The sequence below is a fragment of the Denitromonas ohlonensis genome (genome assembly GCF_007625205.1).
GTDB classification, from domain to species: domain Bacteria; phylum Pseudomonadota; class Gammaproteobacteria; order Burkholderiales; family Rhodocyclaceae; genus Nitrogeniibacter; species Nitrogeniibacter ohlonensis.
Window position 1 is genome coordinate 115,101 of the sequence record NZ_VMNI01000014.1, and the last position, 51,725, is coordinate 166,825.

At 62.4% G+C, this 51,725-nt stretch carries 54 protein-coding genes and 2 pseudogenes (1 of these 56 only partly in view); 22 read left to right on the plus strand and 34 right to left on the minus strand.

Translation table 11 applies throughout. The annotated features are described in order from the left end of the window. The 8 genes from aspS to FHP89_RS14590 all read right to left on the minus strand — a co-directional run. A protein-coding gene (gene aspS, locus FHP89_RS14555) for an aspartate--tRNA ligase (RefSeq protein WP_144179013.1) crosses the window boundary here: on the minus strand, window positions 1-865 show its beginning. 938 nt of this gene lie to the left of the window's left edge; the window shows 865 of its 1,803 coding nt (coding positions 1-865); it begins with the start codon at window positions 863-865; its stop codon lies beyond the left edge, outside the window. 48 nt (window positions 866-913) lie between these two features. Beyond that, a complete protein-coding gene (locus FHP89_RS14560; RefSeq protein ID WP_144179012.1) occupies window positions 914-1,540 on the minus strand; it encodes a DUF502 domain-containing protein in 627 nt (208 codons plus the stop codon). Between the two features lie 9 nt (window positions 1,541-1,549). Beyond that, window positions 1,550-1,819: an FmdB family zinc ribbon protein gene (locus FHP89_RS14565; RefSeq protein WP_144179011.1), complete on the minus strand. Its 270-nt coding sequence runs from the start codon at window positions 1,817-1,819 to the stop codon at window positions 1,550-1,552. Window positions 1,820-1,926: 107 nt separating this feature from the next. Then, window positions 1,927-2,778: a prepilin peptidase gene (locus FHP89_RS14570; protein ID WP_144179010.1), complete on the minus strand. Its 852-nt coding sequence runs from the start codon at window positions 2,776-2,778 to the stop codon at window positions 1,927-1,929. Between the two features lie 43 nt (window positions 2,779-2,821). After that, on the minus strand, window positions 2,822-4,057 hold the full coding sequence (locus FHP89_RS14575) for a type II secretion system F family protein (protein ID WP_144179009.1): 1,236 nt from the start codon (window positions 4,055-4,057) through the stop codon (window positions 2,822-2,824). A 17-nt stretch (window positions 4,058-4,074) separates the two neighbouring features. Beyond that, a complete protein-coding gene (pilB, locus tag FHP89_RS14580) occupies window positions 4,075-5,790 on the minus strand; it encodes a type IV-A pilus assembly ATPase PilB (protein ID WP_144224974.1) in 1,716 nt (571 codons plus the stop codon). Between the two features lie 88 nt (window positions 5,791-5,878). Next, window positions 5,879-7,147, minus strand: a complete 1,269-nt coding sequence (locus tag FHP89_RS14585; RefSeq protein WP_144179689.1) for an HlyC/CorC family transporter — start codon at window positions 7,145-7,147, stop codon at window positions 5,879-5,881. A gap of 73 nt (window positions 7,148-7,220) precedes the next feature. After that, a complete protein-coding gene (locus FHP89_RS14590; protein WP_144179688.1) occupies window positions 7,221-8,048 on the minus strand; it encodes a cytochrome C assembly family protein in 828 nt (275 codons plus the stop codon). Window positions 8,049-8,085: 37 nt separating this feature from the next. Between FHP89_RS14590 and ffh the strand changes: the two genes are divergently transcribed. Together ffh and FHP89_RS14600 are read left to right on the plus strand one after the other, a co-directional pair. Then, the gene (gene ffh, locus FHP89_RS14595; protein WP_144179687.1) at window positions 8,086-9,444 is read left to right on the plus strand and encodes a signal recognition particle protein; all 1,359 of its coding nucleotides are present in this window, start codon (window positions 8,086-8,088) and stop codon (window positions 9,442-9,444) included. A 50-nt stretch (window positions 9,445-9,494) separates the two neighbouring features. After that, complete coding sequence (locus tag FHP89_RS14600; protein ID WP_260851623.1) at window positions 9,495-10,277, plus strand: ferritin-like domain-containing protein; 783 nt, start codon at window positions 9,495-9,497, stop codon at window positions 10,275-10,277. Window positions 10,278-10,552: 275 nt separating this feature from the next. Here FHP89_RS14600 and FHP89_RS14605 read toward each other — a convergent pair whose 3' ends face one another. Further along, complete coding sequence (locus tag FHP89_RS14605; RefSeq protein WP_144179685.1) at window positions 10,553-11,179, minus strand: c-type cytochrome; 627 nt, start codon at window positions 11,177-11,179, stop codon at window positions 10,553-10,555. A 113-nt stretch (window positions 11,180-11,292) separates the two neighbouring features. Here FHP89_RS14605 and yihA point away from each other — a divergent pair, with 113 nt between their 5' ends. The 3 genes from yihA to FHP89_RS14620 all read left to right on the plus strand — a co-directional run bounded on the left by yihA (window position 11,293) and on the right by FHP89_RS14620 (window position 13,607). Then, complete coding sequence (gene yihA, locus FHP89_RS14610; protein WP_144179696.1) at window positions 11,293-11,919, plus strand: ribosome biogenesis GTP-binding protein YihA/YsxC; 627 nt, start codon at window positions 11,293-11,295, stop codon at window positions 11,917-11,919. Between the two features lie 186 nt (window positions 11,920-12,105). Beyond that, window positions 12,106-13,113 carry a porphobilinogen synthase gene (gene hemB, locus FHP89_RS14615; RefSeq protein WP_222105403.1) on the plus strand — a complete coding sequence of 336 codons (1,008 nt, stop codon included), beginning with the start codon at window positions 12,106-12,108 and terminating at the stop codon, window positions 13,111-13,113. After that, window positions 13,110-13,607, plus strand: coding sequence for a GNAT family N-acetyltransferase (locus FHP89_RS14620; RefSeq protein ID WP_260851624.1), 498 nt, complete (start codon window positions 13,110-13,112; stop codon window positions 13,605-13,607). Before hemB ends, FHP89_RS14620 begins: the two co-directional genes overlap by 4 nt. Here FHP89_RS14620 and FHP89_RS14625 read toward each other — a convergent pair. The 3 genes from FHP89_RS14625 to bioB are packed head-to-tail and all read right to left on the minus strand — an operon-like array spanning window position 13,582 to window position 16,125. Next, window positions 13,582-14,250, minus strand: a complete 669-nt coding sequence (locus tag FHP89_RS14625; RefSeq protein ID WP_144179684.1) for a pyrimidine 5'-nucleotidase — start codon at window positions 14,248-14,250, stop codon at window positions 13,582-13,584. The two genes, FHP89_RS14620 and FHP89_RS14625, sit on opposite strands and share 26 nt — an antisense overlap. After that, window positions 14,247-15,125, minus strand: a complete 879-nt coding sequence (locus FHP89_RS14630; RefSeq protein ID WP_144179683.1) for a methyltransferase domain-containing protein — start codon at window positions 15,123-15,125, stop codon at window positions 14,247-14,249. Before FHP89_RS14630 ends, FHP89_RS14625 begins: the two co-directional genes overlap by 4 nt. 7 nt (window positions 15,126-15,132) lie before the next feature. Further along, complete coding sequence (gene bioB / locus FHP89_RS14635) at window positions 15,133-16,125, minus strand: biotin synthase BioB (protein WP_144179682.1); 993 nt, start codon at window positions 16,123-16,125, stop codon at window positions 15,133-15,135. Window positions 16,126-16,155: 30 nt separating this feature from the next. Between bioB and FHP89_RS21380 the strand changes: the two are divergent. From FHP89_RS21380 to FHP89_RS14645, 3 genes and pseudogenes are all read left to right on the plus strand, one after another. Then, window positions 16,156-16,374, plus strand: a pseudogene (locus tag FHP89_RS21380) (double zinc ribbon domain-containing protein); the annotation flags it as partial. A gap of 162 nt (window positions 16,375-16,536) precedes the next feature. Beyond that, entirely contained in the window at window positions 16,537-16,890 is a 354-nt protein-coding gene (locus FHP89_RS21235) for a ComF family protein (protein WP_260851629.1), read from the plus strand. A gap of 33 nt (window positions 16,891-16,923) precedes the next feature. Next, window positions 16,924-17,388, plus strand: a complete 465-nt coding sequence (locus tag FHP89_RS14645) for a tRNA (cytidine(34)-2'-O)-methyltransferase (protein ID WP_144179681.1) — start codon at window positions 16,924-16,926, stop codon at window positions 17,386-17,388. 1 nt (window position 17,389) lies between these two features. Here the strand turns inward: FHP89_RS14645 and FHP89_RS14650 are convergent, their stop codons facing one another. The 6 genes from FHP89_RS14650 to FHP89_RS14675 all read right to left on the minus strand — a co-directional run bounded on the left by FHP89_RS14650 (window position 17,390) and on the right by FHP89_RS14675 (window position 20,436). Further along, on the minus strand, window positions 17,390-18,373 hold the full coding sequence (locus FHP89_RS14650) for an NAD(P)H-dependent glycerol-3-phosphate dehydrogenase (RefSeq protein WP_144179680.1): 984 nt from the start codon (window positions 18,371-18,373) through the stop codon (window positions 17,390-17,392). Window positions 18,374-18,434: 61 nt separating this feature from the next. Next, window positions 18,435-18,875 carry an SH3 domain-containing protein gene (locus FHP89_RS14655; protein ID WP_144179679.1) on the minus strand — a complete coding sequence of 147 codons (441 nt, stop codon included), beginning with the start codon at window positions 18,873-18,875 and terminating at the stop codon, window positions 18,435-18,437. A 2-nt stretch (window positions 18,876-18,877) separates the two neighbouring features. Next, window positions 18,878-19,363, minus strand: coding sequence for a protein-export chaperone SecB (gene secB, locus FHP89_RS14660; protein WP_144179678.1), 486 nt, complete (start codon window positions 19,361-19,363; stop codon window positions 18,878-18,880). Window positions 19,364-19,396: 33 nt separating this feature from the next. Continuing rightward, the gene (gene grxC, locus FHP89_RS14665; RefSeq protein WP_186300410.1) at window positions 19,397-19,666 is read right to left on the minus strand and encodes a glutaredoxin 3; all 270 of its coding nucleotides are present in this window, start codon (window positions 19,664-19,666) and stop codon (window positions 19,397-19,399) included. A gap of 2 nt (window positions 19,667-19,668) precedes the next feature. Next, on the minus strand, window positions 19,669-20,085 hold the full coding sequence (locus tag FHP89_RS14670) for a rhodanese-like domain-containing protein (RefSeq protein WP_144179677.1): 417 nt from the start codon (window positions 20,083-20,085) through the stop codon (window positions 19,669-19,671). Between the two features lie 21 nt (window positions 20,086-20,106). After that, window positions 20,107-20,436, minus strand: a complete 330-nt coding sequence (locus FHP89_RS14675) for an ArsR/SmtB family transcription factor (protein ID WP_144179676.1) — start codon at window positions 20,434-20,436, stop codon at window positions 20,107-20,109. A gap of 116 nt (window positions 20,437-20,552) precedes the next feature. Here FHP89_RS14675 and gpmA point away from each other — a divergent pair, with 116 nt between their 5' ends. Genes gpmA through FHP89_RS14700 form a run of 5 tightly spaced genes read left to right on the plus strand, consistent with a single transcriptional unit; the run spans window position 20,553 to window position 25,263 of the window. After that, complete coding sequence (gene gpmA / locus FHP89_RS14680; RefSeq protein WP_144179675.1) at window positions 20,553-21,302, plus strand: 2,3-diphosphoglycerate-dependent phosphoglycerate mutase; 750 nt, start codon at window positions 20,553-20,555, stop codon at window positions 21,300-21,302. Window positions 21,303-21,306: 4 nt separating this feature from the next. Beyond that, complete coding sequence (locus tag FHP89_RS14685) at window positions 21,307-22,557, plus strand: murein hydrolase activator EnvC family protein (RefSeq protein WP_186300409.1); 1,251 nt, start codon at window positions 21,307-21,309, stop codon at window positions 22,555-22,557. Window positions 22,558-22,606: 49 nt separating this feature from the next. Next, window positions 22,607-23,998: a S41 family peptidase gene (locus FHP89_RS14690; RefSeq protein ID WP_144179673.1), complete on the plus strand. Its 1,392-nt coding sequence runs from the start codon at window positions 22,607-22,609 to the stop codon at window positions 23,996-23,998. 30 nt (window positions 23,999-24,028) lie between these two features. Next, window positions 24,029-24,484, plus strand: a complete 456-nt coding sequence (locus tag FHP89_RS14695; protein ID WP_144179672.1) for a hypothetical protein — start codon at window positions 24,029-24,031, stop codon at window positions 24,482-24,484. Window positions 24,485-24,507: 23 nt separating this feature from the next. Beyond that, window positions 24,508-25,263, plus strand: coding sequence for a HesA/MoeB/ThiF family protein (locus FHP89_RS14700; RefSeq protein ID WP_144179671.1), 756 nt, complete (start codon window positions 24,508-24,510; stop codon window positions 25,261-25,263). Here the strand turns inward: FHP89_RS14700 and ribD are convergent. The 4 genes from ribD to FHP89_RS14720 form a co-directional block, all read right to left on the minus strand. After that, a complete protein-coding gene (ribD, locus tag FHP89_RS14705; protein WP_144179670.1) occupies window positions 25,248-26,345 on the minus strand; it encodes a bifunctional diaminohydroxyphosphoribosylaminopyrimidine deaminase/5-amino-6-(5-phosphoribosylamino)uracil reductase RibD in 1,098 nt (365 codons plus the stop codon). The genes FHP89_RS14700 and ribD overlap by 16 nt on opposite strands. 4 nt (window positions 26,346-26,349) lie before the next feature. Beyond that, entirely contained in the window at window positions 26,350-26,826 is a 477-nt protein-coding gene (gene nrdR / locus FHP89_RS14710) for a transcriptional regulator NrdR (protein WP_144179669.1), read from the minus strand. A 52-nt stretch (window positions 26,827-26,878) separates the two neighbouring features. After that, on the minus strand, window positions 26,879-28,129 hold the full coding sequence (gene glyA / locus FHP89_RS14715; protein ID WP_144179668.1) for a serine hydroxymethyltransferase: 1,251 nt from the start codon (window positions 28,127-28,129) through the stop codon (window positions 26,879-26,881). A gap of 74 nt (window positions 28,130-28,203) precedes the next feature. Then, the gene (locus FHP89_RS14720; protein ID WP_144179667.1) at window positions 28,204-28,851 is read right to left on the minus strand and encodes a histidine phosphatase family protein; all 648 of its coding nucleotides are present in this window, start codon (window positions 28,849-28,851) and stop codon (window positions 28,204-28,206) included. A gap of 143 nt (window positions 28,852-28,994) precedes the next feature. Between FHP89_RS14720 and FHP89_RS14725 the strand changes: the two genes are divergently transcribed. Both FHP89_RS14725 and FHP89_RS14730 read left to right on the plus strand, forming a co-directional pair. Beyond that, window positions 28,995-29,570, plus strand: a complete 576-nt coding sequence (locus FHP89_RS14725; RefSeq protein WP_144179666.1) for a TRAP transporter small permease subunit — start codon at window positions 28,995-28,997, stop codon at window positions 29,568-29,570. Then, window positions 29,567-31,135 (plus strand): TRAP transporter large permease, encoded by a 1,569-nt coding sequence (locus FHP89_RS14730; protein WP_144179665.1) that lies wholly within the window; start codon window positions 29,567-29,569, stop codon window positions 31,133-31,135. Before FHP89_RS14725 ends, FHP89_RS14730 begins: the two co-directional genes overlap by 4 nt. A 144-nt stretch (window positions 31,136-31,279) precedes the next feature. On the opposite strand, the gene FHP89_RS14735 is transcribed toward FHP89_RS14730, so the two are convergent. From FHP89_RS14735 to FHP89_RS14745, 3 genes are all read right to left on the minus strand, one after another. Then, a complete protein-coding gene (locus tag FHP89_RS14735) occupies window positions 31,280-31,864 on the minus strand; it encodes a DUF3501 family protein (RefSeq protein WP_144179664.1) in 585 nt (194 codons plus the stop codon). Between the two features lie 15 nt (window positions 31,865-31,879). Beyond that, window positions 31,880-33,229, minus strand: coding sequence for a heterodisulfide reductase-related iron-sulfur binding cluster (locus tag FHP89_RS14740; RefSeq protein WP_144179663.1), 1,350 nt, complete (start codon window positions 33,227-33,229; stop codon window positions 31,880-31,882). Between the two features lie 63 nt (window positions 33,230-33,292). Beyond that, entirely contained in the window at window positions 33,293-33,718 is a 426-nt protein-coding gene (locus FHP89_RS14745; protein WP_144179662.1) for a rubrerythrin family protein, read from the minus strand. A gap of 213 nt (window positions 33,719-33,931) precedes the next feature. On the opposite strand from FHP89_RS14745, the gene pepN reads away from it, so the two are divergent. Further along, window positions 33,932-36,598, plus strand: coding sequence for an aminopeptidase N (gene pepN / locus FHP89_RS14750; RefSeq protein ID WP_144179661.1), 2,667 nt, complete (start codon window positions 33,932-33,934; stop codon window positions 36,596-36,598). Here pepN and FHP89_RS14755 read toward each other — a convergent pair. The 7 genes and pseudogenes from FHP89_RS14755 to FHP89_RS14785 all read right to left on the minus strand — a co-directional run. After that, a pseudogene (locus FHP89_RS14755) lies at window positions 36,599-36,787 on the minus strand (ATP-binding protein); the annotation flags it as partial. Between the two features lie 165 nt (window positions 36,788-36,952). Further along, window positions 36,953-37,507, minus strand: a complete 555-nt coding sequence (locus FHP89_RS14760; protein ID WP_144179660.1) for an ankyrin repeat domain-containing protein — start codon at window positions 37,505-37,507, stop codon at window positions 36,953-36,955. A 184-nt stretch (window positions 37,508-37,691) separates the two neighbouring features. Then, the gene (locus tag FHP89_RS14765; protein ID WP_144179659.1) at window positions 37,692-38,078 is read right to left on the minus strand and encodes a hypothetical protein; all 387 of its coding nucleotides are present in this window, start codon (window positions 38,076-38,078) and stop codon (window positions 37,692-37,694) included. A gap of 42 nt (window positions 38,079-38,120) precedes the next feature. Continuing rightward, window positions 38,121-41,240: an efflux RND transporter permease subunit gene (locus FHP89_RS14770; RefSeq protein WP_144179658.1), complete on the minus strand. Its 3,120-nt coding sequence runs from the start codon at window positions 41,238-41,240 to the stop codon at window positions 38,121-38,123. Between the two features lie 15 nt (window positions 41,241-41,255). Continuing rightward, the gene (locus FHP89_RS14775) at window positions 41,256-42,368 is read right to left on the minus strand and encodes an efflux RND transporter periplasmic adaptor subunit (RefSeq protein WP_144179657.1); all 1,113 of its coding nucleotides are present in this window, start codon (window positions 42,366-42,368) and stop codon (window positions 41,256-41,258) included. Then, a complete protein-coding gene (locus FHP89_RS14780) occupies window positions 42,365-42,928 on the minus strand; it encodes a hypothetical protein (RefSeq protein WP_144179656.1) in 564 nt (187 codons plus the stop codon). The genes FHP89_RS14775 and FHP89_RS14780 overlap by 4 nt, the downstream gene beginning before the upstream one ends. A gap of 17 nt (window positions 42,929-42,945) precedes the next feature. Then, a complete protein-coding gene (locus FHP89_RS14785) occupies window positions 42,946-44,208 on the minus strand; it encodes a TolC family protein (RefSeq protein WP_144179655.1) in 1,263 nt (420 codons plus the stop codon). A 428-nt stretch (window positions 44,209-44,636) separates the two neighbouring features. Here FHP89_RS14785 and FHP89_RS14790 point away from each other — a divergent pair, with 428 nt between their 5' ends. Continuing rightward, complete coding sequence (locus tag FHP89_RS14790) at window positions 44,637-44,876, plus strand: hypothetical protein (protein ID WP_144179654.1); 240 nt, start codon at window positions 44,637-44,639, stop codon at window positions 44,874-44,876. A gap of 45 nt (window positions 44,877-44,921) precedes the next feature. Here FHP89_RS14790 and FHP89_RS14795 read toward each other — a convergent pair whose 3' ends face one another. Both FHP89_RS14795 and FHP89_RS14800 read right to left on the minus strand, forming a co-directional pair. Next, window positions 44,922-46,319, minus strand: a complete 1,398-nt coding sequence (locus tag FHP89_RS14795) for a heavy metal sensor histidine kinase (RefSeq protein ID WP_144179653.1) — start codon at window positions 46,317-46,319, stop codon at window positions 44,922-44,924. Then, on the minus strand, window positions 46,316-46,999 hold the full coding sequence (locus FHP89_RS14800) for a heavy metal response regulator transcription factor (protein WP_144179652.1): 684 nt from the start codon (window positions 46,997-46,999) through the stop codon (window positions 46,316-46,318). The genes FHP89_RS14795 and FHP89_RS14800 overlap by 4 nt, the downstream gene beginning before the upstream one ends. Before the next feature lie 144 nt (window positions 47,000-47,143). On the opposite strand from FHP89_RS14800, the gene FHP89_RS14805 reads away from it, so the two are divergent. The 5 genes from FHP89_RS14805 to FHP89_RS14825 all read left to right on the plus strand — a co-directional run. Next, complete coding sequence (locus tag FHP89_RS14805; RefSeq protein WP_144179651.1) at window positions 47,144-47,845, plus strand: c-type cytochrome; 702 nt, start codon at window positions 47,144-47,146, stop codon at window positions 47,843-47,845. A gap of 111 nt (window positions 47,846-47,956) precedes the next feature. Then, window positions 47,957-48,292: a copper-binding protein gene (locus FHP89_RS14810; RefSeq protein WP_144179650.1), complete on the plus strand. Its 336-nt coding sequence runs from the start codon at window positions 47,957-47,959 to the stop codon at window positions 48,290-48,292. Window positions 48,293-48,353: 61 nt separating this feature from the next. Then, window positions 48,354-49,640 (plus strand): TolC family protein, encoded by a 1,287-nt coding sequence (locus FHP89_RS14815; protein WP_144179649.1) that lies wholly within the window; start codon window positions 48,354-48,356, stop codon window positions 49,638-49,640. A gap of 71 nt (window positions 49,641-49,711) precedes the next feature. After that, window positions 49,712-51,151, plus strand: coding sequence for an efflux RND transporter periplasmic adaptor subunit (locus tag FHP89_RS14820; protein WP_144179690.1), 1,440 nt, complete (start codon window positions 49,712-49,714; stop codon window positions 51,149-51,151). 1 nt (window position 51,152) lies between these two features. Next, window positions 51,153-51,725, plus strand: a 573-nt coding sequence (locus FHP89_RS14825; protein WP_144179648.1) for an efflux RND transporter permease subunit, incomplete at its 3' end; no start/stop codon positions are given.

Here is a 51,725-nt window from a genome sequence, read left to right on the forward strand (position 1 = left end):
GCAGGTCGGGCTTGTCCGAGCCGAAGCGTGACATCGCTTCGGCGTAGCTCATGCGCGGAAATGGCGCGGGAAGATCGACGTCCAGCACTTCCTTGAAAATGCTGCGAATCATCTCTTCCATCAGCGCGGTAATCTCGGCTTCGCCCAGGAAGGACGTCTCGATATCGACCTGGGTGAATTCGGGCTGCCGGTCGGCCCGGAGGTCTTCGTCACGGAAGCACTTGGTGATCTGGTAGTAGCGGTCGTAACCGGCCACCATCAGCAGTTGCTTGAACAGTTGCGGCGACTGGGGCAGGGCGAAGAAGTGACCCGGATGAACCCGCGACGGCACCAGGTAGTCACGCGCGCCTTCCGGCGTGCTCTTGGTGAGCATCGGCGTCTCGATGTCGATGAAGCCTTTGGCATCGAGGAAACGACGGAAGGCCATCGCCGTCTTGTAGCGCAGCATCATGTTGCGTTGCATGGCCGGGCGGCGCAGATCGATCACGCGATGGGTCAGGCGCGTGGTTTCCGACAGGTTGTCGTCATCGAGCTGGAACGGTGGCGTGACCGAGGCGTTGAGGACTTCAATCTCGTGGCAAAGCACTTCGATTTCGCCGGACGTGAGGTTGGCGTTTTCGGTGCCGGCAGGGCGGCGTCGGACCTTGCCCGTCATGCGTACGACAAACTCGTTGCGAAGCGACTCAGCCACGGTAAACATGTCGGCGCGGTCGGGGTCACAGACCACCTGAACAAGACCTTCGCGGTCGCGCAGATCGACGAAAATCACACCACCGTGATCCCGCCGCCGGTGCACCCAGCCGCACAGGGTGACGATCTGGTCGAGGTTGGCGGCAGTGACCTGGCCGCAGTATTGAGTACGCATGATTCTGATTCCGTATTTTGTACGCTTGGGGCGAATCGCCCCGAGTTGTTAGGGTTTGACCGGGGCGAGCTCGGCGATGTCGGCCTTTTTGCCGGACGTGACCACACCCATTGAAATGACATACTTGAGCGCTTCGTCAACGCTCATTTCCAGTTCGATGACGTCTGCGCGCGGGACCATCAGGAAAAACCCCGAGGTCGGGTTTGGCGTGGTCGGGACGTAGATGCTGATGTAGTCGCCGCTCAGATGGCGGGCCGCGTCGCCACCCGGCTTTCCGGTGAGGAAGGCGATGGTCCAGGCACCCTGGCGGGGATACTGAACCAGCAGCGCTTTGCGGAACGCGTGGCTGGAACTGGAAAACAGGGTGTCGGATACTTGCTTGACGCTTGAATAGATGGATTTCACCACCGGGATGCGCGCGAGCAATGCCTCCCAGACCAGCACCAGACGCTGGCCAAGCACATTGGCGCCGATCAAGCCGGTGAGCAGAATGATCAGCAAGGTGAGTGCGACGCCGATGCCCGGAATGTCGAGCCCGAGCAAGACTTTGGGCTGCCAGTGCTCAGGTATCCACAGCAGGATTCGATCCAGCGTGCTGACGATCCAGGCGATCACCATGAAGGTGATGGCGAGCGGGATCCAGATCAGGAGCCCGGTGACGAAGTATTTCTTCATTCGATACGGTCAGTGGCAGGCGCAGCCACCGCCACAACTGGCGTCGGTCGTGCCGGAGGTCGGGGCAGCCTCGGTTTTGGTGGGCGCACTGGCGCTGCCGCCTTTGAAGTCGGTGGCGTACCAGCCCGAGCCCTTCAGCTGAAAGCCGGGCGCGGTGAGCTGTTTGGTGTAGGCGTTCGCGCCACAGGCGGGGCAGACCGTCAGTGGTGCATCACTCATCTTCTGCAAATGATCTTTTTGAGCACCGCAATCGGTGCAGCGATAGGCGTAGATCGGCATGACAAGCTCCGAAAAATCAAGCCCGTAAGTCTATCTTATTGGCGATGGTGCGGGAAGCGGTGTGCAGTGTCGCGCAGGCGTAGCACTGATTTGATTTTGCGCTGGTGTCAGAACGCCTGGAGGTAACGCGCGTTCAAGCTTTCACCGAAAAAGAGGGCCAGCAGGCCTGCCGCGGCGAGGTAGGGGCCAAACGGAATTGGTGTGTCCCGCCCATGGCGAGCGAAGAGCATCAAGGCAATCCCGACTGTTGCACCGACAATTGAGGACAGCAGAATGGTCAGCGGCAGCATTTGCCAGCCAAGCCAGGCGCCAACGGCGGAGAGTAGCTTGAAGTCGCCGTAACCCATTCCTTCCTTGCCGGTGACCAGACGGAAAAGGTGAAAGACCAACCACAGGCAGAGATACCCCGCGACAGCGCCAACCACCGCATCGTGCAAGGACGTAAACGTGCCGCCCAGGTTGAATAGGAGTCCAAGCCAGATCAGTGGCAGGGTGATGGTGTCGGGTAAAAGTTGGGTGTCCAGGTCGATAAACGTCAATGCAATCATCGCCCAGACGAACAGCAGGGCGCCTAGGGTGGCGACGCTGTTGCCGAACTTCCACGCGACAAGTGCTGAAAGGGCCGCAGTGGCGATTTCAACGCTCGGGTAGCGCCGGCTGATTGGCGCTTTGCAGTGACGACAGCGGCCGCGGAGCACCAGATAGCTCAGTACCGGAATGTTGTCGATGGCGGTGACCTGGGTGCCACAGTGTGGGCAGCGGGAGCGGGGCGTGGCCAGATTGAAACGGGCTGGCGCGTTGACTTCTTCCCCGCGCATTTCGGCCGCCTGCTGCGCCCACTCGTTTTCCATCATCGTGGGAAGGCGATGGATGACGACGTTCAGAAAACTGCCGACAAACAGGCCGAGAAGGCAACTGAGTGCGACGAGCGCTGTCGGTTCGTTGAAGAGTTCGGTCATGAGGGATTGGTGCCGCCCCGGGGTCCAGGGCGGGCCAGGAAAGTTAGACGACGGCGCCGAGTTTGAAGATCGGGAGGTACATGGCGACGACTAGGCCGCCGATGACAGTACCTAGAAACACCATGATCATTGGCTCAAGCAACTGAGATAGTCCCGCGACTGCGTCGTCTACCTCCTGCTCGAAGAAATCAGCGACCTTGCTCAACATGCCGTCGAGTTGTCCGGACTCTTCACCTATGGATACCATTTGTACAACCATGGTCGGAAAAACCTTAACGCCTTGCATGGATACGGTAAGGCTGGTGCCTGTGCTGACGTCCGACTGGATCTGTTTGGTTGCGACTTTGTAAACATGGTTTCCGGCCGCGCCACCGACTGAGTCAAGCGCCTCCACCAGTGGAACCCCAGCCGCAAACATGGTTGCAAGTGTACGGGTCCAGCGTGCAATTGTGGCTTTCCGGATGACATCGCCAATGACCGGTACCTGAAGGATGAAACGATCCATGGCGTTCTGAGCTTTCTCTGATCTTCGATATGCCATGCTCAAGCCGACAATAATCGCGGTGAGACCGCCAAAAACAATGTACCAATTGTCGACAAAGTAGTCTGACATGGCGATTACGATCTGTGTTGGGGCGGGAAGATCTGCACCAAAATTGGCGAACACATTTTTGAATTCAGGAATAACGAAGATCATCATCACCGACACCACCAAAGTGGCGACGACAATGACCGCCATTGGATAGAAAAGTGCCGACTTGATCTTGCCTTTAATGGCGATGATTTTTTCTTTATAGGTTGCAAGGCGATCTAGCAGACTATCCAAAATACCTGCTTGCTCGCCCGCCGCTACCAAATTACAGAAGAGTTGATCAAAGTGAAGCGGGTGCTTCCGAAACGCTTGCGACAAACTGCTGCCGGTTTCAACGTCATTGCGAATGTCATTCAGCAAACGCCCCAGCGAGGGGTTGCCCGATCCCTTGATGCCAATATCAAAGGCCTGAAGCAGTGGCACGCCGGACTTCATCATGGTTGCCATCTGGCGAGTGAATAGCGCGATGTCCTTGTCGGTGATGCGGCGGCCCCGAGAAAGCTTCCGCTTCTTGACCTTGGTGACGAGAATGCCCTGACGGCGTAGCGTTGCCTGGACAACCGCCTCACCCCCTGCGCGGACTTCGCCGCGAATGATCTTGCCTTTCTTGTCCTTGCCTTCCCAGTCGTAGAGATGCTCTTTGACATCTTGGGCTGTGCGGCGAGTAGAGCGGGTAGCGGTTGCCATGTGTGTCGTGCCTCGAATTAGTCGTTGGTCGTCGCCAGAACTTCTGCCAGAGAAGTCATGCCGGCCTTGACCTTGCGAAGGCCCGAGCGGCGAAGGTCCATCACGCCGTCGAGCTCCGCTTGCGCGGCGATCTCAATTGAGTTGCCGTTGTTCATGATGATGCGGGCGATCTCGTCTGTGATCGGCATGACCTGATAGATGCCGACCCGGCCTTTGTAGCCGCTGCCCTTGCATTTATCGCAGCCTACGGGACCGTAGGGCTTCCAGCTGCCGTCCAGATCCGCCTCGGAAAAGCCGGCTTCAATCAGCGCGTCGTGCGGGATGTCTAGCGCCTGTTTGCAGGTGCACAGGCGTCTTGCGAGGCGCTGGGCAGTGATCAGGATGACCGACGAGGCGATGTTGAACGCCGCAACGCCCATGTTGCGCAGACGCTCAAGCGTGGTCGGCGCGTCGTTGGTGTGCAGGGTCGATAGCACCAAGTGCCCGGTCTGTGCCGCCTTGATGGAGATCTCGGACGTTTCGAGGTCCCGAATTTCGCCAACCATGATGACGTCCGGGTCTTGCCGCAGAAAGGCCCTGAGCGCGAAAGAGAAGGTCAGACCGGCTTTTTCGTTGACGTTGACCTGGTTGATGCCGGGCAGGTTGATTTCAGCCGGATCCTCGGCGGTGGAGATGTTGACCCCGGCCTTGTTCAGGATGTTCAGGCAGGTATAGAGCGAAACGGTTTTGCCGCTACCGGTGGGTCCGGTGACCAGAATCATGCCATAAGGGCGCTCAATGGCTTCGAGTAATGCGGCCTTCTGTTCGGGGTCGTAACCCAGCGCGTCGACGCCCAGCATGGCGGAGGAGGGGTCGAGAATACGCATGACGATCTTTTCGCCATGGAGGGTTGGCAGCGTCGATACCCGGAAGTCGATGGCCTTGTTCTTGGAAAGCACCAGCTTCATCCGGCCGTCCTGGGGGACGCGTTTTTCCGAGATGTCCAGACGCGAGATGACCTTGATACGGGCAGCGATTTTCTCTCGCAACACCAGGGGCGGTTGCGCCACTTCGCGCAAGGTGCCGTCGGTTCGTACGCGAATGCGGTAATACTTTTCGTAGGGTTCGAAATGGATGTCCGACGCCCCTTCATTGATGGCGTCGATCAGGACCTTCTGAATGAATCGAACGACTGGCGCGTCATCGACTTCTGCCTGTGCATCGTCGGCGGCGGCTTCGCTGGGCGTGTCCTGCTCCAGCATGTCCATGTCGAATTCGTCGCCGGTGAGCGCTTCGAGCGTCTCCTTCGCGGACTCGCCTTGCTTGTCGATGGCTGCAAGCAGCTTGCTCGCCTCGACAACCACCGGGTCGACAGACAGGCCGCTCTGAAAGCGGATTTCGTCGAGTGCACGCAGGTTGGTGGGGTCGGCGAGTGCGACGGTCAGGCGATTGCCGCGCTTGGCGATCGGCAGGACATGGTGCTTTCCGATCAACTTTCGGTCGATCGCATCGACCAGAATATTGCTCGGATCGAGCGCCGAGATGTCTAGCAAGGGGTGGCCGAAGGTGTCTGCAGCGAAGCGGGCGATATCCCGTTCACCGAGCAGGCCTCGGCGAGCGGCTTCCAGAATGAAGCCGTTGACCTTGTTTTGCTGTTCGGACGTGCACGCCGCAGCGTCCGCCTCTGTCAGGCGGTTTTGTTGGACGAGTGCGCGCGCAAGACCCGTGAGCGCAGTTTGAGGATTTGCAGCCATGACCACCTGTTATGGATCCGACATAGCATGTTGCATCGCTTGATGTGCCTTGTAAAGCTTCAGGCGCAAACCCTTGTCACAACTTGGTTTATGTCCGCGGTTTGAACAGCCGTGCGGTCTTCACCATGCGATCTTGAGTCTGCACCACTTCGATGGGTACATCGCCAATCCGGATTGAGAGTCCGGCCTCAGGAATATCCTGGAGGTATTCAACAATCAGCCCGTTCACTGTTTTCGGACCATTTACCGGAAGGTTGAGGCCTAATTTGCGATTGAGGTCTCTCAGATTGTGCGCACCGTCGACAAGAACGCTGTCGCTGGCGTGCCACGCAAGGTGATCACCGCCGGCTGGCGCGCTGGTGGTGAACTTGCCGATCATCTCTTCGATGATGTCTTCGACGGTGACCAAGCCGAGCAATTCGCCGTATTCGTCCACGACGAGGCCCATGCGTTGCTTGTTCTCCTGGAAGAACTGAAGCTGGGAGTAGACGGGCGTGTCTGCCGGAATGAAGTAGGGCTTGGACAGTATGTTGCGCAAGGCGTCATGGTCCAGGCGCTCTTCAAGCGTATGGCTGAGCATGCGGCGCAGGTGCAGGATGCCGACGACGTTGTCGGTTTCGCCGTCGAACACCGGCAAACGGGTGTGATAGCTCGTTGCCAGCTGTTGGCGAATATCTTCGATGGTGTCCGACAGGTCGATGCCCTCGATGGCGCCTCTTGGCGTCATGACGTCCTCGACGGTGATGTCTTCCAGTTCAAACATGTTCAGCAGGATGCTGCGGTGCTTTGACGGGATGACGTGTCCCGCCTCGAGAACCATGCTGCGCAGCTCTTCTGTCGAGACCTGGTCTTGTCCGTTTTCGCCTTGAGGGGCGAGGCGGAGTGCGCGCAGGAGAACGGCGACGAACAAGTTGACGAACCAGACCGCAAAATAGGAGGCGCGCAACAAAAAAGTCAGCGGAAAGGCGTAGATGACCGCGAGTCGGTCGGCATACCTTGCACCGATCACCTTTGGCGTGATCTCTGAAAAAACGAGGATCATGAAGGTCACGGCAAGTGTGCCCGCGCCGAGCGCCCAGCGCTCCTCGCCGAACAAGGCAATCGTAATTACGCTCACCAGTGTCGCGGCGGCAGCGTTGACCAGATTGTTGAACAGCAAAATGACGCCGAGCAGCTTCTCTGTCTGCCCGAGCAGATTCAGCGCCAGAGTGGCACCTCGATGGCCGCTTGAGGCCATGGATTTGAGGCGATAGCGGTTGGCGACCATCATGGTTGTTTCGGCCATCGAGAACAGGCCGGAAAACACCAACAGCAAGGCGAGCGCAGAGATCTGCACTGAAAGAGGAATGTCGGTCACGGCCTGCTAGGCGAAAAGGGGAGCGTCGAGTATTCCGGCGCGATGCGGTGATGTCAAGGCGGCGACTCCGGATTCAGGCCGCGCGTTGAAGCAGAATTTCGATGACAAACCGGCTGCCGACATAGGCCAGCATCAAGGCCGCGAAGCCGGCAATCGTCCAGCGCTGGGCAAGTTTTCCGCGCCATCCCCACAGATGGCGACCGACCAGCAAGGCGCCAAAGAGCAGCCATGAGATCGCGGCGAACACCGTTTTATGGTCGACTGAAAAGGCTTTTCCGAATAGCACTTCGGAAAAGGCGACGCCCGAAATCAGCGTCAGGGTGAGCAGCACAAAGGCGATGCGGATCAGGCGGAACAGCAGATGTTCCATTGTCAGCAATGGCGGCAGAGAGGCAAAGGCGTTCGAAAGACGCGCGCTGTGCAGTCGCTTTTCGGCAATGGCCATGAGCAGCGCATGCAAGGTGGCGAGGGTGAACAGGCTGTAGGCGAGCATGGCCACGATAAAATGCGCCCGGAACGCAGGCGAATCGGCTTTATCCAGCAAGTGCGGTGGTGGAAACAGCCCGGGGAGTAGCGCCGCTACGGCGGCGGCCGGCATCACGAAGGTTTGCAGGCCGTCCAGCCGCGAGAAAAAATTTTCGATCCAGTAAAAAAGCACTGCGAGCCACACCATCAGCGACATGGCGGTGCCAAAGCCGAAATGCATGCCTTCGCCAGGGAAGAGTTCGCCATGGAGCACCGCGCCGTGGGCGAGCAGGGCAATGAGGAGCGCGACGCGCTCCAGAGCGGATAGGCCGCGACGTGGTGTATGGCCGGAGGGGTGCCAGCGGGTACGCCAGAAGTGCACGCCAAGCGCGGCATACATGGAGGCGGGCAGCAGATGCAGTAGAATCGATGGCATTTCGCAAGTTTACTCCAAGCCAGATTCCCGGACCATCATGCTAGACAATTTGACCACGCGGCTTTCCAAAGTCGTCAAAACCCTCCGTGGCCACGCCCGGCTGACCGAAGACAACATTCAGGACGCGATGCGTGAAGTGCGCATGGCACTTCTGGAAGCCGACGTAGCCTTGCCTGTGGTCAAGGACTTCGTTGCGCGGGTGCGCGAGAAGGCGGTCGGCCAGGCGGTGGTCGGCTCGCTCACACCGGGGCAGGCCCTCGTCGGTGTGGTGCACGATGAATTGTGTGCCCTCATGGGGGAGAAGAATGAAGGATTGAATCTCGCCGCACAGCCGCCTGCCGTGGTGCTGATGGCGGGCTTGCAGGGCGCCGGTAAAACGACCACCACCGGCAAGCTCGGCAAACTATTGCGCGAGCGCAAGAAGAAAAAGGTGCTGGTGGTGTCGGCCGACGTGTATCGGCCGGCGGCAATCGAGCAGCTTAAAACCGTGGCAGGGCAGGCCGGCGTGGAGTTCTTCCCGTCGCAAACCACCCAGAAGCCGGTCGACATCGCCTTGGCGGCGCTGGATTACGCCCGCAAGCACTTCTTTGACGTGTTGCTGGTCGACACGGCGGGACGGCTCGCCATCGACGAAGCGATGATGGCCGAGATCAAGGCCGTGCATGCCGCGATCCTGCCGGTCGAGACCCTGTTTGTGGTCGATGCCATGTTGGGTCAGGACGCGGTCAATACCGCGGCGGCCTTCAACGAGGCGCTCCCGCTGACCGGTATTGTGTTGACCAAGCTGGATGGTGACTCGCGTGGCGGTGCGGCACTGTCGGTGCGTCACGTGACCGGCAAGCCGATCAAGTTCGCCGGTGTGGCCGAAAAACTCGATGGGCTGGAAGAGTTCTTCCCCGAGCGCATGGCGTCCCGGATTCTCGGTATGGGCGACATCATGGGTCTGGTCGAGGACGCGCGCCGCGGCGTCGACGAGGACAAGGCCAAGGCCTTTGCGCAGAAGCTCAAGTCGGGCAAGGGCTTCGATCTGAATGATTTCAAGGAGCAGATCGGCCAGATGCGCAAGATGGGCGGCCTGACATCCATGATGGACAAGCTGCCCGCACAGTTCGCGCAAGCCGCCAGTCAGTTGCAGGGCGGGGCCGAAGAAAAAATGGTTGGTCGCGTTGAAGGCATCATCAATTCGATGACGCCGCTCGAGCGCGCCAAGCCCGAACTGCTCAAGGCATCGCGCAAGCGGCGTATTGCCAGCGGCGCCGGGGTGCCGGTGCAAGAGGTTAATCGACTGCTCAAACAGTTTGAACAGACCCAGAAGGTGATGAAGCAGTTCTCCAAGGGCGGCATGTCGAAGATGATGCGTGGCATGAAGGGGATGCTGCCAGGCATGATGCGTTGATGGCGGCACTGCGCGCGCCCGAATCCTTGTTTTCGGCTTTGCGCAGTGCCTTGCTCGAATGTGATGTCGAGCAAAAGTGCGCGCGTGTGCATGCCCTGAAAGCCGCGTTTGATGCCGGCCAGTTGTGTATTGATGACAACACGCCGCCCGAATCAATCGTTGAGTGCGGTCGGCCAGCGCGTCCTGAGCTGGTGGCGCCAAACAAGCTGCGTAAGCGCCGTCCCGGCAGCCCCGACGGTCACGCCGCCTTGTTGCACGCCATTGCCCACATCGAATTCAATGCGATCAACCTGGCGCTCGACTGTGCCTATCGCTTCCGCGGATTGCCGGATGCGTTCTATCATGGTTGGGTGCGGGTCGCCGTCGAAGAGGCGATGCATTTCGGCTTGTTGCGCGAACGGCTGCAGGCGCTGGGGTTCGACTATGGGCGGTTCGCAGCGCACAACGGCTTGTGGGAGATGACCGTTCAAACGGCGGATGATCCGCTTGCCCGGATGGCACTGGTGCCGCGCGTGTTAGAGGCGCGCGGACTGGATGCGACACCGCCGATCATGAACAAGCTGCGTCATGTCGGCGATGCCGCCACATTGGCCGTGTTGGAGGTCATCCTGCACGACGAGATCGGCCATGTGGCGCTCGGTGACCACTGGTTTCGATACTTCTGCGCGCAGCGGGGGCTGGCGCCAGAAGCAACGTATCTGGCGCTGATTGATCAATTCAATGCGCCGTGGCCCAAGCCGCCCCTCAATCTTCCCGCGCGACGCACGGCAGGTTTTAGCGAAGCCGAGTTGGTCGTGTTATCCGCGCCACGTCAGTCTAAACAAGCTTCCTGATCGGCCTTGTTTGTTCCGCATGTCTTTGCGGCACGTGTGGTGGCAGGCATTTGCATGTCTCACCTGCATCGCCAATGGCGGCTTGAATGGCGGCGTTGTCGTTGCCCGACGCTGCCTGGGCAAGCGCGTCGATGATCAGTATCAGATTGTTGACCTGGCGCTTGAAGCGGGGAAAGTTCCTCCCAGGTGTCAGGCGTCATGCGACGGATGGTGCCAATGAAAAAAGGGAGTGACGAATCACTCCCTTTTTAACGGCGTCGGTGCGCTTTAACGAATCAGCGCAGTCCGGCGATGAAGTCTGATACGGCCTCTATTTCCTTGTCGGTCATCTTGAGCGCAATCATCTGCATCATCTTGGCCGGATCGTTGGCACGTTCGCCGGCACGGAAGGCCTTCAACTGAGCGGCCGTGTATTCGGCAAACTGGCCAGACAGACGCGGGAACTGAGCCGGCAGACCTTTGCCTGCGGGGCCGTGGCAGGCTGCACAGGCGGGCAGGCCTTTGGTGGCATCGCCGGCGCGCCACAGTTTCTGGCCCCATTCGATGGTCTCGCCATTCTTGGCGACGGCGGGTTGCAGCGTCTGGCTACCAAAATAGTGCGCCACGTTGATGACGTCTTCGTCAGTCAGCGCCATTGCCATGCCGTTCATCACAGCATTGACGCGAACAGGCGGATTGCCGTCGGCGGATTTGAATTCAGTGAGTTGCTTGGCCAGATATTCAGGGATCTGACCCGCCAGTTTCGGGTTGGCAGGCAGCGGGCTATTGCCGTCGGGGTTATGACAGCCGGCGCAGATGCCCTCGGCCGTCAGCTTGCCTTTTTCGAGATCGGGGGCTTTTTGTTCGGCCTGAACACTGCCAGCGGCCAGGAAAAGGGAAAGCAGCAGGGAACGCTTCAGCATGATCTTGATGTCCTCGGGTGCCGTTGTCGGTCGTTCAAATCCTGATATTCTATAACAGCTTGCTAGGTTTGCGCGATGCAACACCCGCCCCTTTTCCCCATAGTGCCTTCCGAATGTCCCTCTTCCGTCACGCCGAATTTGAAATCTCAGTCGCCGAACCCCGGGGTCTGCCACCACCTAATGGCGCTGAAATCGCCTTTGCAGGACGCTCCAATGCTGGAAAATCCAGTGCCATCAACACCTTGGCGATGCATACACGTTTGGCCTTTGTGTCGAAGACGCCGGGTCGAACCCAGCTGATCAATTTTTTCCGGCTACGCTGCGGCGCGGTGATGGTCGACTTGCCGGGCTACGGCTATGCCGAAGTGCCCGAAAAAATTCGTCGCCAGTGGCAGGCGCTGCTCGAAAACTACCTGCGCGAACGCCCGAATCTGATTGGTCTGGTGTTGATCATGGATTCCCGGCGCCCATTGACCCAACTCGATCGTCAGATGCTCGACTGGTTTGCACCCAGCGGTCGGCCGGTGCACGTGCTGCTGACCAAGAGCGACAAACTGACACGCAATGAGCAAGCCAAAACCCTGGCCGCGACGCGCAAAGGGCTGGCCGAGTGGGGCGATGCGGTGACCGTGCAGATGTTCTCGAGCCTGAAAAAGACCGGAATGGATGAAGTCGATGGCGTTGTGCGCCAATGGCTGGAAGCGCTGCCGGGCGATGTGCTCGAAGCCGACGACGCCTGAAAAAAATAGACCCCCGGCCAAAGGGGAGAAAGCCGGGGGTTGAACGCCCTGCTTGAGGGGCAGGGCTCCCGCTCAGGGAGGTGAAGCGGGAGACGGCTTGCGCCATCTGTTCTCCTAGATCAAAGCGGCGCAAGAAAGTTCCCGGCACACTTTTTCTCTATGTTTCTTTCTGTTTCGAGTGATCTGATGACTTCCAATCCCGCCTTTCCTGCCACCCGTATGCGCCGCATGCGCCGTGATGCCTTTTCCCGCCGCCTGATGCGCGAGAACGAGCTGAGCGTCAACGACCTGATCTACCCGGTGTTTGTGCTGCCCGGCCAGGGTCAGCGACAGTCCGTGGCGTCCATGCCCGGTGTTGAGCGTGTGTCGCTGGATGGTTTGCTGGGTGTCGCCGAAGAGGCGGTGTCCTTGGGGGTCCCCGCGCTGGCGCTGTTTCCGGTGATCGAAACCGAAAAAAAGAGTGAAGCCGCCGAAGAAGCGTGGAATCCGGAAGGCTTGGTGCAGACGGTGGTGCGCGAACTCAAGGCACGCTTTCCCGAGTTAGGTGTGATCACCGATGTGGCGCTTGACCCCTATACCAGTCATGGTCAGGACGGCCTGATCGATGCGTCGGGCTACGTCTTGAATGACGAAACGCTGGAGGCGCTGGCCAAGCAGGCGCGCAGCCACGCCGATGCCGGTGCTGATATCGTGGCGCCGTCGGACATGATGGATGGTCGCGTCGCGCGCATTCGGGCAGAACTCGATGCCGGCGGGCACATTCTGACCCGTATCCTGGCTTACTCGGCCAAGTACGCGTCGAGCTATTACGGCCCCTTCCGTGACGCTGTGGGCTCGGCTGGCAATCTGGGTGGCGGTAACAAATACACCTACCAGATGGACCCGGCCAACTCCGATGAAGCGATCCGCGAAGTGTCGCTGGATATCGCCGAGGGCGCGGACATGTTCATGGTCAAGCCGGGCATGCCGTATCTCGATATCGTCCGCCGGGTCAAAACCGAATTGCAGGTGCCGACGTTTGTGTATCAGGTCAGCGGTGAGTACGCCATGCTCAAGGCGGCCGCCGCCAATGGCTGGCTCGACGAAAAAGCCTGCGCACTCGAGGCTTTGATGGCGTTCAAGCGGGCGGGTGCCGATGGCGTGCTGACTTACTTTGCGTTGGATGCGGCGCGCTGGTTGACGGCCGAAAAGTGAGCTTTGCCCTGCGGCCGATGACGGCCGACGATTTGTCCGCCGTCTTGGTGGTGCAGCGGCTCGCTTATGGTGATGCCTATCAGGAAGCGGCCGAGGTGCTCGATGCCAAGCGGCAACGCAGTCCCGCAGCGTGTTGGGTCGCTTGCGACGCAGCAGGCATGGCGGGCTATGTGTTTGCGCATGACTGGCCCGGCGATGCGCCACCGCCGCTACATACCGCGTTGCCCGCGGCTGCGGTGTCGACGTGTGGTTTCTTGCACGACCTCGCCGTGGTACCTCGTGCCCATGGCGGCGGCGTTGGCGCCGCGTTGTTTGCGGCGGTCCAGCAATGGTCGCTTGCTGCAGGCCATGAAGCACTCAATCTGGTGTCACTGGCGAGCGCGGCGGAGTATTGGCAGCGCTTCGGCTTTGTGCCGATCGTGTCGTCAGAGCGGTCGGTGATGGCCGCCTATGGCGACGGCGCGTGCTTTATGCGCCTGCCGCTCGGCGGCTGAATCCGAGGCGGCTCAGGGCCCGGGGCAGCGCCAGTACGCTGGAAAATTTGGCGTCGACGTAGGCCGGACACCCGCCGGCACGGCTGATCCACACCGTACGCATGCCCAGACGTTTGGCGGCCTTCAGGTTGGCCAGACTGTCCTCGACCAGAATGCAGCGCGACGCCTGCAAGTTGTGCTCGACCAGCAGGCGACGAAATGCACGGTGACCGGGCTTGGGCTGCAAACGCATTTGCTCGATGGCGAATACGCTGTCGACAGATCGACGAAGTCCCATGACGCTCAGCACGGCATGGGCGTACGCCGAGGGGCCATTTGAGAACACGATTTTTCGGCCCGGCAGGCGTTTGAGGCTATGGCGTAGTGCGCGCTCGAACACCACCATGTTGTGGAGCTGGTCGAAGCGATGCGTCTCGCGCAGGAAGTGCGCCGGGTCGGTGTCGTGATGGCGCATCAAACCGAGCAGCGTGGCGCCGTAGCGGTGCCAGTAGTCGTTGCGCAGGGTGTTGGCCTGGCCTTCATCCACCGCCAGCTGCTGCATGATGTAGTCGGTCATGCTGCGGTTGATGTGCGGAAAGATATGCGCGCTGGCGTGGTGCAGCGTGTCGTCGAGGTCAAACAGCCAGACCGGTGCGGTGCTCATTTGGGTCCGCCGGGCCGGCTCTGGAATCGGATGATGGCGTGGCCGTCCGGGGTGGTGCGCGGTGCGGGTTTCCAGGCGTGGCCGTAGACGATTTCGAAGGTGGCGGGGAGTCGCCCGTCGATGCGCCGCACCTCGTAGCGTTCTCGCGCTTTTCCCCAGCCGGATTTGCCGCTCAAGCCACGGGGGCGCAGGGCACTGGCGTTGGTGCTGCCCGACTGGCGCAGATCGGCGAACAGGCTGTCCAGATCGGCATAGGTGAGCGTGAGCGTGTCCATGTCCATCACCGGGTCGCTGAACCCCGCACCGACCAGCGCATCACCGATGTCGTGCATGTCGATGAAGCGATGGACGCGGGAGCCCTCGGCGTCGTCAAACGCGTCGCGCAGTTCGCGCAGCGTATCGGGGCCGAGCGTGGCGAACATCAGCATGCCGCCGACTTTCATGACCCGTGCCATTTCGGCCAACGCAGGTGCCGGGTCGTCCAGCCAGTTGAGCATCAGGTTCGACCACAGCATGTCGAACTGGCTGGGGCCGAAGGGCAGGGCGCAGGCATCGGCGGCGGTCAGTTGTATCTGGTCGCCGCGGCCGAGCAGGCGCTGCAATCGGCCGACCGTTGGGGCGGCCTGCTGCAGCATTGCAGGCGCAATGTCGGCGCCGACGCGCCGGGCTTTGGGGTAGCGTTCCGCCAGGCGGCGCAGATCGCGCCCGTTGCCGCAGCCCAGGTCGAGGATCGACGTTGGCTGATGGAGAATGCCTTCCAGGCGCTCATCCATCTGCTGGGCGACAGCGCGTGCCAGAACGTCGTCGTAGCTGCGCGCGGCGGCGTCGAAATGCCGCCGCACACTGCCGGCGTCGAGGTGAAAGTCGCCTGCCATGAAGCGCTTAGATGGCCTTCAGTCCGAGCTTGGCGAACAGTGCCTCGTCGCGATCGGTTTCCGGGTTGTCGGTGGTCAGCAAGCGGTCGCCGTAGAACATCGAGTTGGCGCCGGCGGCAAAGCACAGTGCCTGCATCTCGTCGCTCATTTGCTGGCGACCGGCCGACAGGCGAACGAAGCTCTTCGGCATGGTGATGCGCGCCACAGCAATGGTACGGACGAATTCGATCGGGTCGACCTGCTCGTTGTCGGCCATGGGCGTACCTTCGATGGCGACCAGATTGTTGATGGGCACCGACTCGGGCGGCGGGTTCATGTTGGCCAGCTGGGCAATCATGGCGGCGCGATTGCGGCGATTTTCACCCATGCCGACGATGCCGCCGCTGCACACGTTGATGCCGACGTTGCGCACCCGGTCGAGCGTATCGAGGCGGTCCTGGAAGGTGTGCGTGGTGATGACTTGACCGTAGAACTCAGGTGCGGTGTCGATGTTGTGGTTGTAGTAATCAAGCCCGGCGTCGCGCAGCTTCTCGGCCTGACCATCCTTGAGCATGCCGAGGGTGACGCAGGTTTCGAGGCCGAGCGCCTTGACCTCGCGGATCATGTCGATCACGGGCTCCAGGTCTTTGTCTTTCGGCCCGCGCCAGGCGGCGCCCATGCAGAAGCGGCTCGATCCTTTGGCCTTGGCGGCACGCGCATTTTCGAGGACTTCTTCGAGCGCGAGCAAGCGTTCACGCTCAAGCCCGGTATCGTAGCGGGCAGACTGCGAGCAATAGCCGCAGTCTTCGGAGCAGCCGCCGGTCTTGATCGACAAGAGCGTCGAGCGCTGGACAGCATTCGGATCGAAGTGCTCGCGATGCACTTGCTGAGCGCGGAAGAGCAGGTCGTTGAACGGCAGCTTGAGCAATGCCTCAATTTCAGCGACCTTCCACTTGCGGCCATCGGTCGATTGAGGGGCGGGTGCCGTTTGCGGCGCGGAGTGTTGGGAAGTCATTGTCATGATGAGGATTTTTTGCTGTAATTCAAAATTATGGATGTTCCACGATTGAGGGATGCCTTGTCAAACCAGCCTGCCCGATGGCAGCGCGTGCTGGGTGTAGCGTGGCGGTCTCTCTGGCCGCGTCGCTGCGTTCTGTGCGCCAGCATGCGTGACCCCGATGGTTTGTGCGCGGGTTGTCGCCGCGACCTGCCATTGTGCCTGTCTGCGTGCCCCAAGTGTGCATTGCCGGGCACGGGCGGGGCGCTTTGCGGCCGGTGTCTGAAACATCCGCCGGCATTCGATGCCACGACGGCGCTGTATTGCTACGACTATCCGGTCGATCGTTTGGTGCATCGCCTCAAGTACGGGCACGACTTTGGTGTGGCTGTGGCTTTGTCGCAATGTGTCGTTCGCGCCATGCCGGCGCCCGCGGTGGATTTGATTGTCCCGGTGCCGTTGCACGCCGGGCGCTTGGCCGAGCGCGGCTTCAATCAGGCGCTTGAGATTGCCCGCCCGTTGGGCCGTGTGTGGCAGATGCCGGTTGCCACACGCGGTGTGACACGAATGCGCGCGACGGCCGATCAGGTCGGGCTGCCGTGGCCGGCGCGGAAGAAGAATCTTCGCAATGCCTTTGATTGCCGGATGCCGGTGGATGGCGCCCGAGTGTTGCTGGTCGATGACGTGATGACCACCGGTGCGACGCTCGGCGCCTTGGCGGCCTGCCTGAAAAAGGCGGGCGCCGCGGCAGTGAGCAATTTGGTGATTGCGCGCACGCCCCTGCGTTGATCCGCGCGAGTCCTGCGGGCACAATGCCGCACCATGTTCCATATCGTCCTTTACCAGCCGGAAATTCCGCCCAATACCGGCAACGCCATTCGTCTGAGTGCCAATGTTGGCGCACGTCTGCATCTGATCGAGCCGCTTGGCTTCGAGATGTCCGACAAGGCGCTGGCGCGTGCGGGCCTCGATTACCATCAACTGACCCACGTCCAGACGCATGCCGACTGGGCGGCGTTTCGCGCCAGTGTGCCGGATGGCCAGATCTATGCCGTGACGACGCGCGGCGGTCGAGGGTTCAACGAGGTACGTTATCAGCCCGGCGATGTCCTGTTGTTTGGCTGCGAAACACGGGGTTTGCCGGCCGAGATGCTCGCCCAGCTCAGTGATGAGCAGCGCGTGCGCATCCCAATGCGGCCGGGCAATCGCAGCTTGAATTTGTCGAATGCGGTGGCTGTCGTGGCCTATGAGGCGTGGCGGCAGCAGGGCTACGAAGGCGGCGCTTAGCTCACTCGCTGCGTGGATCGCGTGCGAGCAGGCGCTCGACCGCTTCGCGCGCGCTGAGCGTGCCCGAGAGCAGGGCGTTGACGCCCTCGGTGATGGGCATCTCGACGTGATGGCGATGTGCCAAACCCATCGTTTCACGCGTGGTCGGTACGCCTTCGGCGACGTGGCCGAGTTCGTTCAGAATTTGTGGCAGTGGCTTGCCTTCGGCCAGTGCGAGACCGACCCGGCGATTGCGTGATAGGTCGCCGGTGCAGGTCAGGACCAGATCGCCCATGCCCGCCAGCCCCATGAAGGTTTCATGGCGGGCGCCAAGCGCAATGCCGAGGCGAGCCATTTCAGCCAGGCCGCGGGTGATCAGCGCGGCGCGACTGTTCAGTCCGAAGCCCAGGCCGTCAGATACGCCGGCTGCAATGGCCATGACGTTCTTGACCGCGCCGCCGACCTCGGCACCGACCAAGTCGTCGTTGGCGTAGAGGCGTAACCGGGGTTGGTGCAGATGCCCTGTCCAGACGGACGCGAAGGCCGCGTCGCGCGCGGCCAGGGTGATGGCTGCGGGGAGCCCGGCGGCGACTTCCGCGGCAAAGCTCGGGCCGGTCAGCACGCCACACGGATAGTCGGCGCCCAGTTCGTCGGCGACAACTTGATGTGGCAGTTTTCCGGTGCCCGACTCGAAGCCCTTGCAGGCCCAGATGAGCGGGGCGGTCAGGTGTTCTGCCGCCAGGTGACGGGCAATATCGCGCAGACCGGCGACGGGTGTGACCACCAGATGCAGTTCGGCATGCTGGCTGGCCCGATGAAGATCTGGCTCCACCACAAGTGCGTCAGGGAAGGGCGCGTTGGGGAGGAGTTGCTGATTGACCCGCGCTTCGGCGCAGTGGGTCAAGGCGTCGGTGTCGCGCCCCCACAGTGTGACTTGATGCGATTTGGCGTAGGCGATGGCCAGTGCCGTACCCCAGGCGCCGGCGCCATAAACGGTGATCTTCATGCTTGGCCGACTCCTGGCAGGGCGTCACCGCCACGCGTATGTGACGGTTCAGCGGTGAGAATCATTGACCCCAGACGTCAACCCGGCGGACAAAACCGCGGTCGCCATCGGCGTGCCGTACCGGCAGCCAGGTTCCGCTGGCAGGGCCGGAGACATTGAGAATGACCCCGCGGACGGCATCGAAACTCGTCGGCGCATCGTCCGCCGCCTGTTGGCGAATGGTGGCGCGATCCGCGGTAACGACAACGGTCTGGGCATTGGCGAGGGCGCTACGCTCGATCCAGGCCAGATGGCCGTCACGGTCGCGGACCTTGACCCACTTTTCGAGGGTCACGACCACTTCGAACGGGCTGCCGGCAGACGCGACGAACACGCGCTTGCCCTGGGCTGACGGCGTGTCGTACAGAATCGCGGGCCCGGCCGTCGCCCGGAAGTCCAGAGCGGCGGCCGGCGCGCAGGCCGCACCGGCCAGAATCAATGCAATGAGGCGGGCGGCGCGCATGCTCACTGAACCGGGGTGTCCTGACCGGCGCCTTGCTGCTCTTGCTGACGCGCCTGGTACAGTGCCTCGAAGTTGACCGGTGCCAGCAGCACGGGCTGGAAACCAGCGCGGGTCACGGCGTCGGAGATTGCTTCGCGGGCATACGGGAACAGGATGTTGGCGCAGCCGATCATCATGATCGGTTCGATGTCGGACTCGGGCACATTGCGAATCTGGAAAATACCGGCCTGCGCGGCTTCAACCAGGAACACCGTCTTTTCTTCGCCGATCTTGGCGGTCACGGTGACGGTCAGCACCACTTCATAGACGCCTGCGTCGATGCCCTTGGTATCCGTGCGCAGTTGCACATTGATCTGCGGGGTTTCGCGATCGAGGAAAATCGTCGGTGCGTTGGGCACCTCGACCGACAGGTCACGAATGTAAAGCTTCTCGATGGTGAAGACGGGTTGCGTGTTTTCAGCGGCGTTGGCTTGGTTGGTTTCGGGCATGTCTGAGCCTTGTTTGAGAGTGATAAAAGGTGTTCAGGCCGCTTCGGCGTTCAGAAGCGGGTCCAGCTTTCCTGCCTGGTCGAGTGCGTAGAGGTCATCGCACCCGCCCACATGCAAATCGTTGATGAAAATCTGGGGCACGGTACGGCGGCCGGTGATCATCATCATTTCTTCGCGCCGTGCCGGGTCGAGGTCGACACGAATCTTGTCGATGCCGGTGACGCCCTTTTGGTTGAGCAGCGCTTCTGCGCGAACGCAGTAGGGGCAGCCCAGGGTTGCGTACATGCGGATCTTGGGTGCCATGCTTATTTCCTCTTGCGGCTGACCGGCTGGCCGGCTTGTTGCCAGCTTGCGATGCCGCCCTGGAGGTTAAACACTTTTTCGCAGCCGAGTTTGCGCAGCGTGGCCGCTGCCGCATTCGAGCGTGCACCGGAGGCGCAGCATACGATGATCGGTTGCTGTTTCAGTTTTTCGATCTCGGCCGAACGCTTCTCCAGCGCCGCGAACGGAATGTGCCGGGCGTTGGGAATGTGGCCGCTCAGGAATTCATTCTGCTCACGCACGTCGATGATGACCGCGTCTTCGCGGTTGATCATCAGTGTGGCCTGCACCGGGGACAGGCTGCTGCTGTCGCCGCGCTGGCGGAGGGTTTCAATCAACAGGAATGCACCGCTGGCGACAGCCAAGGCTGCCCAGTACCAATTTTGCTGCAAGAACTCCACGGAAATTTCCTTCTTGTAATGTCAGGGCTGAGCGGGCGCTTCGCCGCAGAAGACCTCGCGCATGAGGACGATCAATTGCAATGTGCGCTGGTCTCCGACCCGGTAATACACCCGGTTGGCGTCCTTTCTGGTGAGCAGAACGCCTTTGTCACGCAGAATGGCCAGGTGCTGGGATATGTTGCTCTGAGATGTGCCGACGGCCTCGACGATGTCTTGTACACAGACTTCGCCTTCTCCGATGACGCACAGGATCTTGAGCCTGAGCGGATGGGAGATGGCCTTGAGGGCGCGGGCGGCGGTTTCTATCTGCTCGGTCTTGCCGATCAGATCAACAATGGGATGACTATTCACGATCAGCGATCGATTCGACAAAGATGAATGTAATAAAATACCATTTTTTGCTGTAGCGGCGACTTGGCGCGACGCAAGAACCCATGTTTACCACCTTAGCGAGTAGATAGTTCCTCATGTACAAGATCGTATTGCTTCGCCACGGAGAGTCCACCTGGAACAAGGAAAACCGGTTTACCGGCTGGACTGACGTTGATTTGACCGACAAGGGCGTGGAAGAAGCGCGCGCAGCCGGCGACCTGCTGCGCGACGAGGGCTATGCCTTCGACGTGGCTTTCACGTCGGTGCTCAAGCGCGCCAACAAGACGCTCAATATCGTGCTCGAGCACATGGCCGCGCTGTGGCTGCCGGTGGAGCACTCCTGGCGTTTGAATGAGCGCCACTATGGCGCGCTGCAGGGGCTCAACAAAGCCGAGACGGCCGCGAAGTTTGGCGATGATCAGGTGCTGAAGTGGCGTCGTTCCTACGATGTGCCACCCCCGGCGCTGGAGGCCGGTGATGAGCGTCTGACGCCTAATGACCCGCGCTATGCCAGCCTGCCGGCGGACCGCTTCCCGCACACCGAGTGCTTGAAAGACACCGTCGCACGCGTCGTGCCTTATTGGGAGACGGTGATCATTCCGCGTGTACTGGCCGGTGACCGCATCCTGATTGCCGCGCACGGCAACAGCCTGCGCGCGCTGATCAAATACCTCGACGGGGTGAGCGATGCCGATATCGTCGGCCTGAACATTCCGACCGCCCAGCCCTTGGTGTATGAGCTCGACGCCAATCTGCGTCCGATCCGTAGCTACTATCTGGCGGATGAAGACACCATCAAGGCGGCAGCCGCAGCGGTCGCAGGGCAGGGCAAAGCCAAGGCCTGAGGACGTGACCTTTTTTGCCGCAACGTGCGGGCGGCCATCGGCGGCGCTGGCATTGATGCTGGCGCTCGCCGTCTTTCCCGCTTCGGTTGTTGCCGAGGATACGAGCGGCCGAATCGCGTCATCACGCAGCGATCTGGACGCCGTCAAGTCGCGTCTGCGCTCGGCGCAAGCCGAGGTGGCCGATACCGAAACGACGCATGCCGAGGCCGCCAAGGCGCTCAAGCAGGCAGATGTGGCGGTGTCGCGCATCTTGCGCCGGGTCCGCGAACTGGTACGTGAGCGCAAGCGCGCCGATGCCGCGGTGCTGAAGGTCGAGGCCGCGTTGCGGGAGACCGAGGCGCAAGTGGCGACTGGCCGAGCGGCGCTGGCCAGTTGGCTGCGGCGCTACTACCAGCATGGTGGCGAGCCGGGCGTCGCCTATTTGCTCAGCGCGCGCGAGCCCAATCAGCTCGCTCGCGACGCGTTTTACCTTGAGCAGATTGGTCGGGAGAAGCAGGCGATTGTCACCCGCTTGCGTGAAGCCATGGCCTTGCAGCACCAGCAGCAAACCGAGGCCGAGGCGAAGCGTGCCGAGGTCGTGCGGCTCGAGGCGGTGCAGCGCCGGGAGATGGCGGATCTGAAGAAAGAGCGCGCACGGCGGGGGCAGATCGTGGCGACGCTGTCGAAGGAATTGAAGGCGCAAAAGCAGGTCGTGGCTGATCTTCAGCGCGACGAAGCGCGTTTGCGTGCCTTGATGGTCGAGTTGGAGAGAGCCAGAGCACGTCCGCGGCCGCCGCCGGTCTCGACCCCGAGAACCTCCAGCGATCCGGTGGTGGGCGCCTCGCGCGAAAGTGCGGATAGCAGCACGCGTGGCAAAGCATTTGCGGCGCTGCGGGGGCAGCTCAAACCGCCCTTGCGTGGCGCGATCATCGGGCGCTTTGGTGCTGACAGGGCGTCAGGCGGGACGACCTGGAAGGGCATTTTCATTCGCGCCAACAGTGGCGAAGAGGTGCATGCCGTGGCCGATGGCGAAGTGGTTTTCTCGGATTGGTTGCGCGGCTTCGGAAATCTCATCATCATCGACCACGGTCAGGGCTATTTGACGGTGTACGGAAACAATGACGCGCTGTTCAAGTCCAACGGCGTACGCGTTTCTGCCGGCGAGGTGCTGGCGGCAGCAGGCGACAGCGGAGGAAACCCCGAGCCGGGGCTATACTTCGAGATCCGCCATCAGGGGCGGCCGGTGGATCCGATGGACTGGATCCGCCTGAATTGAATTTTCGGGGGCTGCGCCGTGGTGCGATGCCCCATCGTTTGGAGTCGTCATGCGTAGCAAATTGCAGCAGTTTGGATTGGTCTTCACCGGTATGTGTGCGGGCGTCCTGATCAGTCTGAATTTTCCGGCCAATGCCGACAAGGCGGCTCTGGCGCCGCTGCCCATGCAGGAATTGCGCGCGCTGGCCGATGTGTTCAATGCCATCAAACAGGGCTATGTCGAGCCGGTGGAAGACAAGGCGCTGCTGACCGACGCGATCAGCGGCATGCTGACCGGGCTCGACCCGCACTCGGCCTATCTGGATGCCGATGCGTTCAAGGATCTGCAAGTGGGGACGCAGGGCGAATTCGGCGGCCTCGGCATTGAGGTCGGCATGGAAGATGGCTTCGTCAAGGTCATCTCCCCGATCGAAGATACGCCGGCCTTCCGCGCGGGCGTCAAGGCCGGCGACCTGATCGTCAAACTCGACGAGACCCCCGTCAAGGGCATGTCGCTGGGTGATGCGGTCAAGCAGATGCGGGGCAAGCCGAACACCAAGATCGTGCTGACCATCGTTCGCAAGGGCGACGAAAAGCCGCTGGTGGTGACCATCGTGCGCGAGATCATCAAGGTGCGCAGCGTGAAGTCGAAGCTGGTCGAGCCAGGCTTCGGCTATGTGCGCGTGGTGCAGTTCCAGGAGGCCACGGCTGCCTCGCTGGCCGAGCACCTGACGCAGCTCTATGCCAAGGGACCGCTCGCTGGCCTGGTGCTTGATTTGCGCAATGACCCGGGCGGCTTGCTGCATGGCGCGGTAGGTGTGTCGGCGGCATTCTTGCCGGCAGATACGCTGGTGGTGTCGACCGACGGTCGTACGCCGGACGCCAAGCGCAAGTATCTGGCCACGCCCGATGACTACCTTCGTGGCACGCGGACTGACTTCCTGAAAGACCTGCCGGCCGGTGTCAAGAATGTGCCGATGGTTGTGCTGGTGAACGGTGGATCGGCGTCAGCGTCCGAGATCGTCGCCGGCGCGCTTCAGGATCACAAGCGCGCCAAGGTGCTCGGCACTCAGACCTTCGGCAAGGGCTCGGTGCAAACCATTTTGCCGCTGACCAACAACACCGCCATCAAGCTGACCACGGCGCGCTATTACACGCCGGGTGGGCGTTCGATTCAGGCCAAGGGCATCGAGCCGGATTACAAGGTCGAAGATCCGCAGGACACCTCGGCGCAGATGCGTATTCGCGAGGCGGACCTGCGCGGTCACCTTGAGAACGACAAGGACCCGGAAGCCGAGCGCAAGGCACTGGCGGTGCGTGAAGCAGCGCGTGCGGCCACTGAGGAAGACAAGGCCAGCGATACGCCGTTCAAGCGGATCGAGCCCGCCAGCGAGGAAGATTTCCAGTTTCAGCAGGCCTTGAACCTTCTCAAGGGGCGAGAGATCGTCCAGAATGCAAAGTAATCAAGTAACCATGACGCGAAGGGGGTAATCATGCGCCGTGAAACGGCCTACAAGCTGGCGGGCAGGCGGCATGAATCTCATGCGGGTGCTGGCGCCAGCGGGCTGATCAAGACGCGTGAGATCCGCTTTCGCCCCTTGCCGCCCGGGCAGGTTGAGCGCGCCCTGGGGGCGTTGCGTCGCTTGCGTGGGCTGAAAGCGGAGCCGGGGGCGCGCGAATTATGTGTCGTGGTCGAGTACTCGGTACTCGACTTTTCGCTGGAGTTGCTCGAAAACGCGCTGCGCGATGCCGGCTTCCATCTGGATAACTCCTTGTATGTGAAGCTGGTGCGCGCGCTGGTGTATTTCAGCGAAGAGACGCAGCGCCACAACATTGAGTCGCCCGAACGGCTGATCAAGCAGTCCAACGAGGTGTACATCAAGGTCTATGACCACCATCCGCACGGCGATCATGACGAAACGCCGGTCGAACTGCGCGACTACAAGTAAGCCTATCCCGCGCGACTGCTGCCATGAATGACGATCAACTCCTGCGGTACAGCCGCCATATTCTGTTGCCCGAAATCGGTGTCGAGGGCCAGCAAGCCTTTGTCGATGCGCGTGTGCTGGTGGTTGGCGCGGGCGGCCTCGGCTCGCCGGCGGCCATGTATCTTGCCGCGGCCGGTGTCGGGACACTGGTGCTGGTCGACGACGACGACGTCGATCTGACCAATCTGCAGCGTCAGATCCTGCATACCGCTGAGGCGGTCGGGCAACCCAAGGTGCTGTCGGGTCAGGCCACGCTGCGCCGGCTCAATCCTGAGGTGCAGGTCGTGCCGCTGGCGCGGCGCCTGTCGGGCGAGGCGCTGCTGGAGGAGGTGGCGGCGGCCGATGTCGTGCTCGACTGCTCCGATAACTTCGAAACACGGCATGCGATCAATCGCGCGTGCCACATTCACCGCAAACCGCTGGTCTCTGGCGCGGCCATTCGTTTCGACGGGCAGCTTTATGTGTTCGACCTGCGTGGCGATGAGAGCCCGTGCTACCACTGTCTCTTCCCCGAGGGCGAAGACGTGGAGCAGGTGCGTTGCGCGGTGATGGGCGTGTTCGCCCCGATCACCGGCATCATTGGCGCGGCACAGGCCGCTGAAGCCCTGAAATTGCTGGCGGGGATTGGCACATCGCTGGCCGGGCGGGTATTGCTGCTCGACGGCCTGAACATGGAGTGGCGCGGCATTGGTCTATCCAAAGACCCGGCCTGCGCGGTGTGCGGTCAGTCGGCGGGTTGAAAGCGGCCAATGAGCCGGACGTCCTTGCCGATGAGGCGGACGTCGCGCCATTCGAGCTGGCGAGCGTGTTCCAGCGACGTCAGCTCGGGCAGATTGAATAGCCCTTGAGCGCTATCGCCGACCAGCATCGGTGCGGTGTAGAGCAGCAGTTCATCCACGCAGTTTTCGCGCAGCAGCGAGCCGTTGAGCTTGAAGCCGGCTTCGACATGGAGTTCGTTCACGCCACGTTGGGCGAGCGCGCTGAGCAAGGCGGGGAGGTCGACCTTGCCGTGTGCGTTGGGTAACTGCAGCGTGTCCACATTGCGCCCGGCGAGCGCCGCGGCTTTTTCCGGATTCGATACCGCCGTCACCACCAGCACCGGGTCGCCATTGAACAGGCGGGCCGTGGGGCTGACTTCAAAACGGGCGTCGACCAGCACGCGGAGTGGTTGCCGGCTGCACGGCACATCGCGCACGGTGAGCAGCGGGTCGTCGGCGCGAACGGTGCCGAAGCCGGTCAGGATGGCGCAGGCGCGTGCGCGCCAGCGGTGGCCATCGGCGCGTGCGGCGCTGCCGGTAATCCACTGGCTGACACCGTTGTTGAGCGCGGTCTTGCCGTCCAGCGTCGTGGCTGCTTTCAGGCGCACCCAGGGCCGCGTCCGGGTCATGCGCGAAACGAAACCGAGATTCAACTCCGCCGCGTCGGCGCCGAGCAGACCGACTTGCGTCGGGATGCCGGCCTGTTCGAGGCGGGCGATGCCCTGGCCGGCCACCAGCGGGTTGGGGTCGCCCATGGCGATGACCACACGCGCGATCTTGGCGGCGATGAGCGCATCGGCGCAGGGCGGCGTGCGGCCGTGGTGGGCGCAGGGCTCCAACGTGACATAGGCGGTCGCGCCTTGCGCTTTGGCACCTGCCGCGCGCAAGGCGTGGACTTCGGCGTGTGCCTCGCCGGCGCGACGATGCCAGCCTTCGCCGACGATCGTGTCGCCCTGGGCGATGACGCAACCGACGCGGGGGTTGGGCGTGGTTGTGCAGAGGCCTTGTTCGGCCAGTTGCAGCGCACGGGCCATGTGCTGATGGTCGAGTGCGGAGAAACCCATGGGGTCAGTCGGACTTGGGCGGGCGACCGCGGGTGCGTGACACCTCGCGCACGGCTTCTGAGAAGGCGTCGACGTCTTCGAAATTGCGATAGACCGAGGCGAAGCGCACATAGGCGACCTTGTCGAGCTTCTTGAGCTCACGCATCACCAGTTCGCCGACCTTGACCGAGGGCAGCTCGCGCTCACCCATGGCCAGCAGTTTGCCTTCGATGCGGGCGGCAGCGGCTTCGATGTCTTCGACGGCCACCGGGCGCTTGCGCAGGGCCAGCGTCATGCTGGCGAGTACCTTGCTGCGATCGAACTCAGCGCGATGCCCGTTGCGCTTCACGATATGCGGCATCTTGAGGTCGATGCGCTCATAGGTGGTGAAGCGCTTGTCGCATTTGACGCAGCGACGACGACGGCGAACGATGTCGCCGTCCTCGTTTTCACGGGTATCGGTGACCTGTGTCGAGGGGTCGCTGCAGAAGGGGCATTTCATGTGGGGGAGGTGTCCGGGCCAGCGGGCGCACTTGGCGCCCGCTGATCGGTGCTCAGTCGCCGTAGACCGGGAACTTGGCGCACAGCGCGGACACTTGGGCGCGCACGCGCTCCAGGTTGGCCACGTCGTCGGGCGCATCAAGAACATCGGCCACCAGGTGGGCGATTTTCTCGGCTTCGATCTCGGTAAAGCCACGGGTGGTCATGGCTGGCGAGCCGAGACGGATGCCCGAGGTGACAAAAGGCTTTTCCGGGTCGTTCGGAATGGCGTTCTTGTTGACCGTGATGTGCGCCATGCCCAGTGCGGCTTCGGCCACTTTGCCGGTGACATGCTTGTTGCGCAGGTCGACCAGGAAGACGTGGCTTTCGGTGCCGCCCGAGACGATGCGCAGGCCGCGCTCTTCGCCGAGCACACGTGCCATGACGCGGGCGTTGGCCAGAACCTGTTCCTGGTAATTCTTGAACGTCGGCTTCATGGCCTCTTTGAAGGCCGTGGCCTTGGCGGCGATGACATGCATCAGCGGACCGCCCTGCAGACCCGGGAAGATGGCCGAGTTGATGGCTTTGGCGTGTTCCTCTTTCATCAGGATCAGGCCGCCGCGCGGGCCGCGCAGGGTTTTGTGCGTGGTGGTGGTGACCACGTCGGCGTGTGGCACCGGGTTGGGGTAGAAGCCGGCGGCGATCAGACCGGCGTAGTGCGCCATGTCGACCATGAAGACGGCACCAACGGCCTTGGCGACCTTGGCGAAACGCTCGAAGTCGATGCGCAGCGAGTAGGCCGAGGCGCCGGCGATGATCAGCTTCGGCTTGTGCTCATGGGCGAGACGCTCCATGGCGTCGTAATCGATGGCTTCGTTCTTGTCGAGGCCATAGGAGACCACGTTGAACCACTTGCCGCTCATGTTGAGCGCCATGCCGTGGGTGAGGTGGCCGCCTTCGGCCAGGCTCATGCCCATGATGGTGTCGCCCGGCTTGAGGAAGGCCATCAGCACGGCCTGGTTGGCCTGCGAGCCCGAGTTGGGCTGCACGTTGGCGGCCTCGGCGCCGAACAGGGCCTTGGCGCGGTCGATGGCCAGCTGCTCGGCCACGTCGACATGCTCGCAGCCGCCGTAGTAACGCTTGCCCGGATAGCCTTCGGCGTACTTGTTGGTGAGCTGGGAGCCCTGGGCTTCCATGACAGCGTGGCTCACGTAGTTTTCGGAGGCGATCAGTTCGATGTGGGCTTCTTGACGGCGGTTTTCAGCCGTGATGGCTTCCCACAGTTCCGGATCGGTGCTGGCGAGCGTGTTTTTCTTGGAAAACATGGTCTTGGGTCTATGGCAGGGTCAAAAGCGAATTCTATCAGCAGATTGGCGGAAATTCCCACCGGCAGGCGTGCTCAGCTGTTGGGCAATTCGTCGCGGGCGGCACTCAGGTGAGCCTCTTCCGCCCATTGATCGATCGACCATGTGGCCGGTGCCTCGTGGCGGATCCAGTTGAGCGCGGCGTTCGGTATTTTGAAGTCGCGCGCCTGGCTCAGCGAGCGTCCGCTGGCGATGCGATAGATGATGTCAAGGACACCGCCGTGGGCGACGACCAGAATCTGCTGACCTGCGTGGCGCTGCACCAGATCGTCAAGCGCCGTCGCGATGCGCCCGGCAAATGTGCTCAGGCTCTCGCCCCCGCCAGGCAGTGGATGATCGGGTGTTCGGGCCTTGAAATGCGCGTAGGCCTCGGGATGGCGAACCTGCGCTTCGTCGTAGGTCAGCCCTTGAAAGACGCCGTAGTGACGTTCGCGCAGGGCCGCCATCGGCGTGGCGTTCAGCCCGATGCGCTCGCCAATGGCGCGTGCCGTGTCGGCCGCACGGCTCAGATCACTGGTGTAAGCCGCATCGAAACGGTGCGCGGCCAGCAGGCGGGCCGTGGCGGCTGCCTGGGCCCGGCCGGTGTCGTTCAAGGGAATGTCCGTATGGCCCTGGAGGCGGTGCTCGGCGTTCCAGGTGGTTTCGCCGTGGCGGACGAGGCAGATGCTGAGGATTTGAGTCATGTGTTTGTTTGATTGTCAGGAGGGCTTAGGCGTTTCCCCTGATATGCCTGAACGTGGGGAGACGGGATAATGCGGCCCGTTAAAAGCCGGATTCTGCGAGTCGGTGTCTGGCCATTCTAAAACGAGTCGGGAGGGGACGATCCGTGTCCTTATTATTGAAACTTGCTGCGCTGATCGATTGGATCAACACACGCGTCGGGCAATTCACGATCTGGCTGGTGCTGGCCGCATCCGTGATCAGCGCCGGCAACGCCTTCAGCCGTTACGGCTTCAGCCTCAGTTCCAACGCGATGCTTGAAGTTCAGTGGTATCTGTTCGCGGCGGTGTTCACGCTGTGTGCGGGCTACACCTTTCTGCGTAACCAGCATGTGCGGATCGACCTGATCTCCAACCGCATGTCGGCCAAGGGCCGGAACTGGGTGGACGTAATCGGCATCGTGGTCTTCCTGATCCCGGTCGCGACCATGATCATGTGGATGTCGTGGCCCGGCTTCGTCGATTCCTACGTGAATATGGAAGAGTCCTCCAATGCCGGCGGCCTGATCCGCTGGCCGGTGCGTTTGCTGATTCCGGTGGGTTTCGGTCTGCTGGCGCTGCAGGCGATTTCTGAACTGATCAAACGGGTCGCGTTTTTGACGGGCCACGGGCCCGACCCGCTGGAAAAACCGGTGGAGCATGGTGTGGCTGCTGGCGGTGATGCTCAGGAGGGCACGAAATGACTGAGTTTCTGATCGCCAACATGGCGCCCCTGATGTTCGGCTCGCTGATCATCTTCTTGCTCAGCGGCTTCCCGGTGGCGTTTGCGCTGGCCGCGAACGGTCTGTTCTTCGGTTTTGTCGGTATCGAACTGGGCATGCTCACGCCGGCCTTGCTGCAGGCGCTGCCTGAGCGCGTGCTCGGCATCATGTCCAACGACACGCTGCTGGCCATTCCGTTCTTCACCTTCATGGGCATCATCCTCGAGCGCTCCGGCATGGCCGAAGACCTGCTCGAATCGGCGGGGCAGCTGTTTGGCCCGATCCGCGGCGGTATCGCTTACGCCGTGATTTTTGTCGGCGCGCTGCTGGCGGCAACCACCGGTGTGGTGGCGGCCTCGGTGATCTCGATGGGCCTGATCTCCCTGCCGGTGATGCTGCGCTACGGCTACTCGCGAGAAGTGTCGGCTGGCGTGATCTGCGCCTCCGGTACGCTGGCCCAGATCATTCCGCCCTCACTGGTGCTGATCGTGCTGGCCGACGTGCTTGGCGTGTCGGTGGGTGATGCCTACGCCGGTGCGATCATCCCGTCGCTGATGCTGGTCGGTCTTCTGGTGCTGTACATCTTCGTGATGACCATCGTCAAACCAGACGCCGTGCCGGCCTTGCCCAAAGAGGCGCGTACGCTGCAAGGCAAGGCACTGTTGATGCGGGTGCTGGTCGCCATGGTGCCGCCGGTGGTGCTGATTTTCCTGGTGCTGGGCACGATCTTCATCGGTCTGGCCACGCCGACCGAAGGCGGCGCCATGGGCGCGGTCGGTGCGCTGGCACTGGCCTGGATCCGCAAGCGTCTGAACTACGAAATGGTGCGCAGCGCGCTGGATACCACCGGTAACCTGGCCACCTTCGTGATGTTCATTCTGATCGGTTCCACCGTGTTCGCGCTGACCTTCCGCGCGGTCAACGGTGACCTGTGGGTCGAGCACCTGTTCAGCCTGGTGCCGGGTGGTCAGTGGGGCTTCCTGGTGGTGGTCAGTGCGCTGGTCTTTGTCTTGGGTTTCTTCATCGACTTCTTCGAGATCGCCTTCATCCTGCTGCCGCTGTTCGCGCCGGTGGCTGAGAAGCTGGGCATCGACATGGTGTGGTTCCTGGTGCTGATCGGCATGAACATGCAGACCTCGTTCCTGACGCCGCCCTTCGGTTTCGCCCTGTTCTACTTACGCAGTGTGGCGCCATCGACATCCTATGAGGACACCCAGACGGGCAAGACGATTGCCGGCATCAAGACCATGCAGATCTATCGTGGGGTGATTGCCTTTATCGCCATCCAGGTCTTCGCCTTGATCATGATTCTGGTTTTCCCGGGGATCGTTACCGGCGGGCTTGATGAACATGTCGAGGTTGATCTCGATGCCGTGGAAATCAACATCCAGCAGAACAGCTACGGTGGCGGCAGTGCATACGACACGCCGGCCTTCCCGAGCCTGCAAGATAGCGATGGTGGCGGTGCGGCCCCGGCTGCCGAGCCGGATCCGAACGCGGCGCTGATGGATGCGTTGCGCGATGCACCGGCGCCGGAAACGAAATAAGTTCGGCGCTTGATGCAAGAAACACAAAGGGGCCTCGTTGGCCCCTTTGTGTTTTTGTGCGCCTGACATGCTGACCTAGCACTGCGATGGCGCAGACCGCCCGATGGTGTTCGACCCGTGCCCAGGCGTCGCTGGCCAGTTGTGTCAGTGCAAATCCGACACCAGCGCGAACTGCGTTTCCGGTGCAATTTCCTCAAGGGCCACCGTGTAGGCGGGGTGGTCGATACCCATCCCCAGTGCTGCACCATTCTTGAGCGCGGTAATCGCTGCCTCGCTCAGCTCGAAGCGCAGAAAGTGCACCGATGAGGTCTTGGTGTCGTTCTCCCGGTCGAGATCTTCATCGGCAATGGCGAAGCTGGGCGGGCAGCCTTCGGCCTGCACCCACACGGCTCTTTCAATGCCCCGCAGCACCTGCAGCTGAGCCGCTCGCTCTTCGGGGTCGGGGTATTCGATAAGCATCGTGGCCTTGAGGTTGCTGCCGTCCGGAATCAGCGGGTTGTACACGTCCAGCTCGTCCTGAATGCCCGCCGCCTCAAAGGTGCGTTCGATGCGCAACATTTCCTGGATCTGATAACGGACCGTGATTTCATCCTCGAACAACAAGGTGACGTTCGGGCCCAGATGTACGGCGCGACGGCGCTTGTGGGCCATCACCTCCTGGCGGAACGCGGGGCGACGCTCGGCGTATTCTTCAAGTGACCAGAGCGCGTTGCGGGTCAGATGCGGCATGGGCGGGGCTCTCCTTCAGATGCCGTAGGCGCGCCGCACCAGGCTGATCGGGTGCGCGAGCTCGGGCGTTTTCTGGTGATTCTGTTCGATGCCCTGGGCGAGATGATGCCCACCCAGCGGGCAGTCGGAGCTGATGAAGTCGGGTTCGAATTCGGCCATCTTGCGAAACACCGGTCGGCCGATCTTCATCGCCATGGCGTGGAACTCCTTCTTGACGCCAAAGGTGCCGGCATGGCCGGAGCAGCGTTCGGTGGTGTCCACTTCAAGCCCCGCAATCTTCTTGAGGAATTCTTCAGTCTTGCGGCCAATCGCCTGCACGCGGCCGTGGCAGGGCACGTGGTAGGCGATTTTTCCGAGCTTGTCCTTGAAGTCGGTCTTGAGCAGGCCGTCCTTGTGGCGGGCAACCAGATATTCGAAGGGCTCCCACATGGCGTCGCGCACGGCCAGCACATCGGGGTCGTCCGGGAACATGTGGGGCAACTCCTGCTTGAACATCAGCGTACAGGAGGGCACGCCGGTCAGAATGGCGTAGCCCTCGCGGGCCAGCGCCACCAGTTGCGGCATGTTGATGTTTTTGAGCGCCTCGACGCCGTCCAGATCGCCTTGCTCCAGCTTGGGCATGCCGCAGCAGGCTTCTTTTTTGGCGAGCCGCCAGGGGATCTCGTTGTGGTCGAGAATCGCCACCAAGTCGAGTCCGATGCCCGGCTCGTTGTAATTGATGAAGCAGGTGGAAAAAAGCACGACTTTGCCGGGCGTGCGCTGGCCGTCTTTGACCTCGGTGGCGACGGCGTCGCCCGCGGCGGAGCGGAACTTGCGGGTGGCAAAACTCGGCAGCCAGGCCTTGGCGTCCACGCCCAGCGTCTTCTCCATCAGCGCGCGCATCGGCTGGGTGCGATTGACCGCGTTGATGGTCTGGGTGACCACCGGGATGCCGGCGAACAAACCGGTCTTGTCGGTGGAGGAGAGCACGGTGTCGCGCAGGCGCGGGCCGGTGCGTTTTCGCTCGACCGCCTTGGCGCGCAGCATCAGGTGCGGAAAGTCGATATTCCACTCGTGCGGCGGCACATAGGGGCATTTCGACATATAGCACATGTCGCACAGATAGCACTGATCGACCACCTCGCCATAGCGTGCCTTGGGCACGCCATCGACTTCGCCGGTCGGGCCCTCATCGACCAGATCGAACAGCGTCGGGAAGGCGCCGCACAGGCTCACGCAACGCCGACAGCCATGGCAGACGTTGAAGACGCGTTCGAGTTCGGCGTCGAGCGCGGCTTCGTCCCAGAAGTCGGGGTTTTTCCAGTCGAGCGGGTGGCGCGTGGGCGCTTCAAGACTGCCTTCGCGGACGATTCCGTTGGACGCCATGGGGCACCTTTTTTGATGTGATCGGTGAAGACGCCGCCGGCGTGTGCCGGCGGCGGCGCGTGCTCAGGCGTCGGCCTTGACCTCGTCGAGCGTGCGCTGGAACTTGTTGGCGTGGCTGCGCTCGGCCTTGGCCAGCGTTTCGAACCAGTCGGCGATCTCATCGAAGCCTTCGTCGCGGGCTTCCTTGGCCATGCCGGGATACATGTCGGTGTACTCGTGGGTTTCGCCGGCAATGGCGGCGGCCAGGTTGTCAGCGGTGGCGCCGAAGGGCAGGCCGGTGGCCGGGTCGCCACAGGCTTCCAGATATTCCAGATGGCCGTGGGCGTGGCCGGTTTCGCCTTCGGCCGTGGAGCGGAACACGGCGGCGACATCGTTGTAGCCTTCGACGTCGGCCTTGCTCGCAAAATACAGATAGCGGCGATTGGCCTGGGATTCGCCCGCAAACGCCGCTTTCAGGTTGCCCTCGGTCTTGCTTCCCTTAAGTTGCATGGTCGTTCTCCAAAGTGATCGGATGGCGCCCAACCGGCGAACACATGCCGGAAGGTAGTTTCAACATAGGTGGCCGATTGCGCCGAATGAAATTGGAATGACCAATGGCGAACATAGGCGGGCGCTATCGCTGCGCGCCGGCTGCAATTGGCCGCCGCCGCCGGTACACTGCAGGCTTCGCGATCACCGCAGCCGACGACAAGGCCCTCTCGAATGAAAACCGAACACGCCCCGACCATTCGCCGTATCGACTACCAGCCGCTGGCCTGGACCGTGCAGAGCGTGGATCTGCACTTCACGCTCGACGCCAAGGCCACCGTGGTGCGCAACCGCATGCACTGCGAGCGCCGAGGGGCGGGGCCGCTGGTATTGATGGCCGAAGGGCTCACGCGCGTGTCGCTCACCGTCGATGGTGTCGAAGTGGCGGAGACGGCGCTGCGCGAAACCGACACCGGTCTGGAAATTGATCTCGGTGAGCGCGATACCGCGCTGGTCGAGGTGGTCACGCAGATCAATCCCTCGGCCAACACCGAGCTGTCGGGCCTGTATCACTCGGGCGGCGGGCTGTACACACAGTGCGAGGCGGAGGGTTTTCGCCGCATCACCTGCTTCCCCGACCGGCCGGATGTGATGGCGCGCTTCACCGTCACGCTGGAGGCCGACATGGCCGCTTTCCCGGTGCTGCTGTCGAACGGCAACCTGGTGGATTCGGGTGATCTGGATGGTGGCCGCCACTTTGCCATCTGGGAAGATCCCTTCCCCAAGCCGAGCTATCTGTTTGCGCTGGTGGCGGGCGATCTGGTGGTGCTCGAGCGTACCGAAAAGACCCGCTCTGGCCGCGAGGTGCTGCTGCAGGTGTGGGTGGAGGACGGCAATCTTGACCGCGCCGATCACGCCATGGATTCGTTGGTGCATTCGATGCGTTGGGACGAGAAGACCTTTGGTCTGGAACTCGATCTCGACCGCTACATGATCGTCGCCGTCAGCGACTTCAACATGGGCGCGATGGAGAACAAGGGCCTCAACATCTTCAACGCCAAGTTCGTCCTCGCCAAACCCGATACCGCCACCGATGTGGACTACGAGCACATCGAGAGCGTGGTCGCGCATGAATACTTCCACAACTGGACCGGCAACCGCGTCACCTGCCAGGACTGGTTCCAGCTCACGCTGAAAGAAGGCCTGACGGTCTTCCGCGATCAGCAGTTCTCGGCCGACATGCTGGCCGCCGCCGGGGGTGAGTCGGCACGCGCGGTCAAGCGCATCGAGGACGTACGCATGCTGCGCACCGCCCAGTTCCCCGAAGACGCCGGCCCCATGGCGCACCCGATCCGCCCCGACCAGTACCAGGCCATCGACAATTTCTACACCGCCACGGTGTACGAGAAGGGCGCCGAGGTCATCCGTATGCTGCACACGCTGCTCGGGGCCGAAGGCTTCCGCAACGGCATGGATCTGTACTTCAGCTACCACGATGGTCAGGCCGTGACCTGCGACGACTTTGTCGAAGCCATGTCCGAAGCCAACGGGGTGGATCTCGACCAGTTCATGCGCTGGTACAGCCAGCGCGGCACGCCGCGTCTGCTGGCCGAGGGGCGCTACGACGCTGCCGCGCGTCAATACACGCTGACCCTCACCCAGCAGCGCCCCGATGGCGACGAGGCGCTGCACATGCCCGTCGCGCTCGGTCTGATCGGCCCGAAAGGCGCCGACCTGCCGCTGACACTGGCCGGTGAGACTAGCGCCGGGGCGACCACCCGACTCATCGAGCTCAAAGACACGAGCACCACCCTAGTGTTTGAGGGTATTGACGCCGAGCCTGTCCCCTCGCTGCTGCGCGGCTTCTCGGCGCCGGTCATTCTCGAGCTGACCGAAGACGACCGCCGGCTGGCCTTCCGCATGGCCCACGATTCCGACCCCTTCAATCGCTGGGACGCTGCACAGCGGTTCATGGTGCGGGTGATCCTGGCGATGACGGCCGACGCTGCGAAAGGCGTCTTGCCGCAAGTGCCCGACGCGTTCATGACGGCCTTTGGCGCCTTGTTGCACAACGAAAAGCTCGACCCGGCTTACCGCGCCGTCGCACTCACGCTGCCGGCCGAAGCCTATCTGCTCGAACAAATGACGCCGGCGGACCCGGTCGCGCTGCGTCGTGCACTGATCGTGCTCATGCGCAGCATCGGCGAGCGGCTCGGCGACAGCTGGCTGGGGCTGGACGCCCGCCTGTCCGTCGCGGGCGAGTACCGCTATCACCCGACCGACGCCGGTCGGCGCGCGCTGCGCAATCTGGGGCAGCGCTACCTGTGCGCCGCGGGCGTGGCCAAAGGCGTTGAGCGGGCCTTGGCGCGCGCCACCGGCGAGGGCCACATGACCGATCGCTTCGGCGCGCTGGCCGCGCTGGTGCACAGCCCGGCCAGTGCCGAGGCCGCTACCGCGCTGGCCGATTTCGAGCGGCGTTTTGCCAAGGATGCGCTGGTGATGGACAAGTGGTTCGCCATCCAGGCCGGCGCCTGGCGCTGGATCGATTCCGCCGAGCCGGCGCTGGCGCGCATCGAGGCGCTGATGTCGCACCCGGCTTTCAGTCTGAGCAATCCGAACAAGATCTACGCCTTGTTTGGCGCCTACTTCCGCGCCAACCCGGCCGAGTTCCATCGCGCCGACGGCGCCGGTTATCGCTTCTGGGCCGATCGTATCCGCGACCTGAACAAGCGCAATCCGCAGGTCGCCTCACGCATGGCACGGGTGCTGGAAAACTGGCGGCGCCTCACCCCGGCGCAGCAGGCATTGGCCCGCGAGCAGATCGAGGCGCTGGTCGGCGAGAAGGATCTGTCGCCCGATGTGCGCGAGGTGCTGGAGAAGGCGCTCGGCAAGACCGACTGATCAGCGCGCGAGGGGCAGGGTGATGATGAAGCGCGTGTGCCCCGCGTGCGATTCGGCGGCGATGCTGCCGCCGTGCGCGACGATGATCGAATGGGTGATCGCCAGGCCCAGCCCGGCGCCTTCGCTGGTGTGCTGCCTCGCCGGGTCGGCGCGGTAGAAGCGCTCGAACAGACGCCCGATCGCCTCGGGGCTTCGGGAGCAGAATGGGTCTTCAAACTATGGAGATGAACTGCGACATGTTTACTCCCAGCACGCCGATCTGGTTGCGTTCGTTCGGTGGTGATTGAGAAAGCGGTGATTGTCGATTTGATAGATCAGGCTGTCGATTCAACGATGAAGACCATCACGACCATCTCAATGAAGCTTTCGATCAGCGGCGTTCTGCGCGTCTTTAATTGCCTGGACTATGTCGTCGCGACCAACCAGGGCTGCCAATTCAAGCGCATTCAGTCCAGAGTCGTCGAGAGCATCGCATTTGCTCCCGCCAGAAACAATTACTTGTACGACATCGATATGGCCTTTGAATACAGCCCAGAACAGCGCAAAGTCGCCTTCGTGCGATCGAATGTCTGGATCTGCGCCTAGCTTAAGCAGTCGAGAAACGATGTCAGCATGTCCATTGAAGGCTGCCCAGAATAGTGGCGTCCAGCCGGAGACGTCTTGTAGGTCGATGTTCGCGCCATGGCTCAACAGTGCCTCGACCATTGTCCATTTTCGCCAATAGACTGCGTGGAACAACGCCGAGCAGCCTTGAGCGTCGCGATGCTGGTCTGGAGAGCCGAGTGAAAGCAGCTGCTGCAGCGCTTTAAAATCATCCATCTTGATGGCGTCAATCAATGGCTGTACTGAGGATGGAGGGTGTCGAGGTCTTTGCATATTGGTCATGTCGTCTGGCAGGGCCTTGCTCACGATTGCTTATTCGAAGAGGAAATGATGCCGTTCGTCATCCTTTTCTAGATGCCCGATTGCGTGTCAGGAAGGTTGTAAAGGTGTGTCGCCTAGCGGCGTTGCGGCCTTCGTCGCCGATATGTTTTTCAGCCGAGTCGTAGGCCGGTGGTCCCCTCCTGCATGCAGGCGACCACCGGGAAAAACGTTACTTGAGAGCAAAGCGCGCCGTCAGCGTGGGCTTGCCTGGCACGGTCACAACGGCGACAAGCTTTGTTCCAGCGCCGACTTTGAAGGCCCCCCTGGCTTCAAGTTTCTCGCCTGCGGGCTTCAACTCGACTTCCTGCTTTTCGGCGCCAGAGAGGATCGTCAGTTTCCCGCTGCCATTGGCGACATCGACGGGTTTGCCGTGATCGCGCAGATGCAACTGAATGAGATCCGGCTGGGCTACGAGTTCCAGATCCACGTCCTTGACCTCGGTAACCACGCCACCGTGAAGGGCTTCGTGCTCGTGGCCATGGTCATGTTTGCCGGCGGCAATGGCTGAAAAGCTGGCGCACAGGGCTACCGCAACGATCAGTTTTGAAATCTTCATTTTTTCTCCTTTCGGGTTTCGTTGATGAGGCGTCGATGACGTTCAGAAAGCTTCGGCATTGTGATCAGAGAGCAGGCGCTCGGCATCACGCCGACCGAAGAGCCAGAACATTACTGGGGTAAGGAAGGTGTCGAGCAGCGTCGAGCTGATAAGGCCCGAAAAGATAACCACCGCGACCGGGTGCAGGACCTCAGTACCTGGCCGTTCCGCTTCGAATAGCAACGGTGCCAGTGCAAACGCGGTCACGAGAGCGGTCATCAAGACTGGCGACAGGCGCTCCAACGAGCCGCGAACGATCATCTTGTGATCAAAACTCTCACCTTCGATACGCATCAGATTGATGTAATGGCTGACCTTCAGAATGCCGTTTCGCACCGATATGCCCGCCAGAGTGATGAAGCCGATCAATGCTGCAACCGACAGCGGTTGCCCCGAGATCCAAAGGCCGATCACGGCGCCTACGAGCGCGAGCGGAATGTTTGCCATGATCAGCGCTGAGAGGCGTACGGACTTGTAGCGGCTGAAGAGGACCACGAACATCAGCACCAGCGAAATCAGTGACAACAGGCCGACGAGTCTGGAGGCCTCTTCCTGTGCCTGGAACTGCCCACCTAGCGTGATGAAGTACCCCTCGGGCAATTTCATATCGGCCACGGTCGCACGAATATCCGCGACGACCTCCGACAGCGGACGCTGCTGGGCATTGGCCGACAACACGATACGGCGTTTGCCGTCGTCGCGGCTGATCTGATTGGGACCGTCGCCGTCTTCGATGGAGGCGAGCTTCGACAAGGGAACATGCCCCGTGGGCGTTTCCACAAGGATCTGCGCGAGTCCATCGACGGAGCGCGCAGATTCCGGCAGGCGCACGACCAGCGCGAAGCGCCTCCCGCCCTCTACGATCTGCGTCACCTTTTCGCCTTCGACCAGACTCTGTAGCGTAGCCAGGATTTGGGGCGCAGGGACGCCGTAGCGAGCTGCGGCCGCATAGTCGATGCGTACCTTGATCTGCGGCGCCAGTACTTGCTTCTCGATTTCGAGGTCAGCAAGCCCTGGAATGCTGGACAGGCGCGCCTGCAGGGCGTCGGCCTGCCCCCGAAGCGTATCGAGATCTTCTCCGAAAATCTTGATGGCAATTTGCGACCTCACGCCCGACAGCATGTGATCGATCCGGTGCGAGATCGGCTGTCCGATCGCGATTGCGGCCGGCATATTGACGAGTCGTGAGCGAATGTCGGCAGTGATCTCTCCCATTGAGCGAGTCATTTCGGACGTAGGAATGAGTCCAAGATCGAGCTCGCTGACGTGCACGCCTTCGGCATGTTCGTCCAGTTCCGCGCGTCCGCTGCGGCGTCCGACGTGGGTGACTTCAGGCACCTGCTTGACCAATACCTCGGCCTGTTGTGCGAGTGCGGTCGATTCGGCGAGCGTTACCCCGGGGTTGAGGCGCATGCCGATGAGCAGCGTCCCTTCATTGAATGGAGGCAAGAACGTTGTCGGGAAGAAAGGAACCGCCGCCGCTGCAACGAGAATGGCAGCCGCTCCCGCGGCCACTGCCGCTCTCGGCCTGTCGAGGACGGCCTGCAGGCCGTTACGATATCGCGCCTTGAGCCAGGCCAGAACACGGGTATCGCCATGCTCCAGGGACTTCATGCGTGGCAGCAGGTAAAACGACAACACGGGCGTTACCGTCACGGACACCACCAGCGAGGCGAGTGTCGACACGATGAACGCCACGCCCAGCGGCACAAAGAGCCTGCCTTCCATTCCGGGCAATGCGAACAGCGGCAAGAACACGAGGACGATGATCACGGTTGCGTACAGAATGGCCGAACGCACTTCCATGGTCGCGCTGGCAACCAGTTCGATCGGGTGTAGATGGTGCTCGGGATGCTTGACGCGATCTTCCTTCAGTCGCCGCAACACGTTCTCGACACCAACCACTGCATCGTCAACGAGCCCACCGATGGCAATTGCGAGCCCGCCAAGTGTCATTGTGTTGATTGACAGCCCGTAATACTTGAAAACCAGGGCGGTCATGAAAATCGATACCGGAATTGCCGTCAGCGCAATCACGGTCGGGCGAAGGGTTCCAAGGAAGAAAAACAGGATCGCCGCAACAAATACCGATGCACCAATGAGTTTGCCCTGTAGCGTGCTGATCGAGGCCTCAATGAAACTCGCTTGACGGAAGGTTACCTGTGGCGCCTCCATGCCCTCCGGCAACGACTTTCCCATTTCAGAGAGCGCAGTCTCGATGGAACGTGTCAGATGGATTGTGTCCGCTGTGGGTTGTTTCTGGATTCCCAGAATGACCGCGGGCTTTCCTTCGAAACCTGCGTCACCGCGCTTGATGGCGGGGGCAAAGGTAACCGACGCGATCTGCCTCAGCAGGATTGGCTGTCCCTCCTTTGCCGTAATTGCGAGGTTTTTCAGGTCGTCAAGATTTGAGGTGCGGCCGAGATTGCGGATCAAGTACTCGCGCCCGTTCAACTCGAGAAAGCCACCCGATGTGTTCGACGAAAAACCGCGTATTGCCGACTCGAGCTGATCAAGCGAAATTTCGAGTTCGGCCATCCTTCGAGTATCCGGCTGTACCTGGAACTGCCGAACTTCGCCTCCGATCGGAATGACCTGCGCGATGCCCGGGATGGCCATCAACCGCGGGCGGAGCACCCAGTCTGCGTACTCTCGCACCTGCATCGGTGACATCTTCATGGTGTCGATCGGGATCGCGATCTGCATGATCTCGCCCATGATCGAGCTGATCGGCCCCATCCGCGGAATCACGTCCGCTGGTAGTCCTTCCTCCATTGCGGAAAGCCGCTCGGATACCATCTGCCGGGCACGGAAAATTTCCGTGCTCCAATCAAACGTCACGTAAATGAACGACAGTCCTGAGCTAGAAATCGAGCGCACGGACTCTACCCCCGGAAGACCATTCATCGTTGTCTCGAGCGGGAAGGTGATGAGTTGCTCGACTTCCTCGGCAGCCATGCCGCCCGATTCGGTCATGATGGTCACGGTCGGTTTGTTCAGATCGGGGAATACATCCACTGGTGAGCGTGACAGCGTGAATGCGCCGTAGGCCATCAGCACGATACTCGCGATGATCACCAGCAGGCGGTTGCCCAGGCTGTTGTCTAATAGCCACTTGAACATCAGTTGGGTGCTCCGTTAGCGAATCTGGTTGATCAAGGTCGCAGCGCCGGTCGCGACGCGCTCGCCTGTGGCAAGGCCCGATGTCACCGCCACGGTGACGCCGTCGAGCGGAGCAACGGTGACGGTGCGCGGCTCGAATCGCTCGGCTGCGGTCTTGACCCAGACAATGGTCTGGTTTGCCGGATTCTTCAGCACCGATGCGGCGGGAACCCGGATGCCGGCAATCGTGCTGCGCGTCTGCACATAGACTTCAAGTGGCTGCCCCACCGCCAGCCGTTCGAGCGCTTCCCCCGTGGCGGCAAAAGACAGCGGTAGAGCCTGTTCTCGCAAGCGCCTTGCGGCACCTATGAACTCAAGTGGCACACGCGATTCGCCAACCGCGATGCTCGCACCAGCAATGTCAGAGGTCATATCGGTGTCGTAGGCCAGTGCCTCGACCCGCATTCGTCGGGGGTCGACGATTTCGAAAATGAGCTCCCTCGCATCAACAACCTGTCCGGCGACGGCATTGCTTGACGCAATCGCCCCCGACACCGGGGCCACCAATGCATCACGGTTGCCGAGTCCGCCGCTGACTGCCTTGGCTCTTGCCGTCAGGCTCGCCAGTTCGCTCTCCGCCGCCTCGATCTCCTTTCGGGGAACGGTATCGGCAAGATCTCTCAGGCGTGCCAGGCGTTTTTCCGCAAGCGACCTTGTCGCCTTCAGTTCGGCGAGTTGGGCCACCTGGTTCGAGCGCTCGATGGGATCAACAGAGGGCACGACATACGCGAGCACGGTCCCCTTTTCTACGGTCTGTCCTGACGCGGGCAGGCCGCCCGGTCCTGCTTCGAGTCGACCGGCGACCAGCGCTTGTACCTTGCCGCCGGAGTTTGGATCCATGACCACCCGCCCCGCGAGCGCCAAGGTACGTGGCAACTCGCCTGTCTCTGCAACAATCGTGCGTACCGCAATCTGGCGTTGAGCAGGCTTGGGGAGGAAAACACTGCCATCGGGCTGGCGCGCCGGGCCGTTCGTGTTGGCAGCAGCAGGCCCCTCGTCTCCATGGCTATGCCCCTCGCCTGCGAAGGTAGTCCACGAGGCGCTCGTCGCCGCCAGGAACAGTGTGAGCATCAGAATCTTCGACTTCATGCTGCACCCCCTGCCTGACCGTTGCGAACACTTCCCTTTCTCTGCGCGGCCCAGCCGATGAGTCCAATCGCGGCTACGCCGGCACCCAGCCACGGCGCGTAAGCCTTCCACTCGGGCGCGTCGGCTACCGCCAGCGTGCTGGCGTCGTCATCGTGCAGATCTAGTTCACCGACCAACAGATCGCTTTCCTGTCCGGCGATGACCGTTGCGGTTACGGCGACGACGCCGGAGTCGAGTTCCTGCTGAAGCGTGGCCTCGAATTCTCCGACGGCATGGTTTTCGACAGGGATGGAAACACCGCCGAGTTCGAGCGCCAGACTTGCGCCCTCGACCGGGCTGTTGTCGTCGAAGCGGTCAAGATACAGGGTGATCCTCTTGCCATTGACGATGCCGACGAGCTCAAAGAGTTCAGATGCCGCCGTAAATCTAGGCAGGGCGGGGCCGGCGGCGGGCGCGGGGGTCTCGCCATGATCATGTCCTTCGCCGGCCAAAGTGTGCGGCGAGGCGCTCGAGAGCAGGGCGGCAATGCACCATGCCATGACACTACTAAGTGCTTTCATTTCTAGGTTCCTGATATTCATTCTGGAAGAAGGCCCATTGCCTGACGCAAGGCGGAGATGGCCGCTGCAAACTCGATACGCGCGCTGGCGAGCTGGCGATCGGCTTCAGCAGCGTCCAGCTCTATACGCAGCCGGGTCGGCAAATCGACTTCACCTATACGGAATGCTTTCTGGAAAAATGCGCGCGACTCGCCGGCGAGTCGCGAACGATGCTCCGCTGCGGCGATTTGGGTTCGTGCCGATTTCACTCGACTGCGTGCAGTGTCGATGTCACTCAGTACGCGCTGCCGTTCAAGTGTCAGCTGTGCTTCTGCCTCAATTGCGTCGGCGCTTGCGGCTGCGATGCTTGCGCGGTTGCGGGAGTCAGAGCCAAAAGGAATGCGCACACCAAGCGTTACTGTTTGCTGCCATGCGTCACCAAATGCCCCGCGTTCCCGGGTTGTTGCGAGAGTCAGTTCAGGGTTGGCGCGACGCTGTGTGCTTGCAAGCGTTGCAGCTCGCCGCGCCACTTCGCTCCGATCCAACAGTTCTGAAACGACCGGGTGCTCAGCGTCAGGCAGCGGTGATTCCCTGCCTGCGGAAGGCTCCGGTTCAATAGATGTATTTCCAGGCGCTAGCTGGAGCGCGGTGCCGCCGGTGACTGCTCGCACCGTAAGCATGGCTGCGGCCAGTGCGCTCTCGGCTTCGGCCAAAGAGGCCTCCGCCCCCGCAAGCGCTCCGTCCGCCTGGTGCTGATCCGCACGTGCCAACTCGCCGGCCTTTACTCGTCGCGCGACGTCAGAAGCCAGATTGCGAAAATTCGTGAGGCGCTCACCGGCGAGGCCGGCGTCGATGGATGCGCGCTGCCAGTCCCAATACGCACTCCGTACGGCGTTGGCAGTACGCAGCTTCGCCGCAAGGCTGCGACTTGTGCTTGCACTGATTTCGGCCTCGGCAAGGGAGCCGGCAGCGGCTCGTTCCCCCGGAAGCCACAGAGGGACGGTTATGCCGACTTCGAACTCACGACTGCCTTCATTGCGATCGAGTTGGTCGGTCTTGCCTGCGAGTTCAATCGACAGGGGTTCGGCCGTCCAGCTATCGGCGCTTGATCGCCGGGCGTGACCGGCTTCCAGACGCATGTCTCCCGCCAGCGCTTCTGGCTGGCGGGCCCATGCAGCGTCGAATGCCTGCTTCAGCGTTGTCGAAGGCGTGGCGGCAGGCACGTTTTGCGCGCATGCCGCAGTGGCCGCCAACGCGAGCAACGCGCCTGGCAGCCAGGTAATGCGATTCTTGCTGTACATCCAATTCTCCGTAAGTAATAGGGCACGGAAAATCGGCAGGACGCGGTCTGATCACCGCTAGGGACGCACACCCCACCTCGGTGCGGAGGGGGATAAGTAGGAGTCGTCGCGAATGCCCTGCCGATCAGGCAGGGCTCAGCCACTTGGGACGTTCGGGTTCCGTGGCGGGTGCGGTAGAGAGCAAGAGTGGCGGGAATGCAGCCTTCACGGCTGGACCGACTGATACGGTCGAATTCGCGCAGTTGGTGAGGGCCGCTGCGCAGGCTGAGTGGCAGAAGCCACAATCGAGGTGTTTCCCGCCGGGGGTTTCGTCAGAATCGCGCTCGCTGACTTGATGGCGGTGTTCGTGATGCCCGACATGATCCGCGGCAGTTCCTGACTCGTGCTGGCAATAGGCACTCATCGCCGCCCAACCGAGTTGTAGCGGCATGAAGACCAAGAAGAGAGTGACCAGCAAACGGCGCATGGGCGCGGATTGTAATATGAAAGTACCTAAAGAAAAACCCTGCTGCTCGGATGGCGCTGTCAGTGCGAGCGGACTCGTTCGAGCGCGCCAACAGATGCAATGGGATCTTGCGCGTAGCCCCATGCTGACAACAAAAGCTGGTGGCTCCAAGGTGGCGGTGGCCTGTGAGGCGACCCGGCTTGATCCAAGAAGCGAACCATGAATGCAGGCTTCTGAAAAATGGGAATTTCACCGATGTCCGGGCGATTCAGCCTGACCATGCCCCGGCCGGCAGGGTGAGGGAGAAGGTGGTGATGCCCGCGTGCGATTCGGCGGCGATGCTGCCGCCGTGCGCGACGATGATCGAATGGGTGATCGCCAGGCCCAGTCCGGCGCCTTCGCTGGTGTGCTGCCTCGCCGGGTCGGCGCGGTAGAAGCGCTCGAACAGACGCCCGATCGCCTCGGGGGGCAGCGCGTCGCCGGTGTTGCTCACTTGAATTTCGGCGGCGCCCGCCGTCATTGTCAGCTTCACCGTGACGACGCTGTCGGCGGCGGCGTGGCGTACCGCGTTTGAGAGCAGGTTCGACAGGGCGCGGCGAAGCATCAGGCGATCACCGCTGGTGGACGCGGCCCCCTCGACGACCAGCCGGATCGTTTTTTCTTCGGCCAGCGCGTCATAGAAATCAAACAGCGCATCGACCTCGGCACGCAGGTCGACCGTCTCGCGATTGGGGATCGCCAGGCCGTGATCCGCCTTGGCGAGAAACAACATGTCGGCAATCATCTTCGACAGGCGTTCATACTCCTCGGCGTTGGAGGCGAGGATGTCCTGATAGTCTTCGGTGGAGCGCGCGCGCGACAGCGCCACCTGGGTCTGGGTCATCAGGTTGCTGATCGGCGTGCGCAATTCATGGGCGAGGTCCGATGAGAAGTCTGACAGCCGGGTGAAGGCTTCCTGAAGGCGTGCCAGCATGGCGTTCAGGCTCGCCACCAGCGCGTGCAACTCCTGCGGCATCTGCGCCTCGGGCAGCCGGGCGTCGAGGTGCTGGGCTGTGATGCTCGCGGTACGCGTGGCCATGATCGCCAGCGGTGCCAGCCCGCGACGCGCCGCCAGCCAGCCGAGTAGCCCGCTGACCAGCGCCGCACCAATGACAAAGGCCCACAGCGTGCGAGAGAAGGCATCCATGAACTGGATGTGATGGGCAATGTCGATGGCCGCGGCCACGATCAATTCACGCCCGGGGTGATCGGGCAGGGTGATGCGGATCGACAGGCCGCGATAAACCGTCGACGCCTGCGTCCACACAAACGGACGGCTCGTGTCGGCGCCGGCGGTGACGATGGGTGCCATGGTCGGAAAGTGCGCGTCGCCGGCTTCGAACAGGGTGCTGTGGTCACTGTCGAGCACGAGCACGGACATCGCCTCGTGGCCGATGAAGGTGTGCGAGAGCATCGGCGGCAGCGGCGTGGGCAGGCGAGCGCCAAGATGCCGCTGTACGGTGTGGGCGATCAGGCCGAGCTTGGCGGACAGGACATCGATGTCCTGCTCTTCGAAGTGGCGCTCCATCGCCGAGCCGATGACCAGGCCGAGCGCCAGCAGCACGGTGCTGGAGGCGACGGCGAACAGCAGCGTGAGCCGCGCGGTGAGCGAAATGCGCCCGCTCATGCCGCGTCGGGGGCTTCGAGGACATAGCCCATGCCGCGGACGGTGCGGATCAGCTTGGGCTCGAAGGGGTCGTCGACCTTGGCGCGCAGGCGGCGCACGGCGACCTCGATCACGTTGGTGTCGGAGTCGAAGTTCATGTCCCACACCTGTGAGGCAATCAGCGAACGCGGCAACACTTCGCCCTGGCGGCGCATCAGCAACTCAAGCAGGCTGAATTCCTTGGCGGTGAGGTCGATCCGCCTGCCGGCACGGGTGACGCGCCGGCGGAGCAGGTCGAGTTCAAGGTCGGCGGAGGTGAGGGCTGTGGGTTCCGTGCCATTGCGCCCCCGACGGAACAGGGTGCGCACCCGCGCGAGCAGTTCGGCGAAGGCAAAGGGTTTGACGAGGTAGTCGTCGGCGCCCAGTTCAAGCCCCTTGACGCGGTCCTCGACCTGATCGCGTGCGGTCAGGAACAGCACCGGCAGTTCGCGCCCGCTGCGCCGGACCGTTTCCAGCACCTGCCAGCCGTCGAGCTTGGGCAGCATCACATCGAGGATCACCAGGTCGTAGTCGCCGGTCAGCGCCAGGTGCAAGCCGTCCATGCCGTCGCGCGCGAGGTCCACGACATAGCCTGACTCGGTGAGCCCCTGTTTCAGGTAGTCGCCTGTCTTGGTTTCGTCTTCGACGATGAGAATGCGCACTGCACCCCTCCGAATGGGTCCGTGTCCATTTTGCCCGACAGGCGAGCGACCGCGGAAAGATAACAAAGATGTAATCTGCCGGTCAGGTCCGGGTCGACCCGAGAGCCTCAGGCTGGACGCCATGTTATCGCGTGGAAAAGTCCGATGAATCGATTTGTCATGGGCGCTCTTACGGCGCTCGCGGGTCTGGGCGTGGCCGGTGCAGGCATGGTGATGAGCGGTGCGGTCAGTGTCGCGGCCGACGAGCCGCACAGCGACACTGTGCTGGAGTTTTTCAACCTGGCGCGCTCGCGCGCTGTGGAGGCCAGTGCCAGCGGGATCGAGGTGCCTGCGCTGGACGATGAGGCGCAGGTACGCCGTGGCGCAGGCAATTACGCCGCCATGTGCGCCAGTTGCCACTTGCGCCCGGGCAGCGGCCCCACCGAGTTGAGCGAGGGGCTGTATCCCGCGCCACCGAACCTCACTCTGGCCGCGACGGAGCCGGCGATAGCGTTCTGGACCATCAAGCACGGCATCAAGGCCTCGGGGATGCCGGCCTGGGGCAAGAGCATGGGTGACGCGCACATATGGGACATGGTGGCCTTCCTGCAACGCATGCCGTCGATGAGCGCCGATGACTACATGGCCGTGGTGGCCGCGAGCGATGGCCACTCGCATGGTGGCGGCGAACACATGATGGATGAGCACCCGGCGGCGGCCGCCGATGACGATCACCATCCGGTGGGGGATCACCACGGGACGGCGAACGTCGCCTCGCATCATGACGCGGCGCCCGAACCGGAAGCCGCCCCCACGCCTGCCCGGAAGACGCATGTCCACCCGGACGGCAAGTCGCACCAGCATTGAGGTCACGGCAGCGCGAAGATGACGGAAATGTCATCTTCGCGTCAGCCGCCCGACGGTGCCGGCGCACCATACTGCATGCCATTCAGGTTCAACCACCCCACTGGAGTCATCATGATGAAAATCCTGTCCGCTGCCATCGTCCTTTCGCTCGGCCTCGGCGTTGCCGCACCGGTTCTGGCCGGTTCGGGGCATGGCCACGGCGCCATGCCGATGGCGGAGCAGAAGGCGCAGATGTCGGACGGCGAGATCAAGAAGCTCGACGCCGCCGGTGGGCGCGTGACCATCAAGCACGGCCCGCTGCACAGCCTCGGCATGGGGGCCATGACCATGACCTTCCATGCCGAAGGCGCGATGCTCAAGGATCGCAAGCCGGGCGACAAGGTGCGTTTCATGGCCGAAGATCGCGACGGCAAGCTGACCGTGACCATGATGGAAGCGGCCCAGTAACAGCCTTTGCGGGGTGCGCCGTCAGGCGCGCCCTCTCTGCGGTTCGAACTCCGGAGCTTCCATGTCCTCCACAAAACGGGTGCGCAAGCTGAGTGCTTTGCGTGGACTGGCGTGCGCGCTGCTGTCCGCGACAAGTGTCTCGCTGCTGGCCGACGAAGCGCCGCTGGGCGGCAATCTGCCTGACTTGATCCAGTACGCGCTCACGCGCAGTCCGGCGCTGAGCGCCAGCGGATTCGAGGTCGAGGCGGCACAGGCGCGAGTCGAGCCGGCCGGCGTCTTGCCCGATCCGCGCTTCCAGCTCGAACTGATGGATGCCACCAACACCATGTCCGGGCGCGGCGCGTCGCTGGTGCCGGGCGAAGTGGGGCAGACGCGCTACCGGGTGATCCAGCCGATTCCCTTTCCGGGCAAGCGCGATCTGCGCGCGGCGGTGGCCGAAGCCCGCGTGGGGCAGGCCGACGCGGAGCAGACCGGCACCCGTCTTGCCGTCGAGACGCAGGTCAAGACCGCATTCGCCCGCCACTACCAGGCGGCCGGGCAGCGCCAGATTCTGGAAGGCACCCTGAGCCTGCTCGGCGCACTCGAACCCATCGTGCTCACCCGTTACGGTGTGGGTCTGGTGCCGCAACAGGACGCGATCCGGGTGCAGAGCGAGATCTCCGCCCTGCGCGTTGAACTACTCGAGGTCGAACGGCGTGAGCGCGAGGCCGCCGCGCGGATGAATGCCGCGCTGACCCGGCCGGCCGATGCCCCGCTGGCCGTGCCTGCCGCGCTCCCGGCGAGCCCTGATCAACTCAATCTTGTGCAGCTGCGCAGCCACCTGCGCGAGGCCTCGCCCGAGCTTGCCCGGCTGCGTGCCGGCCAACGCGCGGCAGGGCACACGCGGGACCTGACCTATCGGGAGCGCTACCCGGACATGGCGCTGGCGCTGACCAATAACCGCCCCCGCAGCGGCACCGATAGCTGGGATGTGATGCTCGAAGTGACGATTCCCTTCCAGCAATCAGCCCGACGTGCGCGCGAGCGCGAGGCCGAGCGCATGCAGGACGCGGCCGAGGCCCGTGTGGCGGCCGCCGAAGCGGCCCTCGAAGGACGCATCGGCGAGGCCTGGGCCGGTTTTGAAGCGAGCCGAAACAAGGCGCGCTTGCTGCGCGACACCCTGCTGCCGCAGACCGAGGCGGCCTATGCCGCGGCCGAGGCAGGCTATGAAACCGGCCGGGTGAATTTCAATACCGTGATCGAGGCCGAGCGGCAGATCCTGCGCACCCGCCTGGCCTTGCTCGATGCCGATGTCGACCGCTTCGTGCGGGTGATCGAACTGGAACAACTGACCGGAGCGCCCCTGTGAAACCCCTTTTTGTTCTGGCGCTTGTCGTCGCCGCCGCTGCGGGCGGCGCCTTTCTTGCCCGGCCCGGCCCGATGCCGCCGGTGCCCGAGGCCCATGCCGCGGCCGATGGCGACACACCCGCTGCGGGCGAGCGCAAGATTCTGTATTACCGCAACCCGATGGGCTTGCCCGACACCTCGCCGGAACCCAAGAAGGACTCGATGGGCATGGACTACATTCCGGTCTATGCCGACGACGCCCCCGATGACAGCGGCGCGGTGGCGGTAAGCCCGGCGCGCCTGCAAACCCTGGGCGTGAAGACAGCGCGGGCGCAGATGCAGACGCTCGACGCGGCGCTGCGGGCCGTCGGGCGGGTCGAGATTAACGAGCGCGCGATCCACGATGTGTCGCCGCGCTTCGAGGGCTGGATCGAGCGGCTGTATGTGAATGCCAGCGGCGATCCGGTCAAGCGCGGTCAGGCGCTGTTTTCGGTTTATAGCCCGGAGCTGGTGTCGGCACGCAAGGAAGTTGAGATTGCTGAAAAACTGGTCAAGGGGCCGGGCGCGTCCGACCCGGTCGCCCGTGACAGCGCGCAGCGGCTGCTCGGTGCGGCACGCGAGCGCCTGCGCCACTGGCAGGTGGCGGCCGGGGGTGGTAGCGCGAGCAACATCACCTTCAACTCGCCCGCCAATGGCGTGGTGCTCGAGAAAAAGGCCGTCGAAGGCATGCGCTTTGCGCCCGGCATGGCGATCTACCGGATTGCCGATCTGTCCAGCGTGTGGGTGATTGCCGATGTATATGAACAGGATCTGGCGCGGGTGCGGGTCGGCCAGCCGGCCACGGTGCGGGTCGAGGCCTTTCCCGATCGCATTTTCGACGCCAAGGTGACCTATCTCTACCCGACCCTCAACGTCGCCACGCGAACCACGCCGGTGCGCCTTGAGCTGGACAACCGTGACGGGCTCCTGCGCCCGGGCATGTTCTCGCATGTCGAGCTGGCCGACGGCGGCGCAAAGCCGCGTCTGACCGTGCCCCGGTCGGCGCTGATCGACACCGGTGAGCGTCAGGTGGTGTTGCGGGTCGCGGGCGAGGGGCGCTTTACGCCGCAGCCGGTGCGGGTGGGTCAGCGCGGTCGCGACCACATCGAAATTCTCGAAGGCATCGCCGACGGCGACGAGGTGGTGGTGGCGGCCAACTTCCTGATCGACGCCGAGAGCAATCTCAAGGCGGCGCTGTCGGCCTTCGCCGCGCCGGAGCAGGCCAAACCCGCGGCGAAGACTTACGAAGCGGTCGGCTCGATCGATGCGCTCGACGCCGCCTCGAACAGCGTGTCGATGAATCACGACCCGATTCCTGCGCTGCAATGGCCGGCCATGACCATGGATTTTGGCCTCGATTCGGCAGACGTTGCCAAGGGCTTGCTGCCCGGCGAGCCGCTGCGCTTTACGTTTGAAGACCGGGGCGATGGCGAGTTCGTGATCATCAAGATGGAAAAGGCCGATCCGGCCGCCGCCGCGCACAAGGGGCACTGAGATGCTCGATCGCCTCATCGACTGGTCGGCGCGCAATGTCTTCCTGGTGCTGCTGGCCACCGTCGCCGTGGTGGCCGGCGGCGTGTATGCGGTCAAGCAGACGCCGCTCGATGCGCTGCCCGACCTGTCGGACGTGCAGGTCATCATCTATACGCCCTACGCTGGGCAGGCGCCCAAGGTGGTCGAAGATCAGGTCACCTACCCGCTCACCACCGCCATGCTGGCCGTGCCCAAGGCCAAGGTGGTGCGCGGTTTCTCGATGTTCGGCGCCTCCTATGTGTATGTGATCTTCGCCGACGGCACCGACATCTACTGGGCCCGCTCGCGCGTGCTCGAGTACCTCAGCTCGGTGCAGGGCAGCCTGCCCGAGGGGGTGTCGCCGCAGCTTGGGCCGGACGCCACCGGCGTGGGCTGGGTGTTCCAGTACGCGCTGACCGGCAAGGACCAGTCGCTGGCCGACCTGCGCAGCGTGCAGGACTGGTATGTGCGCTACCAGCTGACCAAGGCCGGTGGGGTGGCCGAGGTGGCCAGCGTGGGCGGCTTCGTCAAGGAATACCAGGTCATCGTCGACCCG

Coding starts and splice junctions, on each gene's coding strand:
- FHP89_RS14560 (WP_144179012.1), bottom strand. CDS start 1,540: ATGAAGAAATACTTCGTCACCGGGCTCCTGATCTGGATCCCGCTCGCC.
- FHP89_RS14565 (WP_144179011.1), bottom strand. CDS start 1,819: ATGCCGATCTACGCCTATCGCTGCACCGATTGCGGTGCTCAAAAAGAT.
- FHP89_RS14570 (WP_144179010.1), bottom strand. CDS start 2,778: ATGACCGAACTCTTCAACGAACCGACAGCGCTCGTCGCACTCAGTTGC.
- FHP89_RS14575 (WP_144179009.1), bottom strand. CDS start 4,057: ATGGCAACCGCTACCCGCTCTACTCGCCGCACAGCCCAAGATGTCAAA.
- pilB (WP_144224974.1), bottom strand. CDS start 5,790: ATGGCTGCAAATCCTCAAACTGCGCTCACGGGTCTTGCGCGCGCACTC.
- FHP89_RS14590 (WP_144179688.1), bottom strand. CDS start 8,048: ATGCCATCGATTCTACTGCATCTGCTGCCCGCCTCCATGTATGCCGCG.
- ffh (WP_144179687.1), top strand. CDS start 8,086: ATGCTAGACAATTTGACCACGCGGCTTTCCAAAGTCGTCAAAACCCTC.
- FHP89_RS14605 (WP_144179685.1), bottom strand. CDS start 11,179: ATGCTGAAGCGTTCCCTGCTGCTTTCCCTTTTCCTGGCCGCTGGCAGT.
- yihA (WP_144179696.1), top strand. CDS start 11,293: ATGTCCCTCTTCCGTCACGCCGAATTTGAAATCTCAGTCGCCGAACCC.
- hemB (WP_222105403.1), top strand. CDS start 12,106: ATGACTTCCAATCCCGCCTTTCCTGCCACCCGTATGCGCCGCATGCGC.
- FHP89_RS14625 (WP_144179684.1), bottom strand. CDS start 14,250: ATGAGCACCGCACCGGTCTGGCTGTTTGACCTCGACGACACGCTGCAC.
- FHP89_RS14630 (WP_144179683.1), bottom strand. CDS start 15,125: ATGGCAGGCGACTTTCACCTCGACGCCGGCAGTGTGCGGCGGCATTTC.
- bioB (WP_144179682.1), bottom strand. CDS start 16,125: ATGACAATGACTTCCCAACACTCCGCGCCGCAAACGGCACCCGCCCCT.
- FHP89_RS14645 (WP_144179681.1), top strand. CDS start 16,924: ATGTTCCATATCGTCCTTTACCAGCCGGAAATTCCGCCCAATACCGGC.
- FHP89_RS14650 (WP_144179680.1), bottom strand. CDS start 18,373: ATGAAGATCACCGTTTATGGCGCCGGCGCCTGGGGTACGGCACTGGCC.
- FHP89_RS14655 (WP_144179679.1), bottom strand. CDS start 18,875: ATGCGCGCCGCCCGCCTCATTGCATTGATTCTGGCCGGTGCGGCCTGC.
- secB (WP_144179678.1), bottom strand. CDS start 19,363: ATGCCCGAAACCAACCAAGCCAACGCCGCTGAAAACACGCAACCCGTC.
- grxC (WP_186300410.1), bottom strand. CDS start 19,666: ATGGCACCCAAGATCCGCATGTACGCAACCCTGGGCTGCCCCTACTGC.
- gpmA (WP_144179675.1), top strand. CDS start 20,553: ATGTACAAGATCGTATTGCTTCGCCACGGAGAGTCCACCTGGAACAAG.
- FHP89_RS14690 (WP_144179673.1), top strand. CDS start 22,607: ATGCGTAGCAAATTGCAGCAGTTTGGATTGGTCTTCACCGGTATGTGT.
- FHP89_RS14695 (WP_144179672.1), top strand. CDS start 24,029: ATGCGCCGTGAAACGGCCTACAAGCTGGCGGGCAGGCGGCATGAATCT.
- FHP89_RS14700 (WP_144179671.1), top strand. CDS start 24,508: ATGAATGACGATCAACTCCTGCGGTACAGCCGCCATATTCTGTTGCCC.
- ribD (WP_144179670.1), bottom strand. CDS start 26,345: ATGGGTTTCTCCGCACTCGACCATCAGCACATGGCCCGTGCGCTGCAA.
- nrdR (WP_144179669.1), bottom strand. CDS start 26,826: ATGAAATGCCCCTTCTGCAGCGACCCCTCGACACAGGTCACCGATACC.
- glyA (WP_144179668.1), bottom strand. CDS start 28,129: ATGTTTTCCAAGAAAAACACGCTCGCCAGCACCGATCCGGAACTGTGG.
- FHP89_RS14720 (WP_144179667.1), bottom strand. CDS start 28,851: ATGACTCAAATCCTCAGCATCTGCCTCGTCCGCCACGGCGAAACCACC.
- FHP89_RS14730 (WP_144179665.1), top strand. CDS start 29,567: ATGACTGAGTTTCTGATCGCCAACATGGCGCCCCTGATGTTCGGCTCG.
- FHP89_RS14735 (WP_144179664.1), bottom strand. CDS start 31,864: ATGCCGCATCTGACCCGCAACGCGCTCTGGTCACTTGAAGAATACGCC.
- FHP89_RS14740 (WP_144179663.1), bottom strand. CDS start 33,229: ATGGCGTCCAACGGAATCGTCCGCGAAGGCAGTCTTGAAGCGCCCACG.
- FHP89_RS14745 (WP_144179662.1), bottom strand. CDS start 33,718: ATGCAACTTAAGGGAAGCAAGACCGAGGGCAACCTGAAAGCGGCGTTT.
- pepN (WP_144179661.1), top strand. CDS start 33,932: ATGAAAACCGAACACGCCCCGACCATTCGCCGTATCGACTACCAGCCG.
- FHP89_RS14765 (WP_144179659.1), bottom strand. CDS start 38,078: ATGAAGATTTCAAAACTGATCGTTGCGGTAGCCCTGTGCGCCAGCTTT.
- FHP89_RS14770 (WP_144179658.1), bottom strand. CDS start 41,240: ATGTTCAAGTGGCTATTAGACAACAGCCTGGGCAACCGCCTGCTGGTG.
- FHP89_RS14775 (WP_144179657.1), bottom strand. CDS start 42,368: ATGAAGTCGAAGATTCTGATGCTCACACTGTTCCTGGCGGCGACGAGC.
- FHP89_RS14780 (WP_144179656.1), bottom strand. CDS start 42,928: ATGAAAGCACTTAGTAGTGTCATGGCATGGTGCATTGCCGCCCTGCTC.
- FHP89_RS14785 (WP_144179655.1), bottom strand. CDS start 44,208: ATGTACAGCAAGAATCGCATTACCTGGCTGCCAGGCGCGTTGCTCGCG.
- FHP89_RS14790 (WP_144179654.1), top strand. CDS start 44,637: ATGAAGACCAAGAAGAGAGTGACCAGCAAACGGCGCATGGGCGCGGAT.
- FHP89_RS14795 (WP_144179653.1), bottom strand. CDS start 46,319: ATGAGCGGGCGCATTTCGCTCACCGCGCGGCTCACGCTGCTGTTCGCC.
- FHP89_RS14805 (WP_144179651.1), top strand. CDS start 47,144: ATGAATCGATTTGTCATGGGCGCTCTTACGGCGCTCGCGGGTCTGGGC.
- FHP89_RS14810 (WP_144179650.1), top strand. CDS start 47,957: ATGATGAAAATCCTGTCCGCTGCCATCGTCCTTTCGCTCGGCCTCGGC.
- FHP89_RS14815 (WP_144179649.1), top strand. CDS start 48,354: ATGTCCTCCACAAAACGGGTGCGCAAGCTGAGTGCTTTGCGTGGACTG.
- FHP89_RS14820 (WP_144179690.1), top strand. CDS start 49,712: ATGCCGCCGGTGCCCGAGGCCCATGCCGCGGCCGATGGCGACACACCC.